The 57,671-nt window shown below is 39.1% G+C and carries 41 protein-coding genes (1 of these 41 running past the window's edge); 16 read left to right on the forward strand and 25 right to left on the reverse strand.

The features are described from left to right. Positions 1-156: 156 nt before the first annotated feature. The 16 genes from DXB58_RS20930 to DXB58_RS21000 all read right to left on the reverse strand — a co-directional run bounded on the left by DXB58_RS20930 (position 157) and on the right by DXB58_RS21000 (position 21,585). On the reverse strand, positions 157-2,106 hold the full coding sequence (locus DXB58_RS20930; protein WP_122138139.1) for a cytochrome c biogenesis protein CcdA: 1,950 nt from the start codon (positions 2,104-2,106) through the stop codon (positions 157-159). Between the two features lie 58 nt (positions 2,107-2,164). Then, positions 2,165-2,656, reverse strand: coding sequence for a hypothetical protein (locus DXB58_RS20935; protein ID WP_122138140.1), 492 nt, complete (start codon positions 2,654-2,656; stop codon positions 2,165-2,167). Beyond that, positions 2,643-2,915, reverse strand: a complete 273-nt coding sequence (locus tag DXB58_RS20940) for a hypothetical protein (protein ID WP_147338745.1) — start codon at positions 2,913-2,915, stop codon at positions 2,643-2,645. Before DXB58_RS20940 ends, DXB58_RS20935 begins: the two co-directional genes overlap by 14 nt. After that, positions 2,881-3,045, reverse strand: coding sequence for a hypothetical protein (locus DXB58_RS27740; RefSeq protein ID WP_158571577.1), 165 nt, complete (start codon positions 3,043-3,045; stop codon positions 2,881-2,883). The genes DXB58_RS20940 and DXB58_RS27740 overlap by 35 nt, the downstream gene beginning before the upstream one ends. Positions 3,046-3,192: 147 nt before the next feature. Beyond that, positions 3,193-3,732, reverse strand: coding sequence for a hypothetical protein (locus tag DXB58_RS20945; protein ID WP_233527336.1), 540 nt, complete (start codon positions 3,730-3,732; stop codon positions 3,193-3,195). 122 nt (positions 3,733-3,854) lie between these two features. After that, the gene (locus tag DXB58_RS20950; RefSeq protein WP_122138142.1) at positions 3,855-5,702 is read right to left on the reverse strand and encodes a S41 family peptidase; all 1,848 of its coding nucleotides are present in this window, start codon (positions 5,700-5,702) and stop codon (positions 3,855-3,857) included. 30 nt (positions 5,703-5,732) lie between these two features. After that, positions 5,733-8,270 (reverse strand): PL29 family lyase N-terminal domain-containing protein, encoded by a 2,538-nt coding sequence (locus tag DXB58_RS20955; protein WP_233527337.1) that lies wholly within the window; start codon positions 8,268-8,270, stop codon positions 5,733-5,735. Positions 8,271-8,352: 82 nt separating this feature from the next. Next, positions 8,353-10,575 (reverse strand): hypothetical protein, encoded by a 2,223-nt coding sequence (locus DXB58_RS20960; RefSeq protein WP_122138144.1) that lies wholly within the window; start codon positions 10,573-10,575, stop codon positions 8,353-8,355. 21 nt (positions 10,576-10,596) lie between these two features. Beyond that, a complete protein-coding gene (locus DXB58_RS20965; RefSeq protein ID WP_122138145.1) occupies positions 10,597-11,652 on the reverse strand; it encodes an Omp28-related outer membrane protein in 1,056 nt (351 codons plus the stop codon). Positions 11,653-11,661: 9 nt separating this feature from the next. Further along, a complete protein-coding gene (locus DXB58_RS20970; RefSeq protein WP_122138146.1) occupies positions 11,662-12,780 on the reverse strand; it encodes an Omp28-related outer membrane protein in 1,119 nt (372 codons plus the stop codon). 5 nt (positions 12,781-12,785) lie between these two features. Then, on the reverse strand, positions 12,786-13,880 hold the full coding sequence (locus DXB58_RS20975; protein WP_122138147.1) for an Omp28-related outer membrane protein: 1,095 nt from the start codon (positions 13,878-13,880) through the stop codon (positions 12,786-12,788). Between the two features lie 35 nt (positions 13,881-13,915). Beyond that, positions 13,916-15,520, reverse strand: a complete 1,605-nt coding sequence (locus DXB58_RS20980) for a DUF6029 family protein (protein ID WP_122138148.1) — start codon at positions 15,518-15,520, stop codon at positions 13,916-13,918. 34 nt (positions 15,521-15,554) lie between these two features. Continuing rightward, positions 15,555-16,043, reverse strand: coding sequence for a TlpA disulfide reductase family protein (locus tag DXB58_RS20985; protein ID WP_117933654.1), 489 nt, complete (start codon positions 16,041-16,043; stop codon positions 15,555-15,557). Positions 16,044-16,080: 37 nt separating this feature from the next. After that, complete coding sequence (locus tag DXB58_RS20990; protein ID WP_122138149.1) at positions 16,081-16,974, reverse strand: Calx-beta domain-containing protein; 894 nt, start codon at positions 16,972-16,974, stop codon at positions 16,081-16,083. 37 nt (positions 16,975-17,011) lie between these two features. Then, complete coding sequence (locus DXB58_RS20995; RefSeq protein WP_233527338.1) at positions 17,012-18,595, reverse strand: RagB/SusD family nutrient uptake outer membrane protein; 1,584 nt, start codon at positions 18,593-18,595, stop codon at positions 17,012-17,014. 20 nt (positions 18,596-18,615) lie between these two features. Beyond that, on the reverse strand, positions 18,616-21,585 hold the full coding sequence (locus tag DXB58_RS21000) for a TonB-dependent receptor (protein WP_122138151.1): 2,970 nt from the start codon (positions 21,583-21,585) through the stop codon (positions 18,616-18,618). Positions 21,586-22,524: 939 nt separating this feature from the next. Here DXB58_RS21000 and DXB58_RS21005 point away from each other — a divergent pair. The 6 genes from DXB58_RS21005 (at position 22,525) to DXB58_RS21030 (ending at position 29,804) form a co-directional block, all read left to right on the forward strand. Continuing rightward, positions 22,525-23,013 (forward strand): hypothetical protein, encoded by a 489-nt coding sequence (locus tag DXB58_RS21005; protein WP_122138152.1) that lies wholly within the window; start codon positions 22,525-22,527, stop codon positions 23,011-23,013. Positions 23,014-23,158: 145 nt separating this feature from the next. Continuing rightward, complete coding sequence (locus tag DXB58_RS21010; protein ID WP_122138153.1) at positions 23,159-24,286, forward strand: AAA family ATPase; 1,128 nt, start codon at positions 23,159-23,161, stop codon at positions 24,284-24,286. 15 nt (positions 24,287-24,301) lie between these two features. Next, on the forward strand, positions 24,302-24,961 hold the full coding sequence (locus DXB58_RS21015) for a DUF4276 family protein (protein WP_122138154.1): 660 nt from the start codon (positions 24,302-24,304) through the stop codon (positions 24,959-24,961). Between the two features lie 388 nt (positions 24,962-25,349). Then, on the forward strand, positions 25,350-26,261 hold the full coding sequence (locus tag DXB58_RS21020; protein WP_049702898.1) for a DUF5655 domain-containing protein: 912 nt from the start codon (positions 25,350-25,352) through the stop codon (positions 26,259-26,261). 2 nt (positions 26,262-26,263) lie between these two features. Then, positions 26,264-28,027: a DUF262 domain-containing protein gene (locus tag DXB58_RS21025; protein ID WP_122138155.1), complete on the forward strand. Its 1,764-nt coding sequence runs from the start codon at positions 26,264-26,266 to the stop codon at positions 28,025-28,027. After that, positions 28,011-29,804: a DUF262 domain-containing protein gene (locus tag DXB58_RS21030; RefSeq protein WP_122138156.1), complete on the forward strand. Its 1,794-nt coding sequence runs from the start codon at positions 28,011-28,013 to the stop codon at positions 29,802-29,804. Before DXB58_RS21025 ends, DXB58_RS21030 begins: the two co-directional genes overlap by 17 nt. Here the strand turns inward: DXB58_RS21030 and DXB58_RS21035 are convergent. From DXB58_RS21035 to DXB58_RS21050, 4 genes are all read right to left on the reverse strand, one after another. Then, positions 29,782-30,474: an RloB family protein gene (locus DXB58_RS21035; protein ID WP_233527340.1), complete on the reverse strand. Its 693-nt coding sequence runs from the start codon at positions 30,472-30,474 to the stop codon at positions 29,782-29,784. The genes DXB58_RS21030 and DXB58_RS21035 overlap by 23 nt on opposite strands. Positions 30,475-30,513: 39 nt before the next feature. Then, positions 30,514-31,743, reverse strand: a complete 1,230-nt coding sequence (locus tag DXB58_RS21040) for an ATP/GTP-binding protein (RefSeq protein ID WP_122138158.1) — start codon at positions 31,741-31,743, stop codon at positions 30,514-30,516. Positions 31,744-31,912: 169 nt separating this feature from the next. Continuing rightward, positions 31,913-32,854 (reverse strand): hypothetical protein, encoded by a 942-nt coding sequence (locus DXB58_RS21045; protein ID WP_122138159.1) that lies wholly within the window; start codon positions 32,852-32,854, stop codon positions 31,913-31,915. A gap of 165 nt (positions 32,855-33,019) precedes the next feature. Continuing rightward, positions 33,020-34,558 carry a PAS domain-containing protein gene (locus DXB58_RS21050; protein WP_122138160.1) on the reverse strand — a complete coding sequence of 513 codons (1,539 nt, stop codon included), beginning with the start codon at positions 34,556-34,558 and terminating at the stop codon, positions 33,020-33,022. Positions 34,559-34,773: 215 nt separating this feature from the next. Between DXB58_RS21050 and DXB58_RS21055 the strand changes: the two genes are divergently transcribed. From DXB58_RS21055 to DXB58_RS21075, 5 genes are all read left to right on the forward strand, one after another. Then, positions 34,774-35,382: a TetR/AcrR family transcriptional regulator gene (locus DXB58_RS21055; protein ID WP_233527341.1), complete on the forward strand. Its 609-nt coding sequence runs from the start codon at positions 34,774-34,776 to the stop codon at positions 35,380-35,382. Further along, positions 35,379-36,011: a hypothetical protein gene (locus DXB58_RS21060; RefSeq protein WP_122138162.1), complete on the forward strand. Its 633-nt coding sequence runs from the start codon at positions 35,379-35,381 to the stop codon at positions 36,009-36,011. Before DXB58_RS21055 ends, DXB58_RS21060 begins: the two co-directional genes overlap by 4 nt. Beyond that, the gene (locus DXB58_RS21065; protein WP_122138163.1) at positions 36,008-36,811 is read left to right on the forward strand and encodes a 4Fe-4S binding protein; all 804 of its coding nucleotides are present in this window, start codon (positions 36,008-36,010) and stop codon (positions 36,809-36,811) included. Before DXB58_RS21060 ends, DXB58_RS21065 begins: the two co-directional genes overlap by 4 nt. Positions 36,812-36,892: 81 nt before the next feature. Beyond that, complete coding sequence (locus tag DXB58_RS21070; RefSeq protein WP_122138164.1) at positions 36,893-37,882, forward strand: site-specific DNA-methyltransferase; 990 nt, start codon at positions 36,893-36,895, stop codon at positions 37,880-37,882. Next, positions 37,863-40,646: an N-6 DNA methylase gene (locus DXB58_RS21075; protein WP_122138165.1), complete on the forward strand. Its 2,784-nt coding sequence runs from the start codon at positions 37,863-37,865 to the stop codon at positions 40,644-40,646. Before DXB58_RS21070 ends, DXB58_RS21075 begins: the two co-directional genes overlap by 20 nt. 40 nt (positions 40,647-40,686) lie before the next feature. Here DXB58_RS21075 and DXB58_RS21080 read toward each other — a convergent pair whose 3' ends face one another. From DXB58_RS21080 to DXB58_RS21090, 3 genes are all read right to left on the reverse strand, one after another. Then, the gene (locus DXB58_RS21080) at positions 40,687-42,450 is read right to left on the reverse strand and encodes a helix-turn-helix domain-containing protein (protein ID WP_122138166.1); all 1,764 of its coding nucleotides are present in this window, start codon (positions 42,448-42,450) and stop codon (positions 40,687-40,689) included. A gap of 384 nt (positions 42,451-42,834) precedes the next feature. Continuing rightward, the gene (locus DXB58_RS21085; RefSeq protein WP_122138181.1) at positions 42,835-43,449 is read right to left on the reverse strand and encodes a DNA polymerase ligase N-terminal domain-containing protein; all 615 of its coding nucleotides are present in this window, start codon (positions 43,447-43,449) and stop codon (positions 42,835-42,837) included. A 261-nt stretch (positions 43,450-43,710) separates the two neighbouring features. Next, positions 43,711-44,502 carry a head GIN domain-containing protein gene (locus DXB58_RS21090; protein WP_122138167.1) on the reverse strand — a complete coding sequence of 264 codons (792 nt, stop codon included), beginning with the start codon at positions 44,500-44,502 and terminating at the stop codon, positions 43,711-43,713. 175 nt (positions 44,503-44,677) lie between these two features. Here DXB58_RS21090 and DXB58_RS21095 point away from each other — a divergent pair, with 175 nt between their 5' ends. From DXB58_RS21095 to DXB58_RS21115, 5 genes are all read left to right on the forward strand, one after another. Continuing rightward, complete coding sequence (locus DXB58_RS21095; RefSeq protein WP_199487997.1) at positions 44,678-47,146, forward strand: glycoside hydrolase N-terminal domain-containing protein; 2,469 nt, start codon at positions 44,678-44,680, stop codon at positions 47,144-47,146. Positions 47,147-47,159: 13 nt separating this feature from the next. Next, positions 47,160-48,362 (forward strand): glycoside hydrolase family 105 protein, encoded by a 1,203-nt coding sequence (locus tag DXB58_RS21100; RefSeq protein WP_122138182.1) that lies wholly within the window; start codon positions 47,160-47,162, stop codon positions 48,360-48,362. A 23-nt stretch (positions 48,363-48,385) separates the two neighbouring features. Beyond that, complete coding sequence (locus DXB58_RS21105) at positions 48,386-49,852, forward strand: glycoside hydrolase family 140 protein (protein ID WP_122138169.1); 1,467 nt, start codon at positions 48,386-48,388, stop codon at positions 49,850-49,852. Between the two features lie 114 nt (positions 49,853-49,966). Continuing rightward, a complete protein-coding gene (locus tag DXB58_RS21110) occupies positions 49,967-53,833 on the forward strand; it encodes a family 78 glycoside hydrolase catalytic domain (RefSeq protein WP_122138170.1) in 3,867 nt (1,288 codons plus the stop codon). Positions 53,834-53,945: 112 nt separating this feature from the next. Then, positions 53,946-54,833 carry an SDR family NAD(P)-dependent oxidoreductase gene (locus DXB58_RS21115; protein ID WP_122138171.1) on the forward strand — a complete coding sequence of 296 codons (888 nt, stop codon included), beginning with the start codon at positions 53,946-53,948 and terminating at the stop codon, positions 54,831-54,833. A 14-nt stretch (positions 54,834-54,847) separates the two neighbouring features. Here the strand turns inward: DXB58_RS21115 and DXB58_RS21120 are convergent, their stop codons facing one another. Together DXB58_RS21120 and DXB58_RS28480 are read right to left on the reverse strand one after the other, a co-directional pair. Then, the gene (locus DXB58_RS21120) at positions 54,848-55,654 is read right to left on the reverse strand and encodes a patatin-like phospholipase family protein (protein WP_122138172.1); all 807 of its coding nucleotides are present in this window, start codon (positions 55,652-55,654) and stop codon (positions 54,848-54,850) included. Positions 55,655-55,857: 203 nt separating this feature from the next. Continuing rightward, positions 55,858-57,671, reverse strand: the 3' portion of a protein-coding gene (locus DXB58_RS28480; RefSeq protein WP_122138183.1) for a DUF3826 domain-containing protein. 1,447 nt of this gene lie beyond the right edge of the window; only the last 1,814 of its 3,261 coding nucleotides appear in the window; the start codon falls outside the window, past its right edge — the gene reads right to left on this strand; it ends in the stop codon at positions 55,858-55,860.

A 57,671-nucleotide genomic window follows, 5' to 3' on the forward strand; every position in this document is an offset into this window, starting at 1 on the left:
CGGGACTTACACCCGTTAGATAATGCTCATGCCGAGCGTACAAAGACCGGCAAACAAAGTCACGCTTTGTATGCCGGTCTTACTACCTAAAAACAAATTCCTTTTCTAATCCTATCGATCACGAGTCCAGGTTAAAAAGAAAATCAATGACTAAATTCATTTTACGTAATGTTCCAATCCTTTCTGTAAAAACTCAATATAGGAAGTAATATCTTCATTATATGCGTACGACTTATTCAACGGATAACCTTCATTATCCAGCAATACATAAAAAGGTTGTGCATTTGCTCCAAACTTCACACGTTGCAGATAGCTCCATCTATCCCCTACCGTGCGTAAGGTACGCTCCGTTCCATTTTCCGTAACCTTAAGCGGCTTGTCCAACGGAGTCTTATCATCCACATACAAAGAGATAAGCACATACTTGTCATTAATAATGCGGCCTACTTGATTATCAGTCCATACTGCAGCCTCCATCTTCCGGCAGTTCACACAACCAAATCCTGTGAAGTCAACCATTACAGGCATTCCCTGTTGACGAGCATACTCCATTCCGGCATCATAATCCCTGAACTTCGGATGGACTTCATTCGAATACAGATTAAAATCCTGTGTCATTACAGGAGGGGCAAATGCACTGACAGCTTTTAGGGGAGCTCCCCAAAGTCCGGGAATCATATATACTGCAAATGCTAAAGAGACGAGTGCAAGGAAGAAACGTGTAACGCCTACTTTATTTTCATCACCATCGTGCGGAAACTTGATCTTCCCTAACAGATATATGCCCATCAGACCAAAAATCACAATCCATAATGCTAGAAAAGTTTCCCTGTCCAAAATTCTCCAGCCGTATGTAAGATCGGCCACAGACAGGAATTTCAGTGCAAAAGCAAGTTCCAGAAAGCCCAGTGTCACTTTAATCACATTCATCCATCCTCCTGATTTGGGCATTGACTTCAGCCACGAAGGAAAAAGGGCGAATAGTGTAAAAGGTAAAGCCAAAGCAATGGCAAAACCTAACATTCCGATAGCAGGAGCAATTACACTGCCAGTTGTAGAAACCTGTACGAGCAAAAAGCCGATAATAGGTCCCGTACAAGAAAAGGAAACTAAAGAAAGCGTAAACGCCATCAGGAAAATGCTTAATAATCCACTCGTTGCTTCCGCTTTACTATCCACCGCATTGCTCCATTTAGACGGTAGAGTAAGTTCAAACGCCCCGAAGAAAGAAGCTGCAAAAACAACCAACATCAGGAAGAAGAGAATATTGAATATGGCATTCGTTGATAAGGCATTTAATGCGCTGGCACCGAAAATTAAAGTAATTGCCAGTCCCAAGGTCACATAAATCACCACAATCGAAGCGCCATAAGTCCATGCATCCCGAATTCCCTTCTTCTTGTCTTTGTTTCTCTTCAGGAAGAAGCTCACAGTCATAGGAATAATCGGCCATACACAGGGAGTGAACAAAGCCAATAACCCACCAAGAAATCCGGTGACAAATACATACAGCCAGGATTTATCCTCTTGAGAATGTTCTTCACCCAACTCTTGCAGTTCATTAATAACCGGCTTCCAAAGATCATTTTCCGATTGCTTCTCCATCACATTTACCGGAGTCTCTTCCTCCTCTTTTATAACTGCGATATTCGCTTCTGCTTTTGTTCCATATTGAAAAGGAATTTGAGTCGGAGGTAAACAACTCTCATCATTACAAGCCCCAAACTCCAAAAATCCTTCTATAAAGTAATCACTTCCTGTAAATCTTATTTTTTGGATAAACTGTACCGTATCTTCAAAATAGCGTACATTCATCTCAAACATTTTATCATAAATACTGATTTCTTTTCCAACAGGTTTCAGTTTACCTACTATTTCCACATGATTACTTGTATCTAGGTTGAAAGTGGCGGAAATAGGACCGTCATCTCCCAATTCAGTCGAATATACATGCCATCCTTTCTCAATGGATCCTGTAAATACGATTTCGGCTTCTGTTTCCGAAGTTATTTTCAACTCATTCTTGAACTTTACAGGCTCTTTGATTTGTGCTTGTATATTCCCGATTGTGTACCAACCTAATAATAAAAATAAAATAATTCTCATTTTTCTAAGTTCAAAATTATAATCTATTATACAACAAATTTATTTCACTGTTTATATTCTATTGTGCTCGTCGGTTCCTTATATCTTTCAGCATCTCTATATATTCTTGAGAAGGATTCTTATTAGAGGTATCTGCATTTGATGGCGGAGGTATCACTTTGATCAATAAAAAGATGCAAAATATTACCCAAATAAGATTTATTGCTAAAAAAATCCAAACTTGTTTCATGCGTTGTCGTTGTTTTTCTTTAGTTTCATTACGATATTTATCAGCAATAGACAAATATCGTCCATTGCTAACAAATAATCTATGAGCAACAAAAGCGAATATAACAGCCAAAAGTATACCTAACTCTTCATTGTTTTGTACTTCCAATGAATGTAATACTCCAACTATTGGGCCAACAAAAACAAAAGTAAACAATGAGGTCGGTAGTAATAGCCCTGCTACTTCCGGTGACCTCTTTTCTCCCCACAATCTAAGCTGCCATATATATGTTCGATAAAATAGATATTCATATATCTCATATATTTGTTTAAGTATTTTCATTCTCAATATATTTTTTATATGGTCCACCATAAGTAGAAATATATCCAAAAACAATATTTGCCGAAGATTGGGATATAAATTGATAATCTTTTTCAGAAATATTGTTCCAAATTACAACTCCATTAATTATAGCATCAAGACCGAATATATATTTTCCTATTTTTTCTAAGCGTAGAGCCTTTTTCGTCACAGTACCACGAGTCCCTGTATATTGGTTACCTCCCCTAAGATGTTTTATACCATTTACCATCCATTCCACGCCACATTCCATCATGTACAAGCGAATAAGCTTTTATTCCGGTATATGTCCCTACTGCATAATTTATCATAGAGTAAGCATCACCTACACCGGGCAAACCCGTTTCTTCTATTTTTCGGAAGCTTTCCATGAATTGTGATTTCCCATCACTTACAGTCCCATAACTACTCAAGTCGTAACTAGCATTGTAAGAAAATACAGCAGCTCCATATACTGCATAGGCTCTAACAAACTCATCATATTTTTATCATTCATAGTATTCTTTCTTTAAAGTTAATTAATTATTTACCAGTGAAATAGAACGAAACCACTTATACTCCCCCTCTGCTCCTTCTCTCCATATTTTCAATTGATATGGCTTGGTTACAAAATATTTGTTTAAAGTAGGATTGTAAATTCTTACAGCAAAATTATATGTTCCTTCACCGCCATATAGTACTACAACAGTCGCATACCAATCAGAATTAAAGATTTCCTTTATAGACTCACTCGCTGGTACAGGTCTATCTATCCAACGTCCATATTCATACCATTGATAGACACCTCTCGGTATGACTATCGGATATTCAGAATCATAATTTACTATTGATATGTATGTATTCGACAAAGGACATTTATCACTCTCCCCGATACATAACCTTTCACTTAAAGGTAGTGTTTTTTCGTAATAATTTGAAAGTATAATATCCCAGCTAGTTACTACATTATCCACCACTTCATATTCTGATTCACTTTCAGAATCATCATCCGAACAACTACTTATTAATCCTAACATTCCAATGAATATGATTAATTTATATAACGATTTATTCATCATAGTATCCCATTTTATTTCTATTTATTTATAGAGCAAAAATGGGGATGCCCTCACTAACACCTTACCGAGAAGCATCCCCTTAAACTTAAGAGAAAATTTATTTCACAAGAGATTTAGTCTTACTAATATAAGTTTTCCACTTCCGGCTTGTTATAAATGAGCGAGCCAAAAGTTCCCACAGGGCGTTTCAAAGGTATAGATGGTACTCTAATGATTTCATCTTGTTGCGAGCGGGTCATTCCTGATCTTCCGCTACGTTTCACAGGTTCTCCTGTAGTCGGATCCACTCCTTGAACATCACATAGTGCCCAATATAATGGATAATTGAAATCAAAATTATCCCAATCTCCGAAAGCATAAGGAAATACATTATCAATATCATCCTCATAGCTTGAGTTTTGATTGTTCAACATGACATCCGGATCAATGCCATCAGCATAATCACCCCAATCTTTAGCATTGAAAGAACGGAAAGTAATCGGAGCAAATTCATAATATTTATTTCCATATTTATACTCTTGCACTTCCATTCCCACGTTCTTTCCCTCCGTGCGGCTACCAAATAATTTCACAGGGAAGTCGATTCCTCTTAATCCACTAATTATCAATTCACTGGCGGAAGCCGTTTCTTCTGAACAGATGATTCTTACAGAATTAAGATTTAGATCATCACCATCACCAAATCGAATGTATTCATCAGCTCCCGAACTACGCTGCATTTTCATAAATACATCCGAACGATGTGATGTACCAGCGATGGAAGCTGCTAAATAACGGGCTAATTCAACTGAACCTCCATTATTGAAACGTAAATCTAAAATCAAATCTGTGATACCTTCTGCTTTGAACTGTTGAATTACATATTTCAAGTCTTCCTCAAAGTTCAAATCAAAACTTAGATAAACCAAATAACCGATGTTGAATTTATTCTCTTTTTTATCTTTTATAAACATCGAATTCAAGATAGGACTATTGTTGTAAGCACCGGTAGTTAATGTAGTAGTTCCATCCACTAAATCATAACCACCCTGTTTTTCATCAAAGATTTTGCGTCTATAGCCGATCTTAAAAGTTTCGCCTCCACCTGCATAAAACAAAGTACTCATATATTGCTGGTAATTGTTCTTATTCAAAGTAACCCCATCAACAGAAACAATCACGTCGCCCCGTCTCAATCCGGCTTTGGTAGCAGGAGATTCTAAATACACATATCCAATAGATAACCCAATAGTTGTTCTATCCGGCATATAAGAAGAGAAAAACGTACCAAGTCCCGACCCTACAACACTTGTTGCACGAGTATTTGCACGCGTTCTACCGGAACCAGTAGTTTCCGTAATATAAGAATAGATATAACGCTTGCCGGCATTGACAGAGAATGCACGATAAGTACCTCCATCCTCCATGTTGGTTTTCATCGGTAAAAGATAAGTTGACAGAAATTTATCATAAGATACTGATTTATAATCTATATCCAATGTATTATATTCATCTTTAAAGAGATAATGCTCCTTCAAATATTTATCCATAAACTCATTAAGAGCCAGATCTACTGCTGTTCCGGAGCCTCCTTTTTGTGTAATAGTACAAACAGTAACAGGAGTTTTATATCCTTCTACTTGTACAACTACTGTCAGTATTCGTTCCTTTTCGGTTTCATTTTTATCAATCTTTACTCTGAATCCTCCCTTACCAGCAGCCGAATTGCCACTAATATTAGTCATTGAGGCCCAATCCGATCCCGTAGAATATTGCAGGGAAGGAGTCCATTTACCTGCAGCAGTAAATGAAATATCAACCGTCTCTCCATATTGAGAAACCGCTTTTTCCGTTTCATTGCTGATTGCGGTAATCCCGTTATCCGTATTATCTCCCACTTCTCCGTCGTCACTATCCGAACAGTTACTGAACGTAAACAGACACAAGACAAGTAATACTACACTATAAAAACTATAAAATATATTTTTCATTTATCTTTTTATTAAATTGGAAAACTAAAATTATTGCGTCGGAGCATCTACTACGGTTTTAGAAACTTCATAAAAACGTCCTTCTTTATCCATCCAGGTAACATTGATATTAGTTGGTAATGTTCCGTAAGTACTTCCTGAATAAGTCGTTGTTTGTTTCACACCATTCTTCATCACATACCTGATTTGTTCATCATACATACCAGTCAGGTAATCTGCCGGCCCTGCAAATACGTAAAAAATTTCACAAGCAGAGTTAGGCTTCACAGTGTAAGATACAGTGTAGAACTTATCTTTTTCTATCTTATCAATCGTAACTTCCGGTACACTGGCATTCCACAAATCCGTATCTTTGTCTTTTCTTACAAAAGTTGGCTTTTTGCTTGTATATTCCTTTTTAACCATTGTTGTAGACGGATTACCGTCAGCATCAACCGCTATCATATAAAGTACATATTCTGTATTAAACAGTATATCCTCAATAAGCAATTGATGGTTGTTCAAGTCGGTTGCCGCAATTTCAGTCACTTCATTGTTCATTATCAAAGCTTGCTTTACCATTTCTTCATCTCCCCAATACGGATAATTCTTGAACTCGCTCATTTTCATGTGAATATATCGGTATTTCACAGGGTTACCAGTCGGTGTCAATGTCAAAGTAGTAGATAAGGTTCCCGCTTCGATAGATACATCAACCGAAATGGAAGAATTATACGACATTTCTTTTGAATCGGCCTGTACTTTAATTAATGAGCCCAATTGTCCTTTATTATCCAAAGCCACCGCAACCAAAAATCCCTTTGTACCCGGTTCTAAAGAAGCCCTTTCAAAATCAACAGCCTCTTTAGATAAATTTCCGTTCTCGATAAGATACGAAATAATCTCTTTTTCTGTAGCATAGCGGGTTATAGCCTGTTCTGTCATATAAGAGTAATAAAATTTGTAACAGTTTGTCCCCGGAGTGATGGGGGCGTTAACACTAGTTACCGTAGATTTTATTGTCCCTATATTCACTGTAGCAGTTCCACCATACGTCAGTGCAGGAATTGAAATCTCCACTGCTGCCAGCTCTTCTGTTGTATATCCCTTTTCTATCTTATAAGGAATAGCCCAAAGTACATAAGTTGTTCCCGGTATAACTCTTGGCAAAAAATCCAACACCTTACCTTCTAATGGTCCATTATAATCAGAAGACTGTTTGATTCCGCCACCAAAAGCAAGATCTTCTATTACCATATCGGGTGAATAGTTGGCTTTATTTGTAATCCCGGTATAATAAGACTCACAGCCTTTTCTAGTCGCAGAAACCGTTGCACCTTCAAATGTTATATCCGATACCTTCAATTCTACAGTCGCAGCAGTCTTTATCACAGTTGCAATCACATCATCAGGCAAACACGCTTCATCCATTTCCGGTGATGGCACTGCCCAGATCATATATGTCATTCCGGCTTCAGGATCCTTGCCCAGTAATTCTGCCAACGCAACTTTATCAAGAGCTTTTGTTTTCATATACATACGGGCAGAATATCCGTTTACCAGTTCAGCTACAGATTCTGCACTATATTCACTGATTTCCAACACTCCCAGATAATACACTTCTATTCCACTTGCCAAAGTGGTGGAAACCATCTGTCCCTCAACTGATATATTCACAGGAGCCTCCCCTATCACTACCGGAATTTCCGAAATAATACTCTTTCCGTTAGATGCAACAGCTACTATAGCAACCTTACCACCACTCTCTGCATACTGATTCTCTTTCACAGGAGCAATAATGGTCAGTCCTTTTCCTGTTAACGAAGTTTTCCAACCGTCGGGTTTCGTTACAGTATATTTTGAAATACCACTCATCTCAACCGGTATCAGTTTCTCTTCACCGTTCGCAAAATATTGCTTTCCTGACAACATCTCGCATTTCAAATCTTTAGATTTCAAGACTTTCAATACCGTACCATCCTTCAGTGTGAAATAAGCATAATCATCGTCCTCACTTACTCCACTAAAAAGAGAAGTATCTCCCGTAGATTCACCGGAGGCATACACACCAGTAGATTCCCAAGTCTTTCCACCATCAGAAGAAATCTCCCACTCCTTCGTTTTTGTATTGATACGAATCTTGGGAGCAGTACCCGTCACAGGCATTTTATTGCCTTCATCATCTTTTAAAAACGTTTTCTTACCATCCGTACCGGTCATTCCCCAGTAATAAATGCCATCTTCATCTTTTATCACGGTTATTTGTGGAACATCTTCCCCATTTCCCCCATTCCGAATGGTAATCTCTGTCTTATCCGAAAATTTAATAGTATAACTACCATCTTCATTCTCCAATACAGAAGCTATTGATTTATTTTGTGAGAGAGCATCAGTCAGTGTCTTCAACGTAGAAATATCGCTTTGTACATTTTGCAAGGAAGCTTCTAATTTATCCATGCGATCTTCCAGACCGGAAATAGAGTTTTTTAGATCATCGTCGTTATAACATGACGAAAACATTACTATACATACAGCCATCAGGAAAAACATCTTTTTCCTGCACTCCATAAAAAATTGAATTCTTCTCATATCCATATTTTTTTGATGATTAGAGAAAAGCCGCACGACAGACTTTCACACCATCGTGCGGAATAATTTATTTTAGCAACCTCTATTTAGCATGAGGATGTTTACCCAGTTTTTTCAGATCAAGATAAATAGTACTTCCACTCATCATCGCCCCCGGAGTATTCTTTTTCACTTCTTCCTTAATGATCATATTGGCAGGAATCCGTTTATCTTTCTTGATAACCTGTGGTTTTGCCGTTCCTATCATCCCCTTTGCTGATTTCGGAGCATCCGGGAACAATACGGAAGGATCTGTTATTATGCCTTTGTCCTTATCATAGAATACAGTATAAAGGTCACCGATCACTTCATTACCATCACTATCTGCACCGATAGGCACACATAAAGCGACTAAACGTTTGGCTTCACTTGTCTTGTCGTATGATTGAGTAGTGGAGTTCACTGTTGTCAAACCATAATCCAAACAATATTCTTTCCATACGTCCATACACTCTTGATAAGTATAGTCACCACTGGCAGAATATTTGTCCTCAAGAATTGTATGATAAACCTTGGCCACATCCTTTACAATAGAGAAATGTACAGTGAAATTACCGATTTCACTCATATACCCATCCAGTTCCATTGTTGGATTCGGACCTGCTATAATTGCCTCTGTATTAGCTTTCACAATCTTTACATCTGTCAATACACCGTTCCAATCTTCTGCCAGATATGCAAACGTATATTCGGTAGCCGGATTCAGCCCTGTCCAAGTGAAGCTCTCCACTCCTCCTGTCGCTTCGGCAGGCCATACATTTGAATCTGCAGATAACAGATATTTTATCAACTCCGCTTTATTACCATCTTCCAGCAAATCCGGTGTCATGATATACTGATGGTAGAATACTGCAGTGTTCTGGTTATAAGAATAATTCAATTTCAAGCTTGTACGTCCCGGATCGCTGATCGTTATATTAATATCAGCTTCAGATGCATCCGGAGTATCCGTAATGCGTGCTATAGTAGAAAAAGAAGCATGCTTCACTTCAGATAGCTGACCATATTTATTGCGACCAACGTAAGCCACTACATAAGAAGTATTAGGAGCCAAATCATATTGGAATTGTGTGCCTTTAAATGAACCTTCCTGTGCAAAATTTGTGTTTTTCACACCCCATCCTTCTTGATCTAGAGCTTGTGCTAAAGCAGTCATGGTTGCTTCATCCCCATTTTCATAAGGAGCCCAATCCGAGGCACTGAATATACGGTAGAACATAGCAACACAATTCTTTTTCATTTCCACATTCATATCAACCATGGATGCACCGGCTCTACTAACAGCCAAGCTACATTCCGGCTTTTCTGCATTCTGATCTATTTCCTTCAGATGAAAATCCTGACGAACATATTCACCCGGAGTCTTATTCTCATCCAACCCGATACTGGTAGCAGTTACCATTCTCTTAGGATCAGCCGTATACCCAAAGTTTACCGTATAATACAATTCCTCTTGAGGAACCTGTGCCTCTTCTGCGGCCTTAATCCAATGTCTCATAAAATCTATATACAATGGTTTACCATACGTATTTATAAATGCATCAATAGGCTCCGCATCTCCACAAAACTGATAGAAGTATTTACAATCCTCATTAGGACGATATTGAATACCAACTGCACGATAACCTGTAGTTACATCAATATCCACACGAGGACTGCCTACCACACTCTGAACCGGTGTCTTCAGATGACATATTTTCATATCTGCCGGATTCTGTCCACCTTCATCATTACAGCCAATAGTAATAATCAAATATTCTGCACCGGGCACAATTTCCGACTGGGAATATTTTGAGTTAGCCCAATCGAATTCCGCATTCGGATAACTATCTCCTAAAGTCGACCGGCTAAATGTATATGCCCCCGCTCCTTCAGAATTGTAGAGAGCTTCTATTATCAGGTCTTCCACTTCTTCCTCTGTTGCTTGTACCCCTTTGCCTACACTTTCAAACAAATAATTATACATACGGCATAAAGGATATACGTCCAACCGGTAAGACTGGACTTTAGATCCCGGAGTACACTCAAATACAAAATTATGTTCGGTATTACTAGTAACTTTAATACCTACTCCACGCTCACCGCCATCCACTTCATTTTCACCCCATTTTATAGGTGTAGGGTTGGGAGGAAGCGATGGGTCCGGATTTACCGGTACATCAGGTTCTACGCCCGGTTCGTCACTATCCGAACACGAAAAGACCATGGGACTTACAACTAAAATAAATCCCAACATGAGTAATAAACTAAATAATTTTTTCTTCATAATTAAAAGTGATAAATGTGACTAATCATTTACATATTCATAATCGGTATCGCCATTGATTGCCTTACAAACTGCCAGGTTATTTACATAGCCGTTTTTATCAGTAACCAGTGCATAAAAAGAAATATTCTCCGCTTTCCATCCTTCGTCCATAATTACAGTATACTCTATTCTTTTTTCCATACCTGCTGCTATCTGCCCCAACTTATCGCCATCGACACTAGCAGACAGTAATTTACGTACTACATGGTTATGTGTGTAATCACGATAGATCCCTCCGTCATTCTGTTGATATTTCAACCCATCTTCTACTGCATATAAGATCAAACGATATTCAGCATCCTTTTCCGATTTAACTTTCACTGTAACGGTTGCTTGTCCATCATATTGCGACTGGATACCCACTCCACAATAGGCAGGGTAGTTATCCAGTGATTCATTGAACACAGACCTCATGACATCATAGTTTTCAGACAATCCCATTTTTCCACGCATATCAACGACACACGAGGGGTAAGCAGATAAACCAAATTTATTGGACAGGATAGAAGACTGATCGATAACCATCGGATCAGCAGGTGAACCATTGACGTGAAAAGCCATCATATAAACAATACCTTCATAGCTAGAACTTATCAGATAATTCAAACGAGTCATTCCAGCCGGGCACATAGCACACCACGTCCCGGTAAATTCCATTGCACAAATGCGCCTTACAAACTTGGAGGGCGTGCCAGGTGCTTCACGCGCAATCACCGTTATCAATTTGGATACATACTTGCCGTAAGATGCCTCAAAAGCATACATCCCGACTTTGGAAGTAGAAAATGTGCTTCCATCCAAAATTTGCCCGTCCATTACGGAACGGATGACTGCATCAGCAGTGATGTCTACTCCGGCATGTGTTACCGTAAAGGTTATAACATCCTTTCCATCAGCAATCAGCGTATTCTTACTGACATTCAAAAGCACTTCCGTCTCTTCCGAATCATCAGAATTACCTGAACAGGAAATCCAGAATATACCTATGCCGCACATGCAGACCAACAATAGTATTTTATAAACATTTATATACATAGTTCTTTTTTATTCGTTATACAGGTAATCTACCGATTCTCCAAGCTTACACTCATTTACATTGTTACATGTATAAGTTTTTCCCCCATCCAGCGTTGTCAGCATCGACACAATAACACGCATATTATCCACATTCCATCCCGGTTCCAATTGGCAAGACCGTTGCATGGTAGCTTCTGTTCCTGCCTTTACCTCCCCATTGAAACGGTCACCGTTCAATGACGTAGATACCACCGCACGAACCACATTGTTATGCGTATAATCATTCCCTCCATTCATTTGGGTATATTTAATTCCATCCTCTACCAGATAGATAAGGCAACGATAGGTATTTGTCACGTTAGAAATTATTTTGGCAGTAACCATTACTGTACGGTCAGCAGCATTATGCACTGATTCAATGGCCACACCGCAAGAGGCGGGATAGTTACTCAACTCATTTTGAAGTTCTTTTTCAATCTGGCTCTTAATACTGATCATTTCTTTCGTACCTTTTCGCATATTATAAAAGAAACGGGGCAGTCCCGAGAAATTACCGAGAATATTAGTCCGGTAGTTGTTAGTAGCTGCCGTACTCATAGGATCGGTCACCCCACCGAAGTCCATGTGGAAAGAAGCCACCGCTAATCGTCCCGGTTGTTCAGTCTGAATGGCTTTCAATGTAGTAGTAAGTGCCGGACAGGCCTGACACCCGACAGAGGTAAACTGCATCCCCAGCAATTTATGATAATAGTTGACTCCTCCTGATACGGAAGTAGCCTGAACGGTAACTTCATTTTCACTGACTATTGACTTTCCTTCATAATAACGGGCCTTAAAAACGTATGTGCCCGGCACTGAAGTACTGAAAGCACGAACACTGTAATCCATATTTTCCTCTCCCGATTCCTTTACTAAAATCAGGTTCATGGTGCTCTCGTTACTTACATCTTTTGTGCCCAACTTAACTGTAAAAGTCACCTTCTCCACCCCATCTGCCTGTATAGCCGTTTTATCGGCCGTAATACGCAGAATGCCGTCATCCGTCCCTCCGTTCTCCGTTTCGTCCGAACTGCCGGAACAGGATGACAGCATTGATAAACAAAGGATCATTACAATTGGTAGAATTGTCGAGTATAATTTATTCATAGGATCTAATCATTATAAAGATAGTCTATACTACCATTGATAGAACATTCGGTTATATTATCCACCATATATGCATCATCAACTTTCCGCAATGCATAAACCACTATCCGCGATGTTGCAGGATTCAGGTTCTTGGCATTAGAAATAGTGAAAGTTGCGGCAGTATGCTCTTCGTTTGCATTTACAGTGAATCGTCCGTCTGTCGACATTGACAGGTAATTATTGGAGATAGCTCTGACTGTATAGTCATACGAGGATTCATTTCCTCCGGATGCGGTCAAACCATCAGTAACCAAGACATACACCAGATCATATTCTCCTCCCTGGCTTGACTTCAATGCTGCATTTACCGTTATCTCACCAATAGAAGTATTATAAGATGTATTCACCTTGATTCCGCATGTAGCCGGATATTTTCTAATCTGATCTTGTAAGGTCTGTTTGATTACACTAACATTTCTATCTATCGACATCACCTTCAAATCATAGATGCAAGTAGGAAAACCGGATGCTCCGAAACGGCTCATAATTGTGCTTGTTTGTGACAGGTGGAACGGGTCGGTGTCAGAACTGCTGGAAGAGTGAAAAGCCATTTTCACCATACGTCCCGGTATCTTTTCTTCCACTTTCTTCAATGATGAAGTCATAGCCGGACAATAAGTACACCAAGTTCCGGTCATCTTAAAAACACCCACCTTGCGGTAAAAAAGCTCATAATTCTTACGATTCTGTACAGTTACGGAAACTTCATCCGACTCCCAGTCCAAATAATACGCCTTAAACTTATGAGTCCCGTTTTCTACTGCCGAGAATGTACAGGTACGTCTTTCCAGATAATCACCGGTAGTAAGATCTTCAAAATATACGTTTTTAATATATTCGGAAGTTGTCAGTACTTTCCCATTAGCATCCGTCACCGTAAAAGTCGCCATATCTGTTCCATTGGCTTCAATCTTGGCTTTATCCACAGTCAGAGTAATAGGTCCCGTCACTTCACCGTTATCCGGCACTTCATTGTCGTCAGAGTTGCCACTACATGCCATAAAACATCCGCATAGGCATATCAGGCTTGACATAAAAAACATTGTAAATTTTCTCATATTCTATATTCTAATTAATAAATGATTCGCTGCACTCAAAAAGAAGTAGTTATCGTCAGGTTAGCACCTGTATATTTAGGAATCGTCCGGCAAACTCCACCTGAACAGACATACCCTTCCTTGTTACGCCCATAACTTAAAGCGACACGTGTACGGGATTTGGCATAACTGGCTCCCACATTGTAATAATGGATTTTATCTTTACCGTGATTATACATGTCACTTCCATAAATACTCCATGCAGGAGCAAAGTTTATTTCCAGCAAAGCGGCCATCCAATCTTTCTTATCTTCCTGTGTAGTAAGATATTGTAACTCCATACGGGTTGAGAAAGAAGGGGTAAACTTATATTGTAAGTCTGCCACAAAAATATTCGACAGGTTGGTCGTCTTACTCGCTCCGTACGAAGGACTATATTCTTGCATGGAGTAAAGCAAATTCATTTTGAATGACTTCGTCCATTGTTTTTCCACATCAATACTAAAATCACGGAATGACAAGTTGCCCATCTGTGCTGTACCTTCTTTTTCTAAAGCATAATAGGTAGAAAAGTTAGCATGTAATTTCAAACCGCGTTTGCCTCCGATAACCGTTCCTCTTTTGAAATGATAAAAAACATCCAGTTGTCCGCCCATCTCCCCGCTGATTGCTTTTGTCACATCTCCTATTTGTGGAGTGTGAGGGTGTAAATTGGTCAACATATAGGTATATTGCGTACTCATAGCCGGAACATAATTCAACAGATTCGAAGTCGAGCCATTACCGGCAATAATTTCACTGCTCATCCATTCCAAACGACGTCCGGTCAGGTTTATCCCTAATCCGTTGCCGCTATATCCCAGTTCCAGCAATTGTGCATTGGCACGCTTCTTTGCATAAAGCTTGTCATCATGAATGAAATTATAATATTTATTCCCTCCGTCTACATACTCACCCTTCGCTGTAAATCCGGAACGTTCAAAATTTACCCGTCCCGAGAAACCATTCGAATAAGGTTTTCCTCCCTCTTCTTTCAGGTCGATATTTATTTTCTCATATCGGTTTAATGCTCCTCCTTCGATACTCAAAGAAGAGTTTTGCCAACGAAGCAAGTCAGATAGGGAGAAACTTACATCTACACCACGCACCTGCGTATCAGAAAAATCCATGCCGAATCGTGGAGTTCCCCAAATAGCTTTCACACCTACAATATTCTTATAATTGTAGGTAAAACGTGCTCCCATTACCGCATTATTCAATCCGAGCATACGGTCCTCCCAGCTACGGAATAACAGCCCACTCCCGAACTGCTCATAAAATGTACCCGCTGTTACGGAGAAGTCCTTATCTGCCCAAGATACATAATAGTTGGTCAGTTTTGCTTTCTCCAGCTCTGCGGGATACCCTACCAGTACAGGCTCATAGGCTTCCAATTGCACACCTACGGCAAACTTCCCCTGATAGTAATCCAACTTCAGATAATTGTTCGAGCCGAAATGATCTTCCGGTGACTCTGCTTCCGTCTTGCTGTCATCCCGGTAATAAATCGTATTTGTTTCAAAGCTCCCTGTCAGATAACCTTTCTTGTTATCATCCTGCGCATGGGCCAGAGTTGATGCCAACGCTAATAAAGCCAACACCTGAATTCTTATTCTAGTCATGTCATTGCGTTTATCTATGAATAATAATAGTTCTCTATTTCTGCAGTTTCTTTATCGCTTTCAGTAGTTCCAGTTCACTACCCGGAGCATACCCGGTGTGTGAATAAACGATCTTTCCATCCGCATCCACCACGTATACCTGTGGAGTCAGGCTCACATTCATAGCCCGCATAAATTCCTGATTTTTATCATACAGCATGATAAAATCATCCCATCCGTGTCCTTCCGCCAATGCACGTGCTTTAGCCGTAGAACGGCTGTCATCTGTAGAAACAGCTACCACACGGAATTTGGCTTCTTCCAGCCAATCGGGCAATTGTTCATTAATAGCATCCAACTCACGAATACAGGGTTTGCAGGTTGTTGCCCAAAAAGAAATAATCATAGGTGTCTTGTGATTAACCAGGGAGGCGGTGTTAACTTGTGCTCCTTTAGTATCTTCGACCTTGACTGATGGAATCTGTGCCATGGCACAGGTTAGAAAAGCAAACAACAGGGTAATGCAGACAATTAATGCTCTCATAAATTCTTATATATTTGTTATGTTAATAATTTGATTCTTATCTGATGTATTCCATCTTACAACCAAATAGTCTGAATTTTTGCATTTGTATCAGACCGTCCTTATACATATCACCAATCAGATTGGCATTCTCAAATGTGATTGTGCTAGTTTCAGCATCATACTCTCCCCGATACACGTCGGAAGTACTTCCGTCCAAAGCCAGTCTCCTGAATCGAATGGTGTACGGGCCATAAGAAGCGACATCTTCATCCGGCACAAGGGATATGTAAGTTTTCTGTGTTGCCGAATCATATTCATAATGTAACCGCCAGCTGAATTCCCACTCAATATCGTTATCCGGATCAAATCCGTTTTTATTCGAACAAACCAGATAGTGCCCATATGCTTCCGTACCTTCTTCCGCTGTATTTACCTTCACGGAAAATCCCACCGGCGCATTAGTAACTTGGTTAGTAGAAGCCGTTCCGGTAAACACCCAGGTTCCCGAAAGCGTCTCATATAAACTGGAATCATTGTCTTTGATAGTCACTGCCAACCGCTTATTCTCACCGATAGAGGCTCCTTTCACATCGGCTATTTCAATATCAAAAGAACGGTCGTCATTGACAAGCTTGTCATCAACGGTTTTAAATTCAAAATTTATAGTTTCTTGTCCGGCAGGGATAAGCAATGTTTTTGTTGTAACAATATAGTTTTCGTCCTCCTTTGCTGTATGATCAATTAATTCGAATGTCACGCGGATAGTTCCGGTATGTTCGCCTGTCACTACAACGGGCACAGTGCATAAACCGGCAGACTCCTTCACCGTCATTACTGTCTCCTGTAAGTTTACCGTAGCCGCTCCGGAATTAAACTGTTCCTCATCGTCCGAACAGGCGGTGATCAGGACGGCACACAGAAGAAGGGTGTATATTTTCAGATAGTTCATTTTACTCAAGTGTTTGATGATTTACATTATTCATTTATTAATATCCCGGATTCTGCTGACCTGCCAATTGAGGGTTGGCATCCATTTCCGTTTTTGGAATAGGCCAAAGCATTCGCTGGTCATCAACGGGCTTATCCAGTCCGTCAGTACTTGCCTGTCCCGGAAAAAGCACTAATCCTTTACTTTGCGGTTTTCCGCGTTTCACACCTTTTCCCCAGCGTTTCAGGTCCATCAGGCGGTAGCCTTCACCTACAAGTTCCCGCTCCCGTTCATTCATAACCTCATTTAGCAAAGCTTCCTTATCGTAGGTTGCATTGGTGAATCCTTCAATTCGCGCTTTCTTTAATGCATTCAAGGCATTGTTGCCTTTTTCCACAGAAGTTGCACTCCCGATTCTGGCATTAGCCTCCGTGGCAACCAGATACATTTCTGCAATACGGAATGGTTTCGGCTGATTCAAATAGCGTGTTTCATTCCCTAATGCATTGTAATATTCATTACCCGGATATTTATTAAAGAAATAGATATCTGCTGCATTACCGGACGATACGGTTAAGTGATACTTTCCGAAATAAGTAGTCAGCCGGACATCTTTCTCATTGTATAAGTCAATCAATGTTTGTGTTGGAATATAATCTTTCTTAGTAGTCGGATAACCGATAAAAACAGTTCCCAAGGGTACGCCGGCATCGTCGGCACTAGTCATCGCAATCTGCCAGATAGTTTCCGTTCCCTTATCATTCTTCCATACGCTTTCAAAATCTGTTGCTGTGTTCGATAATGGATATTTGTTCGAATTAATCAGGTCACCTGCATATTTGGCAGCATTTTCATAGTCATCCATTTGCAGAGCAACACGCGCTTTCAGGGCAGTCACTACATCTACTGTGATATAATTTCCACAGTTCTTGGGAGCAGTATTGACCGTCACGTATGCGCCATTGATATATCTGTCATAATCAGCAATACCATTTTTTGCTGTTTCTATACGCACCTCGGCTTCTTCAAGGTCCTCCAATATCTGTTTATAGGTATCTTCCAGTGAGGATCGTCCCGGATACTGGGTAGCAGCAAGCTTGGGTTCATATTTCACCTGAAGAGGCAGTCCCGGAGTGTTTGCTGCGGTAGCTACATCATAATCGCGGCAAAATAAGGTAGCCAGATAAAAGTAGCAGTATGCTCTTGTAAAATAAGCTTCCCCCTCATATACATTAATCTGCTGTTTTTGGATTTCCGTCAACTCTATCTCCGGATTTTCATCGATCTTGCCTACCCCGTCAATAAAGAAGTTGGCGCGTCCGATAGCAGCATAGCAATTTGCCCAGATTGTTTCTACGGTAGAGTTGGTGCTCTCGAAAGTCCAACGGTGCAGCTCACCATATTTATTAGAAAAATCCGCTACTGCATTAAAGGCATCCGCCTGAACTTCCGGAGCCAGTACATAGCTTCCTCCCGTCAGTCCTAAATATACGGAATAGATACCGGCACGCGCTTCTTCAAAACCGACTATGGTCGTTAATGCTTCCTCTGCCGGAATAGCATCGTAAGGCATTTTATCCATATCACAGGAAGTCATTCCAAATGTCAGTACAGTCAATACTATCATAGATATTTTCTTCATATTCACCATTCTTTATATTGTTAGAAAGTTAGTTCGACCCCGAAAGAATATTGCTTGGTATTGGGATAGTTACCCAGCTGGATATTACTGTCCACTTCCGGGTCATATCCTTTATATTTAGTTACCGTGAGTAAGTTACGTCCCACAAAATAGACTCTGGCATTACTGATTACCCCTGTTTTCTGAATCAGTTTGGCAGGGAAAGTATACCCGACAGTCAGGTTTTTCATACGCATGAATGAAGCATTCTCCAGCAAATGCGTATCAAACTGCATTGGAGAGTTGGGAGTAGAAATTCGGGTTACATCTCCCGGTTTTTGCCACATGGTAAGCATTTCTACCGTCTGATTGTCCGAGCCTGCGAAAGTGGGGTTCTCTGTGAAAAAGCGTTCATTATTCAACATATACTGGCCGAGCATAAAGGAGAAATCGGCACTGACGGAAATTCCTTTCCATCCGAACTGGGTACCAAAACCACCGGACCATGGAGCATAGCGTTGCTTGCCTACAAAAACGGCATCTTCTTCCGAATAACTTTTCGTCAGATTTCCATTTTTATCATACCACGTATTATATCCGTCACGCGGATCAACCCCTGCCCATCTTACATAGTAGTATTCTCCCCAAGGTTTGCCAACTTTCATTTTCAAACCGGTATCAGGTAAGGTATATTCATCCAGTCCGTTAAACAGTTTGGTTATTTCATTCTTATTATAATTCAGATTTCCGGAAACACTCCATGAGAAGTCTCTCATTTTTAAAATATCCACTCCCAATGTAATATCAAAACCGCGGTTGCGCATACTTGCTACATTTTCTACGCTACTGCCATGTCCGGTAGTATACGACAGCGGATAACCCATCAGCATATCGTCCGTCTGACGGTTATAAAACTCCAATTCTACTGAAAATCGGTCAAAGACTTTGGTACTGATTCCTACATTCAATGTCTTCATGCTTTCCCATGTCAGATTATCATTGCCGACGGTAGAAGGAGCAATTCCCGATTGCCCGTTATACAGCAAACCGGAGCCGACCAATGCCAACGCATTATAGGCACTGATACCGGAATTACCTGTTGTTCCATAGCTCACCTTTAACTGCAGACTGTTCAACCATGAAACGTCCTGCAGGAAATTTTCTTTTCTCATATCCCACATGGCTCCCAACGAATAAAAGTTTGCCCACTGGTTATTTTTAGCAAACAACGAAGAACCGTCTCGTCGTGCTGCCAGATCGATGTAGTAGCGGTCAGCGAAACTGTAGCTGATTGTACCGAAATAAGAATTGAAAACCTTGTCATACATGGTATGTAACGGCACTTCTGACTCTGCCCCTGCTGCCATTAGCATCATTCGTGTGTCTACCATTTTTTTAGAAGTTGCCGAGAAATTCTCATTCTTTGTGATAATGGACTCCTGCCCAGCCAATACAGTAAAATGATGTTTACCAGACAGGCTGAACTTATATTCCGCTGTATTGGTGAACGTGAAGGAATAATAACGTTCAAACGACTCGGATGCCACTCCTGCCCCTTCAAACGGCCCTTCCGGATAGGCCTTATGTGAGTTACGATAATCAAAAGCATCGACTGCCTGTGAGGTACGAATGTTCAAGCCTTTTATCGGATTTATATTAAAGAAGGTATTACCATTGATACGCACCGTACTCCGGTTGTTGGGTTGAAGTTCTGCCAGGTAATACGGACTATAATATCCCATATCGTTTAAATAATCCAGACGTTTGCCATAACCAGTGAAATTACCTTCTTCGTCGGTCAATATCTCGTTCATCGTCTGGTCGGGACGATAAATACGTGCGGCATACGCTTTGTTATAAACGCTGTTGGCTTCCGTTCCAAAGGTTGTCGTATTATATTTCTGATAGGAAAGGTTCACATTAATCCCGGTTTTCAGCCAGTCGGTCACCTTTACTTCTACATTACTGCGTAAAGTCTCGCGACGCAATGAGGAGTCGTCCATAATTCCCTCCGTGTCATAGTGTCCAAATGAGATATAGTAGTTGATACCTTCGGAACCACCAACCACATTTACATCGTACTGTTGGGTGGGAGCAGCATCTCCAAAGAATACATCCGCCCAGTCGGTAGATATACCATTATCTATATAGAACTTCTTCCGTTTTTGAAATGTAGTGTCGTATGCTTTTCCCGGATCTAGCATTTCCTGCAGGTTAAGCCATTGTTCAGTGTTCATCATCTCTATATTATCTCCTGTCATTTTCGACCAGCCATATTGTGCATTGATGCTAACACGGGCTTTCTGTCCCATTTTTCCTTTCTTACTAGTCATTATCACGACTCCGTTAGCAGCACGGGAGCCATATATAGCTGTTGAGGAAGCATCTTTCAATACCGTCATGCTTTCGATGTCGTTTGGATTCAATGCTGTAAATGCTCCGGAAGAAATAGGTGAACCGTCGAGAATAAAAAGAGGTTCTGTATTTGAATTGATCGAACTAACTCCACGCAATCGCATTACAACACTTCCACTTGGTTCTCCACTGGGAGTAAACACCTGTAAACCGGCAACTTGACCTTGTAATGCATCTCCGGCATTAGCCACAGGTCTGTTGGCTATCTTACTGTTATTTACTGTTGTCACCGAGCCGACTACCGAACCTAGCTTCTTGGCAGAACCGTAGCCAACTACAACAACTTCATCCATCAATTGTGTATCAGATTTTAAAATAACTCTAACAGTCGGCTGAACAGGAACCGACTCCGTTTTCATACCTATATATGAGATTTGCAATATTTTTGCTGAATTTGGCACATTCAATAGTGTGAAATGCCCGTCTATGTCTGTTATTGTACCTAAGTTAGTGCCCTTTACGACAATTGAAGCCCCTACAACAGGTTGTTTGTCATCATCGGAAATCACCGTTCCCGTGACTTTCTGCGTTTGAGCTGTTATCAGCCCGATACCTATAAAAAGGTACCCAAATAGCAGCGCTAATTTTTTCTTCATAAATCTCTTTTTAAATTATTAAATAGCCCTAAAACAATTAAACTCACTTTTCACACTTCGATAAGTTCTATCAGAACTTAATTACGATTCATTGCTTTTGTTGTGTTTTTGCATCAAATATGTCATCTAGGGAGGAAATGTTGCTTGATTTTACTTTTTCGATCAATCCATATAACGATTTCACAAAAAAAATATGTCTTTTCGTTGTTTTTTGCAAAAAGAATATATACTTTTGTTCCATTATATAATACCAAAAAGGAATTGTTAATAAATAGAATCTGAAAAAGATTGATAATTTTTATTTTAATAACTATATATTTATTTTAATATAAATAGAGTACGAAAAATCACCAAGTTCTGATAGAACTTGGTGATTTTTCTTTTAATGAAGCAATCTCTAGCCATTTTACCTCAATTAACCTCCTATCAAACCTTTCATCAACATTATAATTAAATTTCAAATTTACCTTAAACATAAAATAAAATCAGAATTATAAAAGAGTCTCATTTAAACTATGTTAAATAGCTATTATCTGAAAATTCTTCATATATGACACTCGGTATGTTTCTTTAATACAGATAAAAACACTCAAATACATAGCGATATAATTTCTTTACATTGAAAAAGATTAGATTATTTCATGATTTCAATTTTTTGAGATATTTACTATAGTTTTATCTCTTGATTTTAAGGAGCGCCTCGTTGCTTTAAAACCAAGGGGGTGTTCCTCGGTGTGCAACGGGTCGTTCCTTTAAAAGGAACGACCCGTTGGTTTTAAACCAAAAAACACTTATGTAACCATCTGAAAACCAAATCATTGCACAAGCAGTCTATCGTACCTTCCTTTTATAAGAAATTTCTCAACACAATAATGCAAATGCCAATACTAAAAGCAGTACTCCTCTGATAAATATTTTACAAATAAAATCTAAAAAACAATGGTTACAGTTACTTTCCAAATTAAGCCCTATCTAGCGGCTTACATGTACGTGCGTTATAAAAATCACCTCGATGTACCTCCAGACCGCTTTTCTTCCTCGCTTTCCGCCATCCATCTTCTCGACACCCAGCCTATCTACCACTTCCTCCACCAACTTTCCATCCCACACCCTCCCAATGCCTCATGGCACGAAACCGGAAATATCACCTTCATTCTCCCCCACCCTAGAAACGGCAAAAATCCAAATGTATATAATTATATAGGTCATGACAGTGCGCTTATCATTGAAAAAGCAATGGAAGTAGAAATGAAGGCCGAACTTTATGAATTTCTCCTGGAAAATAAATACTGCCACGGCATCATGTTCAAAAAATCAATGGAAACTTTTGTCGCACATTATAATATGGTAGAGTTAGTGGAAGAAGAAAGTTTGATGAGGGCGTTTCAGAGGTGGAGAAAGATGGTGAAGGAGGAGAAAAACATGTGATTATATTATAGGTGTCACATAAAATGGACCGTTTTTTATTATTTCTTTCCCTAAAAATTCCCTCTCCTACTATCAATCAATTCTATCGCTCCATATTTCTCTTTTCCACTTTTTATTTCTACCTTTGTAGTATAAAAAATAAATTATGAAAATTATAACTTTTAGCTATTTTGACAAAGTTAGAAATTGGGGATTCAACAATTTAGAATTCTTAAAACTCACATTGCTTGTTGGTGCTTCTGGAGTAGGAAAAACTCAAATTCTACATGCTATTAATAATTTAAACAAAATAGCAAATGGTCTATCACAAAATGGAAAGAAATGGGATATTACATTTGAGTCTTTGGATGGAAAAGTTTATAATTGGAAAGGTGAATTTCAAAAAAAGACAGATACTCCATTAGATTGGATTAGTGAAAGCATTGAAAAATCGACTGTCCTATGGGAAGAACTTATTGAGAATAAAAAAACAATTATTAAAAGAGAAAACAATAAAATCCTTTTCCAAGGTAAGGAAACTGTTAAATTAGCAGCTCATCAAAGTGTTATTTTTTTGCTTAGGGAAGAACCATCAATAGCAACAGTGTATGCGGGACTTCTAAAAATTAAATTGATTGAAAGCACTATGCGGAATCTTTCTTTCTTCATAGAAGACCGGTTATTAAGAAAGATTATGCGTTTATACAGTGATAAATATCAGAGAAATATAATAGATCAGGACCTTATTCTTGGACTAAAACTATTAATAGTTTCTCAACAAAAAGATAAAAGTCTATTTGAAGCTATAAAAAAAAGGTATATTGATATCTTCCCACAAATAGAAGACATAAGAATGACGAAAGACCACCATTCCACAGATAAAACTAAAAATGACTATATCCTTCAAATAAAAGAAAGGGATGTTGATAACTGGATATCACAAGATGATATATCATCCGGTATGCTCCGAAGCTTAATACAAATTTGTGAATTATATCTTTGCCCTGAAGGTAGTTTATTACTAATGGATGAATTTGAGAATAGTTTAGGAGTAAACTGCATTGATGAACTAACAAATGATATTCTTAATTCAAACCGAAATATACAGTTTGTATTAACAAGTCATCATCCTTATATAATCAATAATATCCCTTATCAAAACTGGAAAATAGTAACAAGAAAAGCTGGAAAAGTGACTATTAAAGATGCTGCTGACTATAGGATAGGAGAATCAAGGCATGATTATTTCATGCAACTGCTACAACTGGATGATTTTAATAATGGCATAGAGTAAGCAAAAAACAAAACAATGAATTTATATTTTCTTGTAGAGGGCAAAAGAACAGAACGCAAAGTATATCCAATGTGGCTATCTATTTTAAGACCCGAATTAGCAAAAGTTGATCATGTATTGGATGTTGAAAATAATAACTACTATTTAATAAGCGGCGAAGGATATCCTTCTTTACTTAACCATTTAGAGCATGCTATTGATGAGGTAAATGAAATAGATAAGTTCGATTATCTTATTCTTTGCTTAGATTCTGAAGAAGTATCGCTTCAAACAAGAAAAGAAGAAATATTGAAATATATTACTCAAAAACACATCAAATTAAAAAGAACGGAACTAGTTATCATTATCCAACATCCTTGTTTTGAAACTTGGTTCTTAGGAAATAGAAAAATATTTAAAAGGTATCCGCAGAGTCAAACTCTAAACCAATATATAAACTTTTATGATGTAAGAGAAAAAGATCCTGAACTAATGCCATGTTTTCAAGAAAATACAAGAGCACAATTTCACCATTCATATTTGAGAGAAATATTTAATGAAAGAAATATTGTATATACAAAACAGAAACCAGAAATAGTAGGAGAAGAAACTTTCCTGAATGAGCTTATTAACCGAAGTACAGAAACAAGCCATATATCTTCTTTTAAAAACTTCATTGATTTTATTAAATCATAAGAAATGGGAGGAAGCTAGCTGGTATAGACAGAAACTCGCTCAATGATATAGCACATTTTGATATATACCAGAGATTTCGACGATATCCAATACTAATTTTGATCTCGACATAGCGAAAGTGCATAAGAGATAAAGTGAGTGATACACTTTATATAAGACTATTTCTATAATCCTTCGGGGGGGGGGACAGTGATGAAGATTTATTCTACTTAATATGATAATGAATTTACAATAGAATAATATGTAAATATATGCTACAACCATTTTTCAACCCAAGACATTAAATAAAGAATACAAAGCATGATTGAACTGATTAAAATATTTTATATCAACAGAAACATCAAAAGAATTGTTACCTTTACAGCAATAAACAATTCAAAATAAGATTATGGCACTTTACAAATATAATACTTCAGGCGTCTTTTCTGAAATAAAAGAAAAGCCTTTTAAATTGGAAAGAGATATTCAACGCATGTTTGAAACCAATATGTCCGAAATCATGGGACTTGAAATGATAAAGTCCGAATTTACGATTAAAGACCGCCGTATTGATACGCTTGCCTTTGATCCTCAATCGAAGGCTTTTGTTATCATTGAATATAAGAGGGAAAGAAACTCCAGTGTCATAGATCAAGGGTTTACTTACCTAAGCCTAATGCTGCAAAATCAGGCTGATTTTATTCTGGAATATAATGAAACACAAGCAGGGAATTTGAAACGGAATGATGTGGACTGGTCGCAGACAAAAGTCGTGTTTGTATCACAAGGGTTTACGCCTAACCAACGAGAGGCTGTCAATTTCAAAGATTTATCCATTGAGTTATGGGAAGTGAAGCGCTATGAGAATGATAGTGTATCCATTACTCCTATTCGCAAAAGTCACGCATCGGCAAGCATTAAAACAGTGATGCAGAATAGTCCGGAATTTAAAGAAGTGACAGAGAAAATTAAAGAGTATTCGGAGGAAAATTTATTAAAAGGAAAATCTGACGATGTTGTAGAATTATACGAGAGTTATAAGAATGCAATTCTTAATTTGAATACAGAAATTGAAGTTAAACCACAAAAGTGGTATATTTCATTCAAAAAGGCCAACAGCCATATTTGTGCACTCGAAATCCAGAAAAATGGAATAAAGCTTACTATAAATGTAGCTAAAGGACATTTAGAAGATAGTAAGCAATTAACAAGGGATATTTCAACTGTCGGACATTTTGGCAATGGAGATTATGAACTCAAAATCTCGGATACTAAATATTTAGAATATATAATGAGCCTTGTGAAGCAAGCGATTAAATAAATATGGCTAATTATTGTAACATAGACCAATACTTATATAATTATCTGAAAGGTTGTTGGGTAGATAAAAAATTCCATGGAGTATTTCCTTCAAGAACCTGGCAGTATAACAGATATATCCAAATCTCAACTCCAGTAAATGACTCTTCTATTCATTATGAATATCGTATAGATAATGAATGGAATGGATTAGTTGAACTTCATATAGAAGGACGCTATACTCAAACCGACTATATGCGTTTTTTACGTTATTTACAGAAGCAGACAGAGACCAATCCAGATTTATCATGGCATCAATGGGGAAAATGTAAAGGACGATGCAGTATTGAAATTACAATCAATAATTGGGAGGACATAAAGAATGCATTCCAGAAGCTGATAATGTTTTTCGATCCGTTGCTGACAGATTGTATTGATAAATTCAATCTTCACAGAAAGAATGAGATTTCCAGCCCATATACACGGGAATTAGAGTTTAAAGAACTTACCAATTCTCAAGAAAAGGTCGTTTTGGAAACCAAAAATTTGCAAGATTTATTTTCTTCCAATTTGGTTATTCCCGATTATCAGCGAACCTATTGCTGGGAAGATAAAAATGTTACAGACCTTTGGGATAATTTACTTGAAATGCCTCACAACAGTGACTATCATTTAGGATCTATCATCTTACAAAGAAGAACTGTGGATGATTGCACTCTTTACAACATAATTGATGGACAACAACGCCTTGTCACTTTAACGCTTATTATGCGCGAGTTAGGATATACGGGGCAGATGCCTTTGCTTAAACAAAAATTCATATCAAAAGACGCACGTCTCCATGTGGCCAATAACAAAGCACTGATTAGAACTCTCAATCAGAGGAATACAGACATAGCCATGTTGGAACGTCTGTCTCATCACCTGATTTTCTCTGTACTTATTCTTAATGACAGCAATCTTGATCTGGCATATACATTCTTCTCAAATCAGAATTCAAAGGGTGTATCGCTTTCAGACTATGATTTGCTAAAAGCGCACCATCTACGCTATCTAAACATTGAGGATCAGGCAGAGCATCTTGCTATGCGGTGGAATGATCTCTCATTAGAATGTGACAACAATGGAGATTATTATCTTACCCATACTTTGGGAGTACATCTCTTCAGATTAAGAAAATGGATGCGAAAGCATAATGTGGAGGAATTTCAGCCACGCAAGGTAAAAGAAGAGTTTTCGGCTGCCCGTATTATGTCCAGTATTCCTGCTTTTGGAGAAAAATTCTATTTCTATGAGAAAATCCAAGGTGGTTCGCATTTCTTTGCATACACTTCTATTTTTGTAGATAAATACAAGGAGTTTATCCGTACCAGGCAAATACAGCTACTAAGGAATCATCTTCAATGGGAATCTCATTGGAAATATGCCGATATTATAGAAAGCCTCATGTTCGGTTATTTTATAAAATTCGGGCATCAATATTTATCTGAAGCATTGTTCTGTATTGCCGGAATCATGGCGCAGCATAGATATAGTGCCACGCGTGCGATCTTTTATAAGATTCGTGAATTCGCAAAAGAATCAGAAATTATAATGATGATAGATCAGGCATCTTCGCCTACATTTTTTCTTGCCGAGGCCATTCCTTATATCAGGATTAGTGGATTGGAGCAAGAAGGTGACATCAAAGAGCGATTCTATAGATGTTTAAGACGTGTCTTCTGTGAGCTGAATGATTTTTCGGATAAAACAATAATCGAAAAGAGAAACAATGAATATGGAGAATAAATATACGCCGGAACTTATTGCTACAAGTCAGTTTAAGTTTTCTATTCCGCTTTACCAACGTTTATTTGCATGGAAAAAGAAAGAGGTTACCAAACTTCTTTTTGATCTTAAAGAGCATTTTGCAAAGATGCCTGCCGATGAGCCATATTATCTCGGTATGCTTACTTGTATTGATATGAAAAATCATTATGACTTAATTGACGGTCAGCAACGATTTACTGTCATGACTCTTTTTGCCATCATTTTTAAGGAATATGATGATAAATGGTCCGGTTTCTTAATGGATGGTAATCGCCTTAATTTCATAGCGAGAAGCGATGATAAGGCATATATAAAGAGCAAGATCAAAGGTTATCCGACTAAAACGTATGTCAATAAGAATATGGAAGAGGGACTCGCCGCTATAACTGGTTTCTTAGAATCCAATTTTAATACTCAGGAGGAACGGATTGAGTTTGTGCAACAGGTTTTCACACGATTGACATTTTTCTTTTCTTACTTGCCATCAAGCTATCTTGCAGATACCACTTCGCTGAATAAATATTTTGAAGCGATGAATGCACAAGGAAAAGGACTAGAACAGCATGAGATTCTCAAAGTGCAACTGATGCGGGGAGAAAAGGAACAGGATTACTTGACGCATATTTGGAATCTGACCTCCATGATGGATCATCCTATCATTGCGAAGGAAGAAAACCAAGACGAGGCTTGTTGCCGTCAATTTTATGAAGAAGCTATAAGTCTTTGTCGTCAGAAACGATTTCATGAAGCTTTAGAAAAGTGCAGATATACGTCTCTCGATGACGAGGAGGAGTATTCTATAGATGTGATCCAACCTGAAAAAATAGAGTTTAAACAGAATAGCTATGAAGATGGCGAAAACAGTATTATATCATTTCCGGAGTTTCTTCTTTTGGTGCTTGATGTATGTACTGGCGGCGAGCAACCAGCCAGTCATTATCAACCGGATAAACTGATAGAGAAGTTTGATGCTCTGAAAACGCATTTCACTGCAGGGGAATTTTACGAAAAAATGCTTTATTACCGGCTACTGCTTGATTATTATACGATTAGAAGAGATATCAAGGATGGGCAGGGTAATTACAGTTTAATCCTGAAAGGTCCAAAGGATGATAATGATAAATTAAAGCAATACCAATCGATGCTTTACGTTTCAACGGAGGCTTTCTACAATTGGCTCAAACCTTATTTGAGAAAATTAGAGCAAGATGAACTCCAGTCCTGTGCAGAGATGCTCGCATTCCTTAAAAAAGAAGATAATGAACGTCACGGCGTATTACCTGCCAGAAAAGATCTTTCATATAAAGCATCCGGTAACATTAGGTACTGGTTTTGGCGTTTAGACTATTACCTTTGGGAACAGCGCAGCACTTTCTTCAATGAAGAAGAACAGAAGATTGTAGAGCACTATGTATTTCGAAGAAATCGTTCTATTGAACATCTGCATCCTCAAGACGAATCACACAATGAAGAATGGGAGGAAGAAGCTGTACATTCATTTGGCAATCTTGCCATGATTTCTCAAAGTTTCAATTCACAACAAAGTAATGACCATATACAAATAAAGTTTGCTCGAATCCATGAGCAAATCAGCAACAAATCACTGCAAAGCATTAAGATGTTTTTAATGTGTAAACTCGCTGACTTCAACTATCAAAATTGGACAATGAAATTAGCTAAAGAACACGAGGATAAGATGATTGAATTTCTAAAACAATCTTATGTTTGCGATATTATTCTATCAGGTCCTTCATAATTTTCTTATTAAATTCCTTATCCTCACCACGAAGCAAACGTACTAATTTATATACCATTGTACAGGGATTATGCGTTGCATAGCGAGTATCATCAAAACTTGCAGCTTGACTCTGTGCATAATGAATAGCGCGCGCTTCATCACCATATGTGACCATTATTGTGCGTGACATCGAATCATTCTTCCGATAAACATACTTTATTTTTTGCGTATATATCGGCGATTCATTCACACGCTTGCTAATAGCTTTCTTATACTCCTCGCGACTCATAGCTGTAACGCGATTTGCAAAATAAAAGATATACCATAACTCAAATGCCTCATTACTCCAAGCACACCCAATGCCATGCTGTCCTGCTTTAGTGATTGCCGTATTAAATGACGAAGCTGGAAAATCATCCTTATCAAAAACTGCCCAGACTGTATCATAAGGTGTACCGGAAGCCATGGCTTTATCTTGAAGTTCAATAGCTTTATCCACAACTTGCATAGTGTTTATTTTTCCACCCTCACATTCAATACTATAAACCACACTCCCATATTGCATTTGGTCGAATGACTTAAAGTAATTAGGTTCTGTTTTCTCCCCTTCACATACAATCAATATGCGACAACGAACTTTTACATCATCATGAATAGCCTCCTTGTAACTATATCGTTCAAGGTTCATTGATGAAAGTTTCTTCTTCTTTCCCATAGTTACAAAAGATTATTCAATAGTACTTAAATAAGGAACGGCACCATAACGTCCTTTTATATAATTACGTTCAAGATTACCATCTCCTCTCGGCTTCGTTCCGTCAGGTAACACTATATGCATCAAACTGTACAGATCTGTAGATTCAGCCTTATCTTTCTCTGTAAACCATATTTGATCACGACGTAACAAATGCGAAGAAAGTAGATTGGTATCATGTGTAGTAAACAAGAGTTGTGCATGATGCTGATTTGTCTTTTCACTACTGAACAGTTTGATTATATGTTGAGAAATCAATGGGTGCATTTTAGCATCCAATTCATCCATCACCAACAACCGACCATGACGTAAAGCTTCAAACAACGGTCCTGCCAGTTCGAAAAGTTTCTGTGTACCTTGTGATTCACAATAATCAAAACGAAAACGTTGTTTACCTGTTATTTCTCCATCTTTATTATATATATTATGCACAGTAAAAACATCTATCGCTTTTCTACCTTTTTCTATCTCATGCTCATCGGTTTCTATATCGATGAAACCTAGCTGCAAATCTTTGAAAAATTGTAAAGCATCAACTGATTCTGCTTCTTTATTCAGAAATTGTCTTTCCGTCAAGCCCTCATAACCTTGGCTATTCAATCCAGATATAACATTGTATCCGGAATTAAAAAAATCCAAAACATTTTTGCTGATAGTTCCACCAAGCTGTGCTACCAATGACAGGAACAAACGATTGTCATTTGTTCGTTCTTCCAAACCTATACCTTCTGCAAAAAGCATTTCATCAACGCCAATACCTTCTTCATCACGTACGAAATAAGGCAATTCTTTCTTATTCTTTTTACTGATAAACAACCACTCGCGCTCTATTTGTCGCAATGTATAATCAAAGCCATACCTTACACGAGTCTCATCCGCATCTAAATATACGATTTCAAAATGGGTCGGTTGATTTCCGGAATCTTCCGCCAAAAGGAATGGATCATAAAACAGAAAGTCATGGTCATTCAGCTTTACTGAATTTAAAACCATTCTTTTCATGGTAGCTAATGCCATCACTAAATTACTCTTTCCACTGGAGTTTGCCCCATATACAGCAGCAGCCGTCAAGTATCTATAATGCCCTTCTGCTACCACACATTCTTTGGGATTATCTTGTATACTGCTGGGTACCATTGAAAATGTTCTTGCTTGATGAAAAGAACGGTAATTTCCTACTGTAAATTGCAACAATGTTACCATAAATATTCTATTTTTTCTATATTAATGTCGCAAAGTAACAAAAGAAAGCGATAAAACAAGAATTTATTTGAGATTTAATCTCTAATTTAACAATTATACAAGATTCAAAGATATGTGCATAATATGTCAATATCTGGAATTATCTGCATTCGTAGTTGTAAATATCTGTCTAACTGCGAGCAGCAATCACCTGAGATATTTTCTCAATAACCTTTTTGTATTCATTATCTGATTTATCGGCAGGTAATTCAAAGATAAAACTATCAGTTGCTCGCAAACTAAAGGCATTACCTTCTATTACCTCCAATTTCCATTGTTGCTCAATATATGTTTGAGTTGGGTAATAAAGAACAAAAAATGAAATACGACTATTGGATTTAGAAGCCAAATAATCTCTTAATAAGGCCAAGCGTTTATACTTGCGCCCGTCAGGACGTGGATAATAGTTTGTGAAACATTGCTCCGAGACAGGACTGGATAATGTGTGTTTCTTGAATTCAAGAATGCAAACCGCTTTATTATCTTCATTCAAAAGTAGAAGGTCTGCATCACCCGGATATAAACTATCTGTCTTAGACAAACTGCATTCTAACCTTGAGGTACCATAGATAAGTCCTTTGGAACCTATTGAAACAGGACCTCCGGAATGAAACTTTATCAGCTCTTTAAATTCTGACAAGCTATATTTTTGAGGAGAAAAGCTATAATACCCTTCCTTGAAGGATAAAGAGACAATTATCAGTTCACTTCTGTTATTAGCCCAATCCAATTCATCATGGAATACAATAAATTGAACTTGCATATCATATTCTGTTGCGAACCGTCCTAGTCTGCATAGATAATCTTTGCCAAATTCTTTTTCCATTTCAGAATCCAACTTACCAATAAATTCATCATAAGTATAGGTAGGCAATAGTATTCTTTTAATCCAGACATAAGGGGAAATCCGATTGATCGCCCAATCAATGAAGAAATCGAAAGTCAACCCAAACGTATTAGACCCTGATAATAAATCATTGGACAGCCAATCCTCTGGTGAGCCACTTATTACATTTGTTTTAGCTAAACAAGCCCTATTGTCGCAACGTGCTAAGAATGTTTTCTGTAACATAAGCGTAGTTATCTTTATATTCAAAGTTTCAGAACTCTTACAAAGATACGATATAGATATGAAAGAACAGGTAGAATACAGAAATAATTCCATACAAATTCCCGCAATTCCTGTCAGAAAGAAGTAATTGCGGGAATTCTATATAAAATGCAGAAAGGTCACTCGCTATCGGGAGAGTTCCTCTATTTGGGATTTCAATGACTCAATCAGGACTTCCAACGGTATGCCGGTTCTCTCGCTCATCATTTTGATGGTGGCTTTAGGCAGTATAACTCGTGCCAAAGGCGACTTGAGCAACTTGAACTTAGGACTGATTTCTTCCATTCTGTCTTTCAGAAGAGGATATGCCGCCAACAAGTCTTTTAAAAGAGTGGCTGAAGTGATTTCTATTTTCGCAGATTCCTCTCCAGGCTTTTCGGCTGAGGATGGCTCCGTCTGGGCAGGGGTGTTAGTGTCATCCCAAGTAAGTAGTGTACGGGAACCTTCCAGACTTCTGATATGCGTACAGTCTTGCATCATTTCAAGTATGCCCCGGAATTTTCCGTTTTCATCTCTTACAGCCACGTAATAGATATACACGAAGAACCCAGGCTTGTTAATCCAGAATTCCGCGTGGTCTTGTTCACCACTTCTGAACTTTGCTATGATGTCCTCCACCACATGTACACTACTGCGGGGATGGCAGTTCTTGACATTACGCCCGATCACATTCTTACTGCGGGGAAAAACACGGTGTTTCGTATCGGAATAGAAACATACCAGTTCATTTTCGTCAACATAAGAAAGGTCAACGGGTAGATGGCGGTATATAAGATTGATTTGTTCCAGTGACAGCCGCCCCGTAGCCACATCCAGCAGTTCATCTCCTCCTCCCCTGCCATAACCATACTTGTTCAGCAGTCCGGCCAGTTCCGCTGCAAATCCCGGCATTTCTCCTTTTTCTTTTTCTGCGGGTGTTGATGACGGTTTCTGTTGCAGATCTTCTCCAATCCAGGCAAATCCGATTTCACGGTCGCCGGATTTCATTTCTTCAAACTCTTCCGGGGAAATCATGACGAGCGAAGTAGGATACAATACGGTTTCTTCTTTCTCCATCAGATCTCTTATATCGTAGACGATTGTCTGCTGGCATGCCATAAACTCATCATCACTGTCATTCTCCAATAAGATGCGCGCATCTCTTATCTCGTCACGAACAAAATCATCGAGCAGCCACATAGTGGTCGTAGGACGATCGAAGCCTTTCTTCTCAAGAACAGGGTACAACTGATTCTGCTTACGGGACAGATGTAGTCGATAGGGAGTCAGTTTATCATAAAGTTCCAGCCACTGATTCTTGATAAGCGGATATTGTGCCAATTCTTCAATTGAGGACAGGATTTTGCGCAACTCGTCATTTTCACGATAATAACACATGATGGGATGGTCGGGCGGCAAATCTGGACGCGACGTATCCATAATGCCATCAAAAAGTTCCAGCATACGCTGAATGTCTTCCTTACGGCACTCATCATCCTGTACTTCCTTCAGTTCCTGCTCCGCCAAAGCTATCTCATACGGTTTTAAAGTCACGACTTTCTCTTTAAGCATCTTTCGGGCTTCCTCAAGAGAAATTGTCCCATGGTTATAGGCATCCTTTATTTCGAGTACAAGCCTCAATTTCGCAAGGTCTGCCTCCGGTAAAAACGTCTTCATATTTTCCATACTCTCTCTTGTATTTATGTATTTTTATATAAAACAGATTCCCACACTCTTATTCCTGCCAAGCCCATGCTTTTTCATATCTTTTAATAACAATAGCTAGTATTAGCCATATATCATGTGATATAGTAAGGCTGTTACTAAAAAAATAAGACTAATTATTTGGTTGTCACCGATTGGTGACTTACTTTTGTCACCAACTAGTGACTAATAGTAAAATGATGGAATTAAAAAGAAGTGAAACACAGTTGATAGAGGCAGTAAGCACAATCATTACTGAAGAGGGATTCTCTAAAATGGGAATCAATAAAATCGCGAGAACAGCAGGGTGTGATAAAGTATTAATATATAGATACTTCGGAGGCTTAGACGGATTAATTGCCGTTTGGGCAAAGAAGCATGATTTCTATATCCAGGCTTATGATACTTTTATCAATAGAATAGAAACCGTTAATGAGACCAACTTAAAACAAATCACCAAGGAAATTCTACTGGCACAACTCCATTTTATAAGAGAGAATAAGATGCATCAAGAGCTTCTTTTATGGGAGTTGTCCGGTGGGTTAAAATTTAAAGCTATTCGAGATTTGCGTGAAGAGAATGGTCATAAGCTGCAAAAAATACTGGAGCAGAAAGTTGATACGAAAGATTTGAATATAAGCATGTATATTACTCTTTTGATAGCTTCTATAAATTATATAGTATTAAGTACCTTAGAATATCCCCTATTTAATGGCATTGATTTTTCGAGTGATACTTCATGGACAATATACGAAAATACGCTTTGTGATTATATTGATATGTTATTTGAAAAATTTAATCGATGAAAAAATTAATAATCATATTCACGCTAACGCTACTGTCATTTTATCAAGTTCATTCCCAGACAATAGAGTATAAATATTCTTGTGGTGACAGTAAAGCAACGATTATTTGGAATAAGAGTAGAGAGAATAATCTCATATATCTAAAAACAACTCAAGGAAATGAAATTAACAAATATGTGATGACCCCGGATTATCATACTATTTCATGGGAATATTCCAATCAAGATAAAAATACAAATATCAGAGTTGTATTGAAAAATGGGACTTATAAGATTGATGGTATATTAAAATCTAAATCATACTCCAAAACATATAGTTCCAATGGAGTTCCCTGGTTTCAGAATATAGGTTTCAACATAGGGCACTCTATTAAAGAGAAATCTACTTTCAAATTTGAGTGTATACGCCCTGACAATTTAAAACTATATGAGATGCAGGCAGATGGAAAAGAAGTGGTTGTTCATAATGGAATTCGTGAACAACGAATTAATGTTCATTTGACAGGTTTGTTAGCGAAATTCTTCGGATGTGATTATTATATAGATTTGTCGTCCGGTCAATTTATTCAGTATAAAGGTGTACAAGGTGCTCCGGGCACTCCCGAAACAATAATAACAATAAAAAAATGAAAACACTGATTATAGTTTCATCAACCTATCTTGGCAATACAATGAAAGTAGCTAAAGCAATGGCACAAGAACTTAAAGCTACGGTCAAATGCCCGAAGGAAGTGACCGAATCTGATATTTCGTCTTATGATTTAATTGGATTGGGGTCAGGTATCAATTTCGCTTCGCATAATAAAGAGATCATTTCCCTCGTAGAAGAACTGGATATAGCAAGAAAAAAGATATTCATCTTTTCAACCAGATGCAGGCCCATATTAGGCAGTTACCATAAAAAGCTAAAATCATTGATAGCTCAAAAAGATGGGATTTTATTGGGTGAGTTTTCATGTGTTGGCTTTGACCGCACCGGTCCGTGGGTCGGAATGAATGGATATAATAAGAACAGGCCGAATAGCAACGATTTGTTTAAATCGACCCTATTCGCATTACAAATGAGAAAAAAGGCTCACCCACTATCAGCTTTTAAAAAAACATATACTCCGCTATTGACTTATGAAGGTTTACCTCTTCTCTCTGACGGGACTAATGAGGTGGTTGGAAATGTAGTTTTATTAAACACAAGCAGATGTATAGCGTGTGGAAAGTGTATGAAAAGCTGTCCGATGAATGTGTTTACCTTAAAAGATAATGCAAAAACACCTCTTCCTGTTGATGAAATGAATTGTATTATGTGTGGTAAATGCGAAAAGGAATGTCCTGCTGATGCTGTATTTATTAATGAAACATTCAGCAATGGACTAAGGATTCTATTCAGAGAATCATCATGTGATAAACTTCAAAAAGCTTATTGGTACAAATAACAGATTATTTCATATAATAAATTTGGGAGATAATCCTATTATTTCTACTTTTGACAGAAAATGACAATTTAAATATTTAATATGCAAACCATGGGTTCTACATCCAAAGATATAAAAGAGGAAGATAAACGATTGTTAGAAGGAGTCATACAAAAAAAGAAAAAACAGCAGAAAGACATCAAACCTTTTGTAAACAAAGTCATTCAGGGCGACTGTCTGAACATATTGCCATCCATTCCTGATAAATCCATAGATATGATACTTTGTGATTTACCGTATGGTACTACACAAAATAAATGGGATTCCGTGATTGATTTGCAGGCTCTTTGGGCTGAATACGAACGTATTATTAAAGACAATGGGGCGATCGTTTTAACCGCACAAGGTATTTTTACAGCCAAATTGATTTTAAGCAAGGAGAAATTATTCAAATACAAGATTACCTGGATCAAATCAAAACCGACCAACTTTTTAAATGCCAAAAAACAACCGCTTCGTAAGCACGAAGATGTTTGTGTTTTCTATAAAAAACAGCCGGTATACAATCCGCAAATGACTAAAGGGGAAGCGTATGATAAGGGGGTCAGAAAAGATCAATTTACAGGTAGTTATGGAGAGTTCAAGCCACAGCATGTAAAAAGTGATGGCGAACGTTATCCCAATGATGTGGTATTCTTTGAGGAGAATCATGACGACTTTGTATATGTGAAAACGGCTGAATCGGAAGGAGAAGTTTATCATCCGACACAAAAGCCTGTTGAATTGGGTAGATATTTAATCAGAACATTCTCTAACCCGGGGGATATCATTCTGGATAATGCTTGCGGAAGCGGCAGTTTCCTGCTATCGGCCATTCTGGAAAACAGAAGATTTATCGGAATAGAAAAGAATGAAGATGTATTATTGCACAGAATACAGCCTACCGACTATATCAAGATTTGTATGGATAGGATTTCAGAAACACTAAAAAGAGAAGAAGTGACTCCATCGACTCGCAAACTTTTCAAAAAACCAATCACAAAATATCACACCTTAAACTATTTAGAAACGGATGCCACAAATCAACTATAATGAAAGAAGTTGGGCCATTGATGTCATTAGCGAAATCAATCTTTACTTGGCTAACAAAAGTTGGCATGTAAAAAGTGCCGGAGGAGAGAATACAATCAGAAATGAAAAATCGAGTTTATTTCCGGATGTGCTTATCTTCAAAGACTCTGCTAAAAAGATCATTTTGCAGGGGTGGGAACTCAAAATGCCTGATACTCCTATAACCGACACAGAATTAATAAATAACGCCAAGATAAAATCTGAGATTCTGCACAATAATAGTTTCATTCTCTGGAATGTGACAAGCGCAGTTTTGTATGTTAAGAATGGGAATACATATTCTATCTTGAAATCATGGGATAGTATCGACCTTCATTCGCGTTCAGAGGTAAAAGAAAACGAGAATCTTTGGAAAGATCTTCTACATACCATCCTGAAAGATTTAAATGATTATTTCGAACATGGAGAAATAACAGAAAGTGGATCTTCCGAGATATTGGCAATCGATAAAATAATCGATATCGTTCTCGAAAATATAGACTCGACAGCAGAAAACATAAAAGAGAATATAAAAAGTAGTGCAGTACTCGATGCGCAAATAGATAATTGGTGGCTCTCTTCTGCAGCAGAATATGGATTTAGCTCGCAAGCTAAAAAAGACGTTAAGCATAAACTACCCACTCTATCAAAGGTTATATTGACCGACTGGTTTTTCAAGATTATTTTTGGCAATATTATCAAACGGCATTTCAATGAGGCAAAGATTATTGAAACGATTACTTTCGATACAACTGTCAGTGAAGCCCTGCAAATAATTGCCAACATCTCGGAACACTGTAATTTTTGGAATATTTTTGGGAATAATATCGCAAATGAATTAGTATCTAATAATGCATGGAAGCAGCTAGTTCAATTAAATGTATTTCTTTCAAACCTTAATATTGAAGGGGTTGATATTCAAATCTTGCAAAACTTACTGCAATCGTCCATCGCCTATGCCAAAAGAAAAGTGGCCGGACAATTTGCGACTCCTCCTCAACTAGCCGATTTATTAACAAGGCTAACAATAGATAAGAAAGGTGGAATTACCTTCGACCCTTGTTGTGGAACGGGAACTATTATTAAGCAGGCTTATTCTCTTAAAGAAGAATATGAAATTGGTCAAGAGCAAATTATTGAGAGTATCTGGGCTTCGGACAAACATTCGTTTCCCATCCAGCTATCAACACTGACTTTATCCAATCCCGGCAATATTGGAAAAATTCTGCATATCTTCAGGTCGGATGTAATTGAGTTGCACGCAGGACAAACTATTGTATTTAAAGATCCCAATAATGGAAATCAAGTAGAAAAGCAACTGCCTAAGGTAGATTATGTCATATCTAATCTTCCTTTTATAAGAGAGAAAGAGATCAAAAAGCTCAATCCGAATATAAAGGAAATCAATAAATTAATCAAGGAACAGACTAAAGCGAAAAAGACACTAAGTAAAAAGAGTGATATATTTGCATATATTCCTTTCTACTTGTACGACATTATCTCAGACAATGGAAAAATTGGACTAATACTTTCTAATGCATGGCTTGGAACAGACTATGGAGAAATATTCTTAGAGTTAATTCAAAAATATTTCAATATTGACTGTGTTGTTATTTCCGGAAAAGGACGATGGTTCAATAATGCAAAGGTTGTCACCACATTATTAATAGCAACCAAGAGGGAGATTTCTGATCCGGTAAATTTAAACAGGAGAATTTCTTTCTGTACATTAAAAGAGAAACTTGAAAACATAGCAGATATTAAGAAATTAAGTAGTGAAATCATTCTTAATAAAGAGTCTGATTGGGTCAATATTCAATCCTATTCAATAAATGAAATCAAACAATTGGAAAATATCGGAATCCCATGGTCCGGATATTTTGCTAATTTGAATTGGTTGCCTACGATAGCCGAGAAGCTTATTGACTCTAAAAAGTTTTTCGATTTTATACGTGGAGAAAGAAGAGGTTGTAATCGTATGTTTTATCCTGCAAAAGGACACGGAATAGAAGATGAATATATTGAGCCTGTTCTAAAAAACTTAAAGAAAGCACCTTCATTCATTGCAACTAGTCAGACGCAGGCTTTCTGTTGTTCAAAAAGTATCGAAGAACTCGAAACTTTAAATCATACCGGGACTCTGAATTGGATAAGATCTTTTGAAAACCAAATGGATAAAACAAATAAGAAGCTATTACCTATAGCTTTACGTAAACCAAATATGTTTTGGTATGAAATGAGCACAAAAAACATGGCAGATTTTGTCGTTAATATTAATTTCGACAAAAGTTTATTTATAGCCATGCTTGATAAACGTTCTTTCTTCGATCAACGGATGATTGGCTTTTCAATAAAGGAACAGTACAAAGATGAAAACAAAATTTTCCTACTTGCATTACTGAATAATATTTTGAGTATGTTTTTCATTGAGAGTTTCGGATTTGGCAGGGGACTGGGAGCACTTGACCTTAGAGAAACTAAGTTCAAGAAGGCTTTCAAAGTTCTCAATCCGGAGTTACTGTCTGATGCGCAAAAGAAAGAAATCATAGAAGCATTTCAACCTATTTTCAATAGAGACAGATTACCTCTTGAAAAGGAATTAGAACAAAAGGATAGAATCGACTTTGAACTGACATTATTAAGAATCTATGGATTGGAAAAGTATTATGATACAATAAAGCAGACTTTATTGTATCTGTATAAAATAAGATTTGCAGTCAAAGAGAAAAAGCGTAAAAAGGTATAGAAAAAGGGGGTGCTTGTACACCCTCTTTTTCTATACTCTTTTATCCTACAATACTCTTTATATAATCAGACGGACATACATGATAGAAGTCTTTGAATTTCTTTCCAAAGTATTTAGCATCACAATAGCCCAGTATACCTGCAATATCCGAAATGCTGTACTGCTGGGAGGCCAGCAATTTAAGTGCTTTGTCCATTTTGAATGAATTGATATAGTTTTCGGGAGGGTTGCCGGTAATCTCTCTTATCTTATTATAAAAAGCAGTACGGCTCATGCCTATATCAATGCTTAATTTATCTATTGTATATTTATCAGTAGAGAGATTTTTCTCCAGGATTTTATTGACTTTATCCATAAATTTCCGATCGGCATTTTCTGTTTCTATTTCAGCTTTTGTGGGGATCATCGGAGAAATGGCATCTGACAGAAACAGTCTGATCCGTTCGCGTAAGACCATGCGGTTTTCGACAAGCATACGTATGTCTGCCCTAAGTTTACAAATGCTTTCCGTACGTAATCCCAGACGGTCTGCCCCACTCCCCAAATGTGACAAATAGCTTTCGTTATCAAAGGCTCTTAATAGAAGAATGATTGGTATGTATCCTATCGTTTTATCTTCCTTAATTTGAGTGCTAAGTGTATCTCCGCTTATTCCATTCACATTGTCGTCAATAATGATAGCATCAGGATTTTGACTGATAGCCGTATCCATCAGCAGCTCCGGATTATCAAGAACAGAGATCTGAAAATAGCGTGATAAGGTTTTCTTTAAATAATCACTAAATAACTTATCTGCCATTACTAATAGGATATGGGAAGTTTCTCTCGTTTTAGTATTTTGTTTATTGCTCTTAGGATTCTCGCAGGAGTCATTTGTTGGCATCTTCGTTTTTGTAGAAGAATGTCTCAACACCGGGCATGACTGATTCAGGCAATGGCAGTCTGTCGGAATGACGATTTGGAAAGTAGCTGCTTTACCATGTCTGCATCCGGTTATTTTTCCACCATGCAGACGGATGATTTTTCTTACCGTCCATAAATCACTATATCCATACACAGGAAATATAATAGGAATAAAGGGGAACATTTTCTCTGTTCTTTGCCCGGCTATTTCATTATTGCTAATCTGCAACTGCCAGGAATTCATTGTGTGGGTTACGTTGATCGATATGCAACAGCCTGACTCGGAAATCAAAATCATCTTGTTGATAAGGTGCTGAAGTGCTGCAGTCATTATGTTTTCGTTTATCCTGCAACTGACACAATCCGAACATTCACCAACAGTCAGCTGTATCTGGCGGGAATTGGCATAAGCCCGGCATTGATTGACAATGGAAGTAACATAAGTGGAAAGTTCCAAATTTACCGTTGACGTTTTAGGAGGAATTCTCTTAGTTACTTTATTGAGAGTTGCAATATTCTGGTTACAATATATGATACATTCGGCATATCCCAGTGCTTCTTCCACTTGTTGGGAAAGAGGTTCAGGGAGGTTGCCAGTTTTGAGTTCTTCCAATTGATTCCGCAGCAATATTAACGGTGTATGTGCTGTATGGAGCATGTTCATGGCAATCTTAAATTTTTCATGCGATAATAACTGCACATTGTATTCTATTATAAGATACGCAAATAGAATCACAAACAGTCCAATACCGAAACTTTCCACAGGGACCGCATATCCAAGCAACGACAAATCGGGTAAAATGATGCCAATAGTTTGTTTGCTGTTTACTAAATTGGCTCCAGGATCTGCAGAGAATAAAGCTCGGAAGCTTACTAATAAATTCAGGTAACAATCATTCATACTAATATCGGATTTGATTAATATTTTACACCTTTAGTAAAACACGCCTGATAATCTTTTAACGTGCTTAAAATCCGATGCAAGTATAAACTTTTCAACGTATACACAGGAGGTGGTTTCCAACAAAAACAATGGGTGTTTTCTATCAAAAATGGTAACAATATCTTTTGTTACCGAAATATTAAGAGGCTATACTGTCAAGTCTCCATTTTACCCAATCGGTCCGCTTTAGTTGATTATTTTTATCATAATAACACAGCCATAATATCATGAAAGTTAATTGAATCATCAAAACAATAGAGTATATTGAATTATAAAGCTACGTATATAATTAGAAAATTATATATGTAAGTGAGTATCATTTCATCATAAGGAACATATATATCATAGGAATGCCTCATCATACAATGGAATGTTCTTCGCATCGTAGACATGCGTGACTGCAAATACATCGTCTTTCTTTATCAGTAACCAGTCTCTGTCTTGGTCATCCATATTGGTATGGATAAGGGTAAACAGGCCTTTGAGCTTATGACCATGTAATTTGAATTCAAGTATCCCGTTTTTAATGGCAGCGGAAATGTTACGATTATTACCGACATAAGCATAGGTTCCACTATCCCATATTTCCACTGTACCTGCTCCATAGTTGCCTTCCGGTATAACTCCCTCAAAATGTGCGTAACTCAAAGGGTGATCTTCTACCTGTATAGCCAGTCTTTTATCTTTCGGGTTCATGGAAGGGCCTTTAGGAACTACCCAGCTTTTCAACACTCCATCCACTTCCAGACGGAAATCGAAATGAAAATGACTGGCTTCATGCTTTTGGACAACAAAAACAGGTATCCGGCTTGGAGTTTCCACGGTATCCGCCATCGGTTCGGGAGTCTCACTGAATTGTCTTTTTGCCTGATACTCTTTGAGGTTACTAAAAGAAGGATCTACCTGCTTTTCTACCATCTTTATACTTTTTCCTTCATCGGGAGAAATCTTTGCCATAATCTGTATTTTTTCAGGTGAATAAAAAAATGAATGATTCATTGTCACAACAATCAGCATATCTGTTTGTTGCCGGAATTCATCTATTTTAATGGCTTTAAAACCGTATTTAAGTTTGCTAACTTATTTTTCTACTCGTTTTCACCCTTCTCCCAGGAATGTATCCCCCAATTATCATGTATTATGTTTGTTTATAGCAAAAAAGCGGGTAAATATGTGCTATGTTACATATTTACCCGCTTTCTGCAAAGATCTAATTTCTTACTTGCCGGAAATTGAGTCTTTCTTGCCTTGCTTATTTACAATAGAAGGATTTCCTTTATATTCAATATCTCCGCTGCCATTGGCTTTTGCGTCCAACTGTTTGGAAGCGTAACAAGATATATCACCGGAACCTGAAACGGTAGCAACTACATTAGTAGCAATCAACTTGTCGGCACTGATATCGCCGGAACCATTCACAGTCAGCATAGCCATTTGAGTAGAACCTTTCATTTCCACATCGCCGGAACCGCTAACTATCGTTTTTACAGTAGTGGCCTTCACATTCTTCACGTTAATATCTCCACTACCTTTTACAAAAGCAGAAAGATTGGTATATTGCAGATTTTCGGCTTCAATATCTCCGGAACCTGTTATATTCAGATTTAAATCAGCTCCTTTGAGGGTACCTTTCAGATATACATCGGCCGATCCTTTAATATCTACATCATCCAATGAAGGAGAAGAGGCAATCACTTTCAACCGGCGTTCTCCGCTAAGAATCTTAACGCCTTTCTTTATATTTACCTGCAGCACTCCATTTACTGTAGATACTTCCAACAGGTCAACCAGATTATCTGAGCCATATATAGAAACTGTTGTTTTAGAATCACTACTCTGACGATACTCAACGTCGGGACTACCCAGAACTCTGATTGAACTGAAATTACTCACGTTATTCAGTTCTTTCGTGATATATTTCTTACTAGGAGTAACAGTCTGTGCCTGTATTCCTGTAAAGCACAAGAACATCAGCACCACTAGCATAGATGTAACATTAAAACTTTTCATAATTTCTTCTTATTAAATATTCTACTGACAAATATAGGAAGTATATTTCAAAGTATGACAACTGAAAGAATAATAAATAACTTTTAATCATTCCTACTTCTTAATACCTGCATAGTGGGTACAAAATTCCCTATTAAACGTCCTTTTATAAAAGTATAAAAGCAGTTAGATGGAAATGAATAAAAAGAGATTAATCGGGTATTTGTTTGTACTGATGTCTGTGGGCTGCATTCATGCGCAGGAAACAAATGTGTCTGCACAAGAATATAAACTATGGTATGACTGCCCGGCACAGGTATGGACAGAAGCACTACCTTTGGGAAATGGACGCCTGGGAGCCATGGTTTATGGGACACCAGGGACAGAACAAATACAACTAAACGAAGAAACTATCTGGGCAGGACGCCCCAATAACAATGCTAATCCGGACGCGCTGGAGTATATTCCCAAAGTGCGTGAACTTGTTTTTGCCGGAAAATACCTGGAAGCACAGACTCTCGCTACAGAAAAGGTGATGGCAAAGACGAATTCCGGAATGCCATATCAAAGTTTCGGTGATTTGCGAATTGCCTTTCCCGGTCATACCCGTTATTCCAACTATTATCGGGAGTTAAGTCTGGATTCAGCCCGCGTGATGGTGCGTTATGAAGTAGACGGAGTGCAATATCAACGCGAAACGATTACTTCATTTACCGATCAGGTAGTAATGGTGCGACTGACTGCCAATCGTCCCGGACAAATTACATTTAACGCTCAACTGACTTCGCCTCACCAGGACGTAATGATCGCTTCTGAAGAAGGAAACTGCGTAACTCTTTCAGGAGTATCCTCCTTGCATGAGGGATTGAAAGGGAAAGTGGAATTTCAAGGCAGATTGACTGCTAAAAATAAAGGTGGAGAAATAGCTTGTGCCGATGGGATACTTTCTGTAGAGAAAGCCGACGAAGCAATCGTCTATGTATCTATTGCAACTAATTTCAATAATTATCAAGACATCACCGGTAATCAGATAGAACGGGCAAAGAACTATTTGGAGAAAGCAATGGTTCATCCATTCATCGAATCGAAGAAGAATCACATTGATTTCTATCGGCAATACCTGACACGCGTTTCTCTCGATTTAGGAAAAGACCAATATTCAAATGTGCCAACCGATAAGCGTGTGGAAAATTTCAAGAATACCAATGATGCCCATCTAGTTGCCACTTATTTCCAATTCGGACGTTATCTGCTGATCTGTTCTTCCCAACCGGGAGGACAGCCCGCCAACCTGCAAGGAATCTGGAATGATAAATTATTCCCTTCCTGGGACAGCAAATATACTTGCAATATCAATTTGGAAATGAACTACTGGCCTTCGGAAGTAACGAATCTAAGTGAGTTGAATGAACCGTTATTCCGCTTGATAAAAGAGGTTAGCGATACAGGAAAAGAGACGGCTAAGGTTATGTATGGAGCCAACGGATGGGTATTACATCATAACACGGATATATGGCGCATCACAGGGGCAGTTGATAAAGCTCCTTCAGGTATGTGGCCCAGTGGTGGTGCATGGCTTTGCCGACATCTCTGGGAACGTTATCTATACACCGGAGATATTGAATTCCTGCGTTCTGTTTACCCGATACTGAAAGAGTCCGGACGTTTCTTTGATGAAATCATGGTGAAAGAGCCGGTACACAACTGGTTGGTAGTCTGCCCCAGTAATTCACCGGAGAATGTACATTCGGGGAGTAATGGAAAAGCCACAACAGCTTCCGGATGCACCATGGACAACCAATTGGTCTTCGATCTTTGGACAGCAATTATATCTGCTTCTCAAATACTGGACACAGATCAGGAATTTGCCACTCATCTGTCCCAACGTCTCAAAGAAATGGCTCCTATGCAAGTAGGACATTGGGGACAACTACAGGAATGGATGTTCGACTGGGATGACCCGAAGGATGTACACCGCCACATTTCTCATTTATACGGACTATTCCCCAGCAATCAGATTTCTCCTTATCGTACTCCTGAATTATTCGATGCAGCACGTACTTCGCTGATTCATCGCGGAGACCCGTCGACCGGATGGAGCATGGGATGGAAAGTTTGCCTCTGGGCACGCCTTCTTGATGGTGACCATGCTTACAAACTGATTACAGATCAGTTGACTCTTGTGCGCAATGAGAAGAAAAAAGGAGGCACCTACCCTAACCTGTTCGATGCGCATCCGCCATTCCAGATTGATGGAAACTTCGGTTGTGCCGCAGGTATTGCAGAAATGTTGATGCAAAGTTACGATGGTTTTATTTATTTGCTTCCTGCACTTCCTACCGTCTGGCAGGAAGGTTCTATCAAAGGAATTATTGCACGTGGAGGTTTTGAGCTTGATTTGAGCTGGAAAAACGGGAAAGTAAGCCGTCTGGTTGTGAAATCTCATAAGGGAGGTAACTGTCGCTTACGTTCACTCAACCCATTAACAGGCAAGGGTCTGAAGCGTGCCAAAGGTGAAAATCCGAATCCTCTTTATGCTGTTCCCACTATTCCCGAACCATTGATTAATGAAAAGGCAAACCTGAATAAGGTGGAAATTGCAGAAACTTACCTCTATGATCTGCCTACCAAAGCAGGGCAAGAATATATATTGATTGGAAAATAATAACTCGACCGATATGAACAAAAACTTATTAAAACTGATGGTATCTTGTGGAACGGTTTGTTTCCTGGCATGCACAACACCTCAAAAAGTAGAAACGGAAAAATGGAGTGAACGCATGGCACGCTCCGAAATGAAACGTTTCCCTGAACCCTGGATGATTGAAAAAGCTAAGAAACCACGTTGGGGATATACCCACGGACTGGTAGTGAAATCCATGTTGGAAGAATGGAAACATACCGGAGATAGCACATATTATGATTATGCCAAGATCTATGCGGATAGCTTGATCGATGCCGACGGGTGTATCAAAACCATGAAATATCTTTCATTCAATATTGATAACGTCAACGGCGGAAAGATTCTTTTCGATCTTTATGCACAGACCGGAGACGAACGTTACAAAATTGCCATGGATACTTTGCGCAAACAAATGACAGAGCAGCCCCGCACCAGTGAAGGAGGGTTCTGGCATAAATTGAGATACCCTCATCAAATGTGGCTGGACGGAATCTTTATGGCTTCTCCTTATCTAGTTCAATATGGGGCCACTTTCAATGAACCGGCTTTATTTGACGAAGCGAAGAAGCAGATTCTTTTAATAAATAGTAAGACTTATGATCCTGCAACAGGATTGTATTATCACGGATGGGATGAAAGCCGGGAACAGAAATGGGCAAACCCCGAAACGGGTTGCTCTCCTAATTTCTGGAGTCGCAGTATCGGATGGTACGGAGCGGCTATCGTAGATGTACTGGACTTCCTGCCACAGGAAACTGCCGGACGCGATAGTATTATACAGATTTTGCAAGGATTGGCAAAAACGATTGTTAAATATCAGGATCCTCAATCCGGAACCTGGTATCAGGTAACCGATCAGGGAGCACGGGAAGGTAATTATCTGGAGTCATCTGCTACTGCCTTGTTTGTCTACACTCTCGCCAAAGCTATCAATAAAGGATATCTTGGCAACGAATATATCGAACCGACAAAGAAAGCCTTTGATGGAATGGTAAAGACATTCACCCGTCTTGAAGAAGATGGTAGCTATACAATCACTAACTGCTGTGCAGTGGCAGGATTGGGCGGAGACTCGAAAAGATACCGTGACGGCTCATTTGAATATTATATCAGTGAACCGATCATAGAGAATGATCCGAAATCGGTCGGTTCATTTATTCTGGCTGCTATTGAATACGAGAAACTCACCACAAAGTAATAAACTAAAAACGATAAAATACAATGAGAAAATTCAAGATTCTTCCTCTCTTATTGCTGTTGCTAACTTTAGTTATCCCGGCAGCGGCACAGAAGAAAACGCAAAAGACGTACATTCCCTGGAACAACGGAAAGCTTGTAGTTTCCGAAGAGGGACGTTACCTGAAACATGAAAACGGTGCTCCTTTCTTTTGGTTAGGCGAAACGGGATGGTTATTACCCGAACGCCTGAACCGGGATGAAGCCGAATATTATCTGGAACAATGTATACGCCGCGGATATAATGTGATTCAGGTTCAAACATTGAATAATGTTCCGTCTATGAATATCTACGGACAGTATTCGATGATTGACGGATATAACTTCAAAAACATCAATCAAAAAGGTGTATACGGTTATTGGGATCACATGGATTATATTATCCGTACAGCAGCAAAGAAGGGTTTGTATATTGGTATGGTCTGTATTTGGGGAAGTCCTGTGAACCGGGGTGAGATGACTGTTGACCAGGCAAAAGCATACGGTAAGTTTCTGGCAGAACGTTATAAGGACGAACCGAACATTATCTGGTTTATCGGCGGAGACATCCGCGGCGATGTGAAAACCGCTGAATGGGAAGCTCTGGCCACTTCTATCAAAGCTATCGACAAAAACCACCTGATGACATTCCATCCACGTGGAAGAACAACTTCTGCTACTTGGTTTAACAATGCTTCCTGGTTGGATTTCAACATGTTTCAAAGCGGACACCGCCGCTACGGACAACGTTTCGGAGACGGTGATTATCCTATCGAAGAAAATACGGAAGAAGATAACTGGCGTTTCGTAGAGCGTAGCTTGGCCATGAAGCCTATGAAACCCGTGATTGACGGTGAACCTATTTACGAAGAAATTCCTCATGGCTTGCATGATGAGAATGAATTGCTCTGGAAAGACTATGATGTACGCCGGTATGCTTACTGGTCGGTATTTGCCGGTTCTTTCGGACATACATACGGTCATAATTCTATCATGCAATTTATCAAACCGGGTGTAGGTGGTGCTTATGGCGCTAAAAAGCCTTGGTATGAAGCACTGGATGATCCGGGTTACAATCAAATGAAGTATCTGAAAAACCTGATGCTAACTTTCCCGTTCTTCGAACGCATACCCGATCAATCTGTCATCGTAGGACAGAATGGAGAACGCTATGACCGCGCCATCGCTACCCGTGGTAATGATTATCTGATGGTGTACAACTACACCGGACGTCCAATGGAAGTTGATTTCAATAAAATTAGCGGTGCGAAAAAGAATGCCTGGTGGTACACTACGAAAGATGGTAAACTGGAATACATCGGAGAATTTGATAACGGAGTGCACAAATTTCAACATGACAGTGGTTATTGCAGTGGAAACGATCATATCCTGATTGTAGTGGACAGTAGTAAAAACTATATGGAGAAGGACTGGACAGAGTTACCGGATGCACAACAAAAATGGAATAAATAATTATATTATGAGGCACGGATTACACGGATTTCACGGTTGCTTTGCGCAATCATATTTCTAAAAACCGTGAAATCCGTGTAATCCGTGCCTAAATTTATAGATGAAAACCTACTTATGAATAAAAGAATATTTATATTATTCCTATTTTCCATTCTGCTCTTTACCGGGTCCATATACGCAGCCATAGGTATCACTGACCTGCGAACAGAACAGTTGAAAAATCCGGCAGGTATTGATGTGCGCCAACCTCGATTGAGTTGGCGCATCGAATCGAATGAACAGAATGTGATACAAACTGCGTATCACATCCTTGTTGCATCTACCCCGGAGCTATTGGAACAAGGAAAAGGGGATATCTGGGATTCAGGAAAGATTGAATCTGATGCTTCCCAATGGATCGCTTATCAGGGAAAAACGCTAAAGCGTAATGCTCCCTACTATTGGAAAGTGAAAATAGACACCAACAAGGGGACAACAGATTGGAGTACTCCGGCTTTCTGGACTACAGGACTGTTTAATGAAGCAGATTGGCAAGGGCAATGGATCGGTTTGGATAAAGCTGCTCCTGGAGACAGCGAAACACAATGGAGCCGCCTGGCAGCCCGCTATCTCCGCAAAGAATTTGCATTGAAGAAAGAAGTGAAACGTGCCACTGTGCACATTGCCGGAATGGGATTATATGAACTGTTTATCAACGGACAACGTATCGGCAATCAAGTTCTGGCTCCTGCTCCTACCGACTATCGGAAAACGATTCTGTACAACACCTATGATGTCACATCGTTGCTTCAAACAGAGAATGCTATTGGAGTAACTCTCGGAAATGGTCGTTTCTATACGATGCGCCAAAACTATAAACCGTATAAGATACCGACTTTCGGCTATCCTAAACTTCGGTTGAATCTGATCGTGGAATATGCAGATGGCAGCAAAGAAACGATTGCTACAAACCCCACCTGGAAATTGACTACTGACGGTCCTATTCGTAGCAATAATGAATACGATGGTGAAGAGTACGACGCCCGTAAAGAGTTAGGAAACTGGACTCAAACCGGGTATGATGATAAAAGCTGGATGCCGGCACAACGTGTAAGCATTCCTTCGGGAACATTGCGTGCACAAATGATGCCGGGTATGAAAGTCACGGAAACGTTGAAACCTGTTTCCATTAAAAAGCTCGGCAATAAATATATCTTGGATATCGGTCAGAATATGGCAGGATGGGTACGTTTCCGAGTTAAAGGACAGGCTGGTGACAGCATCCGCCTCCGTTTCGCAGAAAGTCTGCAAAGCAATGGTGAACTTTACACCAGAAATTTCAGGGATGCCCGTTCTACAGATGTATATGTTGTCAGTGGACGCAAAACAAAAGAGGCTACCTGGGCACCTCGTTTTATCTATCATGGATTTCGCTACGTAGAAGTTAGCGGTTATCCGAATGCAAAGGCTGAAGATTTCGTTGCCGAGGTAGTAGAAGATGAAATGGAACATACCGGAACTTTCAGCTGTTCTGACGAGACTCTGAATAAGATTATCCGTAATGCATTCTGGGGAATCCGGAGTAATTATAAAGGTATGCCGGTAGACTGTCCACAACGGAATGAACGCCAACCATGGTTGGGCGACCGTACCATGGGGTGTTGGGGAGAGAGTATGCTTTTCGATAATTATGCAATGTACACCAAATGGACGCGTGACATTCGCGAAGCACAACGGGAAGACGGCTGTATTCCTGATGTGGCCCCGGCATACTGGAATTATTACTCGGATAATGTGACCTGGCCTGCCGCTTTACCTATGGCCTGCGACATGCTTTTCACAAACTTTGGAGACAAACGTCCGATCGAGGAGAATTATCCGGCTATCAAAAAATGGGTATCTCATATCCGTGAATACTACATGACAGAGGAATATATCATCACCAAAGATAAATATGGTGACTGGTGCGTTCCACCCGAATCATTAGAGTTAATTCATAGTAAAGATCCTTCCCGCAAGACTGACGGAGATTTGATCGCCACCGCTTATTATCTAAAGGTGTTACAACTGATGCACCGCTTTGCAAGTCTGCAAGGGCTGAAAGCTGATGCAGAAGAATGGGAAGATCTGGAACATCGCATGAAAGATGCATTTAATGCTCGTTTTTTGCATGTAAAAGAAGGTACCTCTCCCGTACCGGGGCATGCCTTATATCCGGATAGTATTTTCTATGGCAACAACACGGTTACTGCCAATATTTTACCACTTGCCTTCGGACTGGTTCCTAAAAATCAGATCAATGCAGTAGCCCAAAATGCTGTAGCTTCTATTATTACGACCAACAAAGGACATATAAGTACCGGAGTAATCGGTGTACAATGGTTATTACGTGAATTAAGCCGCCGTGGACATGCCGATGTAGCTTATTTACTGGCTACCAATAAAACATATCCTTCCTGGGGATATATGGTTGAAAAAGGTGCTACCACTATTTGGGAGTTATGGAACGGTGATACGGCCAATCCTGAAATGAACAGCGGTAATCACGTGATGCTTTTAGGCGATTTATTACCCTGGTGCTTCAATAATCTGGCAGGTATTCGTGCAGACCGCTGGAAGTCCGGTTACAAACATATCGTTTTCCAACCGGCTTTTGAAATCCAGGCATTAAGTAATGTAGATGCATCATACATGAGTATCTACGGGAAAATAACCAGTCGGTGGGCAAAGACTCCTACTCACCTGGAATGGGACATCGAGCTTCCTGCCAATACAACAGGCGAAGTACATCTACCAGATGGACGGAAGGAAAAGATCGGATCAGGAAAATATCACTTCAGTGTAGACATCCCCACCCGGAATACGGCTATTCTAAGTGATGAATTCCTGTACGAAAAAGCTTCTTTCCCCGAATGTCACGGAGCTACAATTGTAGAACTGAAGAACGGTGATCTCGTAGCCTCTTTCTTCGGAGGAACCAAAGAACGCAATCCGGATTGTTGCATCTGGGTATGTCGTAAGCCGAAAGGTTCCAAAGAATGGACTGCCCCCAAACTTGCCGCTGACGGTGTGTTCTCGCTCAAAGATTCACAAGCTGCATTGGCTGGAATCGATTCAACTTGCACACCTGTGAAAGATGAAAAAGGAAAACTTATTGCACGCAGAAAAGCTTGTTGGAATCCGGTTCTTTTCCAGATTCCCGGAGGTGACTTGATTTTATTCTATAAAATAGGTCTGAAAGTGAGTGATTGGACAGGATGGCTGGTTCGCTCACGTGACGGAGGAAAGACTTGGAGCAAACGTGAACCGCTTCCGGAAGGTTTTCTTGGACCTATTAAGAATAAGCCGGAATATATCAACGGACGTATCATCTGCCCTTCCAGCACGGAAGGAAGTAACGGATGGCGTGTCCACTTCGAGATTTCCGATGATAAAGGCAAGACCTGGAAGATGGTAGGTCCATTGGATGCCGAGTTATCCATCCCCACCCAAAACCGTAAAAAAGGTGGCATGAATGTGGACGATCAGGAAGGCGGAGAAGCGATTAAAGGAGAAGGATCCAAGCCTGTTTATGCGATACAACCTAGTATTCTGAAGCATAAAGACGGAAGATTACAGGTACTCTGCCGTACACGTAACGCACAAGTAGCAACTGCATGGAGCAGCGATAATGGTGATACGTGGAGTAAAGTAACACTGCTGGATGTTCCGAATAATAATTCCGGAACGGATGCTGTGACAATGAAAGACGGCAGACATATACTAATCTACAATAATTTCTCTACATTACCCGGAACTCCGAAAGGTCCGCGTACTCCGCTTTGTGTGGGCATATCAGAAGATGGAATCACCTGGAAGCCTGTTCTTACATTGGAAGACAGTCCGATCAGCCAGTATTCTTATCCCAGTATTATCCAGGGAAAAGACGGGAAACTGCATGCCATTTACACTTGGCGTCGCCAACGAATTAAATATGCAGAGATAGATCCGGCGAAGTTTTAAATTGAACCGTCATCTGAATAAAATCGACCGCTCCTTTGTCCCCAAAAGAGCGGTCGATTCTTTGTATTTATCCATTTTATATTTTACATTTGCCAATAAATAAAAAAGAACGATGGCAGATAATTATATAGAAAGACAACAGGAACAATATGAAGCCAGAAAGGCTGCTTGGAAACAAGCACAGAAATATGGCAAGAAGAAATCTACAACAGTTCATCCGGCTGAATCGGCTTCGTGTACTCCAACGACCTCAAAGTCAGATACCTCCAAAAGAAGAGTATTTATAACAGGAGGAGCGGAAGGAATAGGCAAGGCAATAGTAGAAGCTTTTTGCCTGTCCGGCAATCAAGTCGCTTTTTGTGATATAAATGAAACAGCGGGACAAGAGACTGCAAAAGCAACCGGAGCTATATTCCATAAAGTCGATGTCAGCGATAAGGATGCACTTGAAAGTTGCATGCAACGTATTCTTTCCGAATGGAATGATATTGATATTATTATCAACAACGTCGGTATCAGTCAATTTTCTTCTATCACCGAAACGAGCGTAGAGGATTTCGACAAAATTCTTTCTATCAACCTACGCCCTGTATTTATCACCTCCCGCCTGCTTGCCATACATCGTAAAGAGCAGTCCTCTCCTAACCCATACGGTCGGATTATCAATATCTGCTCCACACGTTACCTGATGAGTGAACCGGGAAGTGAAGGTTATGCAGCTTCGAAAGGTGGTATCTATTCTTTAACTCATGCACTGGCCTTGTCGTTATCCGAATGGAATATCACTGTCAACTCTATTGCTCCGGGATGGATACAAACTCATGATTATGACCAACTCCGGCCGGAAGATCATTCACAACATCCTTCGCGACGGGTAGGCAAACCGGAAGATATTGCCCGTATGTGTTTGTTTCTCTGTGAAGAAAACAATGATTTCATCAATGGAGAAAATATCACGATTGACGGAGGAATGACGAAAAAGATGATTTATCTGGAGTAATTTAAAGTATCATATTATTCATTGTCGAGAAATTCTTTCAACACGCTTCGGGTAACTTCCACTCCTGTCTTCACTATCGAAGCTGCATGATGAAACTCCAACATATCATAGGTATCGCCGGACATCTGAATTAAGATATCCGGCTGACAACGCTCTATCTGGTAACGAGTGATTTGTTGCATCATCATTCTTGAAGATTCTGTCAATAGATTATAAGGAGATATTTTCTTTTTCTTTCCGGAATCGAGGGGTGCATTCACATCGACAGCTATCAGGATATCTCCTTCAATGCGTTTTACATGACTCAATGGAAGAGGATTCAGAATGCCTCCGTCAATCAAAACCATACCGTCTTTTCTCAACGGACGGAAAAGCATGGGGATAGAAATAGATGCACGGATAGCTTCATGTAAGCTCCCCCTGTCAAACCTCACTTCCTGATCGCGGACAATATCCGTAGCCATGGCTACATAAGGGACGGGCAAGTCTTCAATATTCATGTCCGGAATAATCTGTTTCAGTTCTTTGATAAAACGGTCACCTTTCACCAATCCATCCCGGCTTAAAGTAATATCCGCCAATTCCCACATCTTACGTTTATCCCAACTATATAGCCACTCCTTACATTCTTCCATCTTTCCTGAAGCATACATCGCCCCCACCATAGCTCCCATCGAGCTTCCTGCAATAGAGGTGATCTCAAAATTGTGACGGAGCAATTCTTCAATTACTCCTATATGCGCTATTCCACGTGCTCCTCCCATAGAAAGAACCAATGCTACTTTTTGCTTATCCATATCATGTCTATTTCTATTAGCCATCCACAAAATAACACATTTTCTGCGAAAAAGATGTTTAGTAATCGTGAAGAAAAAGTAATGACGTGCTTTTTGAGACGTAAAGCATAGCTTTAGAAGTGATAAAGCTATGCTTTGTCAGTTGCAAAGCATAGCTCTATTATGTTCTTCTTAGTTATCCCGGATTATACTCCGACAAATAGGAAGATTAAAGGTTTATCATCATTTTATTTCTTTCCTTGGGCCTTCTTTTCTTCCTTTCGCTTATTCACATAATCCTTGAACATCTGACGCCAGTTACGGCCGTGCTCATTGAAATACTGTTCGCATTTGGTTTTATAAATTTCGAAGATGGCAGAGATCTGCTTCATATTTTTATAGTCAATAGCCTGTTCGCGAGCCAGCTTCAACTGTTCCAGGACGTAAGCAGTTTCCTCCTCTGTCATATTAGGCACAATGGCCTGATAACCTTTCAAGGTAAAAGCAACTTTACCTACCGTATATTTATCGAGGATTTGTTCTATCTGTTCTTCAGTCAATACTCTGCGTAACTCTTTCATTAGTCTTTCATGTACTTCTTTCGGCATAGCAGAATCTGCAATCATTTCACGGTCGAGCTTGGAAAGCGGCTTGCCTGTAAGAGGATTGATACCCTCGGGAATTGTTGTATAGGGATGCTCATTGTGCCAGTCGCGAACTTTACGAAGATGGTTATAAATAGCTGTTGCCGCAAAACCTGCCTTTTTCTCATCATCCAATTTTAAAGAAGCTACCCAGTCCATGGCTTTCTTTTCAAGAGAAGCATCTGATTTTAAATCAGCAAAAGCCTTCTTGTCAAAATAGGCGGCTACCTTGTCAAATGATCGGATGGCACCTTCGGGAAGCAAAGCCCCTTTTTCTCCAAAACTATACATAGCAGATTCCGGTTCAATGGTAACTTTGCTTTCGTCCAGCATTTTTTTGTCCAACTTGAACACGTCTGCGAAGAAATCATAAACAGCATTCCGTTTGTTCGGACCAAAGTCATGTTTCTCCTTGGGGAGATGTACATTCGTTACTTTATCTTTCGCATTGTAGAATCCATAGATTCGTTGCAAATAAGGAAATTCAAGAGTAGGAACACTAGCCGTCCAGTCGCCACCATCAGATACAACGAGTTGTGGACGAGGGGCAAAAGTAGCAGCTAGTTCCGCATTACAGGTTCCTCCTGCAGAAAGTTGAATGGGCATTCCACTTTCACACGGACAGCCACCGTCAAAGTGAGAAGCAAGGCTCACCACGGGAGCAGAAGCGGCAAAACGATCATCTAATACACTCAATAAAACAGTATGAGTGCCCCCTCCTGAACCACCATTTGTACCAATGCGGCTAGTATCAATATCCTTACGGGAAGCAAGCATAGATTCAAGAATCAACAAGCCATTCATTGCCTGAATAGTGTGCGCTGCACTACTACGATGTGCCGCACTGCCAACTTGTAAAGCCGACTCTCCCCATCCGAACAAATCATAATCCACACAAATAGCTCCCATACGTGCTAAAGTGCCCATACGTTGTTGCTGGTCCTCACGATAACGTCCGCCACCAAAATGTCCATTAGGACAAATAATCAACGCATGTTTTCCTTTTGATTGAGGTGTATAGATAGAACCGCAAACATATAAGCCGGGAAGTGTTTCAAGTGCAAAATTCTGCACTGTATAGCCATCAAACTTACGTATCTTCGAAAGAATAGGTTTGGATTTAACACATTGAGCTAGTAAAGTATCGATACCCAAACGTTGACGCACTTCTTTTTTCAAAGAATCAACGCGAAGTTCAAAAGCTTGTCGATCTGCATAAAGAGTATTCAGATAAGCCAGCATTTTTTCTCCGTCTGCATCCGTACGACGTGGATATTCATACGCTTTCAGCTTATACATATTTCCTTTCTGTTTGACAAATTTATAATCAAAAGGCGCCAATACATTCGTCAGGGATTCTTCTACTGAATAGGGACGAATACGAAAGTCGGCATAAGACAACACTTTTCCTACCGTAT

The organism is Bacteroides sp. OM05-10AA (genome assembly GCF_003439055.1).
In the GTDB taxonomy this organism is placed as follows: domain Bacteria; phylum Bacteroidota; class Bacteroidia; order Bacteroidales; family Bacteroidaceae; genus Bacteroides; species Bacteroides intestinigallinarum.

What these genes read in the sequence shown, in the direction of transcription:
- DXB58_RS20930 (WP_122138139.1), bottom strand. Translation starts at nt 2,106, where the DNA reads ATGAGAATTATTTTATTTTTATTATTAGGTTGGTACACAATCGGGAAT.
- DXB58_RS20935 (WP_122138140.1), bottom strand. Translation starts at nt 2,656, where the DNA reads ATGAAAATACTTAAACAAATATATGAGATATATGAATATCTATTTTAT.
- DXB58_RS27740 (WP_158571577.1), bottom strand. Translation starts at nt 3,045, where the DNA reads ATGGAAAGCTTCCGAAAAATAGAAGAAACGGGTTTGCCCGGTGTAGGT.
- DXB58_RS20945 (WP_233527336.1), bottom strand. Translation starts at nt 3,732, where the DNA reads ATGATGAATAAATCGTTATATAAATTAATCATATTCATTGGAATGTTA.
- DXB58_RS20950 (WP_122138142.1), bottom strand. Translation starts at nt 5,702, where the DNA reads ATGAAAAATATATTTTATAGTTTTTATAGTGTAGTATTACTTGTCTTG.
- DXB58_RS20955 (WP_233527337.1), bottom strand. Translation starts at nt 8,270, where the DNA reads ATGAGAAGAATTCAATTTTTTATGGAGTGCAGGAAAAAGATGTTTTTC.
- DXB58_RS20960 (WP_122138144.1), bottom strand. Translation starts at nt 10,575, where the DNA reads ATGAAGAAAAAATTATTTAGTTTATTACTCATGTTGGGATTTATTTTA.
- DXB58_RS20965 (WP_122138145.1), bottom strand. Translation starts at nt 11,652, where the DNA reads ATGTATATAAATGTTTATAAAATACTATTGTTGGTCTGCATGTGCGGC.
- DXB58_RS20970 (WP_122138146.1), bottom strand. Translation starts at nt 12,780, where the DNA reads ATGAATAAATTATACTCGACAATTCTACCAATTGTAATGATCCTTTGT.
- DXB58_RS20975 (WP_122138147.1), bottom strand. Translation starts at nt 13,880, where the DNA reads ATGAGAAAATTTACAATGTTTTTTATGTCAAGCCTGATATGCCTATGC.
- DXB58_RS20980 (WP_122138148.1), bottom strand. Translation starts at nt 15,520, where the DNA reads ATGACTAGAATAAGAATTCAGGTGTTGGCTTTATTAGCGTTGGCATCA.
- DXB58_RS20985 (WP_117933654.1), bottom strand. Translation starts at nt 16,043, where the DNA reads ATGAGAGCATTAATTGTCTGCATTACCCTGTTGTTTGCTTTTCTAACC.
- DXB58_RS20990 (WP_122138149.1), bottom strand. Translation starts at nt 16,974, where the DNA reads ATGAACTATCTGAAAATATACACCCTTCTTCTGTGTGCCGTCCTGATC.
- DXB58_RS20995 (WP_233527338.1), bottom strand. Translation starts at nt 18,595, where the DNA reads ATGAAGAAAATATCTATGATAGTATTGACTGTACTGACATTTGGAATG.
- DXB58_RS21000 (WP_122138151.1), bottom strand. Translation starts at nt 21,585, where the DNA reads ATGAAGAAAAAATTAGCGCTGCTATTTGGGTACCTTTTTATAGGTATC.
- DXB58_RS21005 (WP_122138152.1), top strand. Translation starts at nt 22,525, where the DNA reads ATGGTTACAGTTACTTTCCAAATTAAGCCCTATCTAGCGGCTTACATG.
- DXB58_RS21010 (WP_122138153.1), top strand. Translation starts at nt 23,159, where the DNA reads ATGAAAATTATAACTTTTAGCTATTTTGACAAAGTTAGAAATTGGGGA.
- DXB58_RS21015 (WP_122138154.1), top strand. Translation starts at nt 24,302, where the DNA reads ATGAATTTATATTTTCTTGTAGAGGGCAAAAGAACAGAACGCAAAGTA.
- DXB58_RS21020 (WP_049702898.1), top strand. Translation starts at nt 25,350, where the DNA reads ATGGCACTTTACAAATATAATACTTCAGGCGTCTTTTCTGAAATAAAA.
- DXB58_RS21025 (WP_122138155.1), top strand. Translation starts at nt 26,264, where the DNA reads ATGGCTAATTATTGTAACATAGACCAATACTTATATAATTATCTGAAA.
- DXB58_RS21030 (WP_122138156.1), top strand. Translation starts at nt 28,011, where the DNA reads ATGAATATGGAGAATAAATATACGCCGGAACTTATTGCTACAAGTCAG.
- DXB58_RS21035 (WP_233527340.1), bottom strand. Translation starts at nt 30,474, where the DNA reads ATGAACCTTGAACGATATAGTTACAAGGAGGCTATTCATGATGATGTA.
- DXB58_RS21040 (WP_122138158.1), bottom strand. Translation starts at nt 31,743, where the DNA reads ATGGTAACATTGTTGCAATTTACAGTAGGAAATTACCGTTCTTTTCAT.
- DXB58_RS21045 (WP_122138159.1), bottom strand. Translation starts at nt 32,854, where the DNA reads ATGTTACAGAAAACATTCTTAGCACGTTGCGACAATAGGGCTTGTTTA.
- DXB58_RS21050 (WP_122138160.1), bottom strand. Translation starts at nt 34,558, where the DNA reads ATGGAAAATATGAAGACGTTTTTACCGGAGGCAGACCTTGCGAAATTG.
- DXB58_RS21055 (WP_233527341.1), top strand. Translation starts at nt 34,774, where the DNA reads ATGATGGAATTAAAAAGAAGTGAAACACAGTTGATAGAGGCAGTAAGC.
- DXB58_RS21060 (WP_122138162.1), top strand. Translation starts at nt 35,379, where the DNA reads ATGAAAAAATTAATAATCATATTCACGCTAACGCTACTGTCATTTTAT.
- DXB58_RS21065 (WP_122138163.1), top strand. Translation starts at nt 36,008, where the DNA reads ATGAAAACACTGATTATAGTTTCATCAACCTATCTTGGCAATACAATG.
- DXB58_RS21070 (WP_122138164.1), top strand. Translation starts at nt 36,893, where the DNA reads ATGCAAACCATGGGTTCTACATCCAAAGATATAAAAGAGGAAGATAAA.
- DXB58_RS21075 (WP_122138165.1), top strand. Translation starts at nt 37,863, where the DNA reads ATGCCACAAATCAACTATAATGAAAGAAGTTGGGCCATTGATGTCATT.
- DXB58_RS21080 (WP_122138166.1), bottom strand. Translation starts at nt 42,450, where the DNA reads ATGAATGATTGTTACCTGAATTTATTAGTAAGCTTCCGAGCTTTATTC.
- DXB58_RS21085 (WP_122138181.1), bottom strand. Translation starts at nt 43,449, where the DNA reads ATGGCAAAGATTTCTCCCGATGAAGGAAAAAGTATAAAGATGGTAGAA.
- DXB58_RS21090 (WP_122138167.1), bottom strand. Translation starts at nt 44,502, where the DNA reads ATGAAAAGTTTTAATGTTACATCTATGCTAGTGGTGCTGATGTTCTTG.
- DXB58_RS21095 (WP_199487997.1), top strand. Translation starts at nt 44,678, where the DNA reads ATGAATAAAAAGAGATTAATCGGGTATTTGTTTGTACTGATGTCTGTG.
- DXB58_RS21100 (WP_122138182.1), top strand. Translation starts at nt 47,160, where the DNA reads ATGAACAAAAACTTATTAAAACTGATGGTATCTTGTGGAACGGTTTGT.
- DXB58_RS21105 (WP_122138169.1), top strand. Translation starts at nt 48,386, where the DNA reads ATGAGAAAATTCAAGATTCTTCCTCTCTTATTGCTGTTGCTAACTTTA.
- DXB58_RS21110 (WP_122138170.1), top strand. Translation starts at nt 49,967, where the DNA reads ATGAATAAAAGAATATTTATATTATTCCTATTTTCCATTCTGCTCTTT.
- DXB58_RS21115 (WP_122138171.1), top strand. Translation starts at nt 53,946, where the DNA reads ATGGCAGATAATTATATAGAAAGACAACAGGAACAATATGAAGCCAGA.
- DXB58_RS21120 (WP_122138172.1), bottom strand. Translation starts at nt 55,654, where the DNA reads ATGGCTAATAGAAATAGACATGATATGGATAAGCAAAAAGTAGCATTG.